We start from the raw sequence: 57,671 nt of genomic DNA on the forward strand, positions 1-57,671 counted from the left end.
ACCAGACCCGGCTTGTGCTTCGACGGATCGATTTCCCACAGTTCCTTGATGCCGATGCCATACACCTGCGGATCGGCGCCGTCACGCAGCTTGAACGTGTCGGAAAGCTGGCGGCCCAGATGCCCGCGCGCGCCTTCGCAGAACAGCGTGTACTTGGCATGCAACTCCATGCCGAGCTGGAAGTTTTCCGTCGGCTCGCCGTCTTTGCCAATACCCAGATTGCCCGTCGCGACACCCTTGACCGAGCCATCGCCGTTGTAGAGCACTTCAGCCGCCGCAAAGCCCGGGAAAATCTCGACGCCCAGCGATTCCGCCTGCTGACCCAGCCAGCGCGTCACATTCGCGAGTGAAATCACATAATTGCCGTGATTCTTGAAGTTGTCGGGCAGCGCCCAGTTCGGCACTGACTTCCCGCCGGTTTCACTCAAAAACAGGAAGCGGTCTTCCGTCACCTCGACATCCAGCGGCGCGCCTTTTTCCTTCCAGTCAGGAATCAACTCCGAAAGCGCACGCGGATCCATCACAGCGCCCGAGAGAATATGCGCGCCGATCTCCGAGCCGTTCTCCAGCACGCAGACGCCGATCTCGACACCACTTTCCACAGCACGCTGCTTCAGCCGGATAGCGGCCGACAGCCCCGCAGGCCCGCCACCCACTATCACCACGTCATATTCCATCGACTCACGCAGCCCATATCGCGTGATCAGGTTCGCATCGGTCATGGATCACCGCTCCACAGCAGCAATACCGATCGAAACCAGCCGCGCGCCGAGCCCGACAGCGTGCAGATCGATCTCTTCGCGACGGCCTTCGAGCCAGATGCCCGTCATCGGTTGAAGCGACACGCTGTTGAGCAAACTGCTCCCAACGCGCCACTCGCCCGCGACACAGAGCAGGAGATGGGTCGATGCCGGCGAAACGCGCATCGAATGCGTCGCGACGCTCACAGCAGCATGACAGGCCCCGCGCCGTGTCATCACGTTGAGCACGTTCACAGGACGCACGGACATACTGGCCCACATCAGCAGGTCGCCAGAAAACTGCACCGGCTGACCGGGCCGCGCAACCGATGCGCCATCCTGCGAATGCAGTTCCACCGTGCCTTCGTCGAGTAGCACCAGCGTGCGATCCAGCCCGCTGAAGACCGAAAACTTTGCCGGTCCATCCAGTGTCGCGATGCTGACGCGCCAGTCGAGTGCATGATCGTCCGTGGACTGCTGTGCGACTGTGCGCGTCGTGCCGCCGCCATTCGCCCATGGCTCGGGCGCGAGGCTCGTGCAGTCGAAGAAACGGATCGATGCGTGCGAAGGCTGCGCCAGCGTACCCTTGGTGCGATGACGCCGGGTCGGCACGCGTTCCGATAACAGCGTGTCGATCATCACGCGCTCCTTGCGCCGACGCGCGCTTCGAGTCCGCTGACCGTCTCGAACAGATCGCCGACCAGGCAGACGTCCGCAATCGAGAAGATCGGCGCGTCGGGGTCCTTGTTGACGGCAACGATCATCTTCGAGTCTTTCATGCCGGCCAGATGCTGGATCGCGCCCGAGATGCCGAAAGCCAGATAGACATCGGGTGCGACCGTCTTGCCGGTTTGTCCCACCTGCGCGGCGTTTGGCGCGTAGCCCGCATCGACGGCAGCACGCGACGCACCCAGTGCGGCGCCCATGCTGTTCGCCAGTTCGCCGAGCCGCGCCATGTTTTCCTTCGATGCGAGGCCGCGTCCGCCTGCCACGACCACGCGCGCGCCCGACAGATCCTGCCCCGACTGTTGCGCCGCCTGGCGTTCGATCAGCATGGTTTTGCTGTACACGTGCGGTGCGTCGAGCGTCACGATGTCGGCCTGTCCGCCCTCGCGTGCAACGGGCGCAAACGACGACGCGCGAAACGTCGCGAACGTCAGCACGTTTTCGCTCGCGACATTCGCCACCACGCTGCCTGCGTACATACCGCGCACGAAGTGGCCATCGCTTGAAACACCTGTGACGTCGGCGAGAAACGCGCATCCCGCGCGTGCTGCTGCACGTGGAAACGCGCCGCGCGCCAACGCGCGATGTGCAGCGGCGATCAACGCGTAGTGTGGGGAGAGACCGGGCAACACAGCGGCCAGTGACTCAGCCGTTGGCGCGGTATCGAATGCCGCGAGCAAGACCTGTTCGATGCCGGCAATACGCGCGGCTGCTTGCGCAGCGACTGCATCGAAGGCAAGCAGATCAACCGGCTTGCCAGCAAGTGTTGCCGCGCCGATCGCGCGCAAGGTCGCGTCGCTGACGACGCCGTTATCGGACTCCACCAGAACGAGCGATTTCATGCGGTCACTCCTGTTTGTTCGAACACGCGCTGCGCGGCGATGGCTTCGATCAGCGCGGCAGTATCGGCGACTTTCACGCCCGCCTGCCGCGCAGGTGGATCGCTCAAACCGACGACGCGGGTCCGTGGCGCAAGATCCACGTTGAACACGCTTGCGTCGATGGTCTTGAGCGGCTTCTGCTTCGCCTTGACGATGCTCGGCAAGGTCACGCGGCGCGGTTCGGCAAGCCGCAGATCGGCGCTGACAACGGCGGCGCCTTGCAGATGCAACGTCGCCGTGCCTGCATCGTCGCCGCAGGTGACGCGCCAGTCGCCGGCGGCTGATTCGATGGCGCTTGCGTCGAGCGCCTGCGGCCAGTCGAGCAGGCCTGCGAGCATCGCAGCGACGCCGCCCGTGTCGTCGTCGATGGCCTGCTTGCCGCACAGCACGAGACCATAGCCGTCGTGCGCCGACAGATACGCATGCAACAGACGCGCAACGGCGAGTGAATCGAGTGTCGCGGTGGCTTCGCCTGTATCGAGCAGTACGGCGTCGTCGGCACCCATCGCGAGCGCGGTGCGCAACACGTCCTGACAGTTCGCCTGTCCGCAGGTAAGGACGGTCACGTGCGTCGCGTGTCCCGCTTCCTTGAGTTGCAGGGCTTTTTCGACGGCGCATTCGTCGAACGGATTGAGCGACATCTTCAAGCCGTTGGTATCGATCGAACCGGCCGCGCTGACGCGCACGCGCACGTTCGGATCGACCACGCGTTTGACGGGAACCAGAATCTTGATGGACATGACGGACTCCACGAAATCAGGACACGGCGCCCGAGCCGTACTTGCCGACGAGCAAGGCGCCCGTTGAAAAGCGGTCGAGCGCATAAGGCGCAAGCGAAACATCCGTCGGCTGGCCGAGCGCATGCTGCGCGAGCAGCTTGCCGATACCAGGCGAGAGCTTGAAGCCGTGGCCCGAGAAGCCAAAGCCGACCACCAGCCCTTCAACATCGCCAACGCTGCCGAGCACGGGATTCCAGTCGGGCGTGACGTCGTACACGCCCGTCCACGACGATGCAAGTCCTGCCGTTTCATAAGCCGGAAAACGTTCGGCCACCTGCGCGCCGACTTCGGCGACGTAATCGAGTGAGATGTCGCCCTGTTCGGTCTCGGGTGCATTCAGCGTCTCGCCGACCACACCTTCGGAAACCAGCATCTGACTGCCGCCATAGCTGCGGAAGTACAGCATGCCGGGCGAGCCGAGATCCTTGAACGCGGGCATCCTGAACGTGTAGGCACCTTCATCGCATTCGAGCGCGAGGACGGTGTGACGCTCCGGCTTGACGGGCAACGGCACGCCGATCCAGCCGGCCAGTTCGGGCGTCCAGATGTTCTGTGTGCTGATCAGCGTGCCGCAACTGAAGTTGCCCGCACTGGTTTCGACACCGACCACGCGCCGTCCTTCGCGGATCACGCCCGTCACCGTCGCGCCTTCGATGATCTTCACACCGCGGCGGCGCGCCGATCTCGCGAAGCTGGTCGCAACCAGATACGCATCGGCGAAACCGGCTTCGGGCTCGTAGCCGATCAGCGCGGCATCGTCGAAGCTGGCGATAGGCAGGCGCTCGCGCGCTTCGTCGCGGTTCAACAACTGCACTTCGATACCCATGTCGCGTTGTGCATCGAGCGACGCGCGCAGCGGATCGAGCTTGTCGCCGCCCGGCGCGCAGATCATGTAGCCGCATTTGACGAGGCCGCACGACGCTTCGTCGTCGCCGACGTACTCGGCGAAGTTGTTGAACGCCCACCACGACGAACGCGCCAGCTCGACGTTCTGACGGACGGAATAATGCGTGCGCAGCAAGCCCGACGATTGCGACGTGGTGCCCGCGCCGATCGTGCCGCGTTCGAGCACGAGCACGCTTTTCGCGCCAAGCGCGGCGAGATGGTGGGCAACCGACGCACCGATCACGCCGGCGCCGATCACGACAAAGTCATAGTGGCTCATGGAGACCTCTGGAAGGGCAATGACGCCGATTCTAGAAAGCCAGATCGCGCTCGAATTTTGTATTAGGCAAACTTATGCTGCGTGCCCGAAAACGCTCATCGTGAGCGTGGGACGTTTTTGACGCGGCACCATGCGTCGTCGCCGGGCGGCGCGTGCTGGCCGCCTTCGATACCGGAGTCACGATGAGACGAACCCAAACGCCAATCGATCTGCGCGCGCTGCAGGCCTTCGTCGCCGTCTGCGAGACAGGCTCGATGACGGGCGCCGCGAAGCAACTCGGCGTGAGCCAGAGCGCGATCAGCCAGGCCGTATCGGCGCTCGAACGCGAGCAGGGCATGACGCTGTTCGACCGCGACAGCCGCCCGCCGCGCCCGAATATCGCGGGCCGCGCGTTGCTGGAACTGGCCGGGCCGCTGCTGGAGCATGCGCAGATGGTGACCACGCGGATCGGCGATGCGTCCAATGCCGGCAAATTGCCTGTGCGGCTGGGTTGCGTCGATTCGTTTGCAGCAACGGTCGGTCCCGAACTGATCCGCGCTGTGTCCAATTCGACGCGGCAGATTTCGCTGTGGTCAGGGCTTACGCCGGGTTTGTCGAAGCAGTTGCATGATCGCGAACTCGATATCGCTGTGTGTACGCAGACGACGCTGAACGACGCGCGCATCGTCGAAGTGCCGCTGTTTTCCGAGGCGTTCGTCGCAGTAGTGGCGCGTAGTCATATAGCAGGCCGCGCGCAGATCGACTGGCGCACGCTGGCGGCCGAACTGCCGCTGATCCGCTACACGGCGCGCTCGGTGATTGGACAGCAGGTGGAGCGCTTTGCGCGGCACCTGGGTATCGATAGCCCGCGTCGCTATGAGTTCGACGCGACTGATCCGCTATTGAGTCTCGTATCGGCGCGTCTCGGCTTCGCGATTTCGACGCCGCTGTGCTTGTGGCAGGCGCGTCATTATCTCGACGAGATTGCCGTATTGCCGCTGCCTTCGGGGCGTCTCGGGCGGCGCGATTTTTTTGTGCTGCACCGGCAAGGCGAATGGGACGACTTCGCGGGCGAGATCGTTACGTTGACGCGCGCGGTGATCGACCGTTCGATTCAACCCGCGCTGGCGCGTGCGTTGCCGCATTTGCCCGATGTGGTCAGTTACAAACAAAACCTGTCCTGACGTTTCTCGATAAGTGTTTGATTTTTAAGTAAACTGGCATTCTTGGTAATTTTGCCAGTTACAAAGAAATCTGGACTGGACGTGTCGTCGAACTGTATTGCAGTGACAAACGAAATCTGGCCTGAGTCGGGACGCGGCCGTTACACGGCCTGTTCGTCAAATTGAAGCAAGCGTCTGGAGCAGCAAATCACGAGGCGTAGTCCTCATTCGCAGGGTAAAGCCGACGTGCGTGAGACAGGTCTTCGTATCTGCGTATAGGGAAACGCTTGATAGTGTCAGAGTTACTTCACCTCCAGATTTCGACATCCCGAAGCGCATGACACGTGAGAAGCATGCCTCGGCTGATGAATGTTTCGAGACCTTGCAACAAGACACGTGAGGCGTCTCCGGATTGCGCGTCCGCTTTGGACCAATCGGAAGTCGCAACGAGGCGCCCTACCCAATACAACATCACGAACCCACCTTTAGACTTTTACCTTCAGCCTGTGCCCGGACGGCACCCCAGTCGCAGAGATTCCCTCAACGCGCTAGCAAGTGCGTTGCGAGGTTGTCGCCGCGAGCCTGTGGAAGACAAGAGGGCGACGATACGACCACTACGCGGCTCGTCTGGGTGTACCGCGCGTGTTTGTCCACATGAGCAGCGACAGTTCTACCAGGCATCAGCTTCTGGTCTCCCGTGCAGGGCAAACACATGCGTTCCTCTTAAACGCATCCCTGCCTCGATGTGGACCTAGAATGCGTGAGTGATGCCTACGGCGACGATCTGTTGTGTGCTCGCGCCCGACGCAATATCGAAAGAGCCGACTACAGCCTGCGCCGGTTGCAGGGAACCTTCACCGTTTCGCTGCTCACCGATTGCGTGTACATGCGCGGCCATCGAATAGACGGACGTTCGTTTACTCAACGAGTAAATCGCCCCAACCACGAACGCATGATACTTCGCCGAAGAATCCCCTAGCGCCCTAGTGTAGCTGTAGCCCGCACCGATTCGTAAGGGCGCAGTCATGGTGTAAGCGGCATATACAGAACCATTGTGGAATTTTTCATCCTCCGCAAAAGTAGACGCGCCATCGCGATTATAGGAGGAGTAGCTGTAAGCGGCACCCACCTGGAGCCCGTTCGCTTGGTACATACCACCGACCCGTGCGATGTTGACAGAGCGTGCGCTTTGATATCCGGCATTCGCGGGACTATTAAACAGCGAATCACCGGTTGATTTCCCTCTTGAGGCGAAAGCGGCGTTTCCATTATCGATATGTATGTAACCTCCTCCGAAAGAAAACGGGCCGGTGTGATATCCAAGGGCTCCAGACCACGTTTGACCGGAGCCCGTCGCTCCTGCGAGGCCACCCAGCGCATACATAGCTTCAAGTTGAACACCTTGATAGGTTGCGCTCGTCCACTTGACTGCATTGCTAAAGCGAGCCGAGTCATCATAGTTGTCTACATCCCCCGGGGTGGCTGCGATTGGCCCGAAGACCCAGTCTGCTGTCAGTGGTTGAACCTGATCGGTGACCGGATCATATTGACGCCCGAGGGTAAGCGAGCCGAGTTTCTCGCTGGAAAGACCAACGTATGCTGAACGTCCGAAAAGGACATTCGACCCGCTCATCTGGCCGTTGCCTACATTAAAGCCGCTCTCTAGCGTAAAGATTGCCTTCAGGCCGCCCCCAAGGTCTTCGGAGCCCTTCATACCCCACCGCGGTCCAGCGGCAACGGGCGTCATCGTTATCTGTGTCGAATGCCAACCGCTGTTGTGGATATATGCGACGCTGGTGTCAAGAATGCCGTACAGGGTGACGGAACTCTGTGCCTGAGCGCCTGAAGCGCAACCAAGGGCCGTAAGCGCCATTCCCGCCTTCATATAAAATGTCGGTGCCAGTCTCATAAAATCTCCCCTTTTAAGAAATGGAATCACTGTCATAGCAAGTGTCGGAAGCCTGGTCGGCACGCTACTTTTTTCTGCCCAGAACTTGATTTATTGCGTTAAGGTCTACTAATTCAGTACGCGGATTAAAGTCATAAAAATAACTGTCTGACGACGGGCCCACACGATTCTTCCTTTTTCTTGGCAACGGGTATTAGTGGTGGCTCGTGCAGCCGACCCTGTTAGGAAACGCGATTTAACATCCGAATCGGTGCAACAGTCACACTCTAAGAAGTCAAAAATTCGTGAGGCAAGCACGAAGGCCGAACGGAGGTTTCGTCAATGGCGAAATCAGAAAAGAAACGCAGATGGAAGATGCGAAGCGCTTTCAATCGTTGACGTTTGGTGGGTATTGCCTCCGAATTCGTAGGGCGAGGCCTGACAAGACGTCAATCGAAAAGAGGTGATCTTGCGGTAGGTGGTGGGAGTTTGAGCAGTTGGCTGACCGCAAGCCTCCCGGGCGTTCGCAAAGCGGAGCGCGATTCCATCTTGCCTGGCCAAAGCGTGGTTTCCACGACTCATCGCATTGTGGCTCGTCGCTCCCTCGAAGCGGGCCAATCAACAAAGCGTGGTTCGGGGGAGCTTTTGCGATCCTGTTTAATGCTCGCAGGGAAACGAAATTACGTATGCAGCGCGCGGAGGACGCCCTGCAAGAGACCGTCCACGTTGGTTTTGCTTGCTGCGTAACCACGAGCGTGGCCCATCCGGACAACGACAAGATCAAGGCTGGGGACGATGAATACGTGTTGACCACCGCCACCGGCCATAAAGAACGCATCATTTGGCAGACAGAACTCACGCGTCGTATTCAACAGGAATTGCGCGCCATAGTTTTGCTTGGCCCAGGCGGGGGCGGGAGTGCGGACAAACTGGACCCATTCGTTCGATAGGACCTGCGTCCCGTTCCAGTTCCCATCCTGCAGATAGAGCTGACCCAGGCGTGCCCAATCTCGTGCGGTTCCGTAGTTGAAGCCGCTAATGATGAATCGGCCCCAGCGATCAGTCTCGTGTATCAGACCTCGCATGCCGATGCGGTCGAAGAGATTGCTTTGGGGCCATGAAAGCGGGTCCAACCCGAGAGTGCGTATCGTATTGAAGTAAATCGCAGAAAGGGACAACGTATCGCAATTTCTGTAACGACCGACGGTCGCGGGTGGGAATTCTGACGGTCTTTGCGTTGCAAAGTCTTCTACGTTGATAGCGCTCGCATATGGGTAGAAGTGCTCGGGAACACCCGTGGACCAAGCGGTCCGCGGCTCTTCGGCGCCTTCGCACTTCAATCCGCTCGACATGTTCAGCAAATGCCGCAGTGTGATATTGCGCCGGTCATCGCCACTATCGCGCCATGCCGGTATTGGTGCAGGATCATCAAGAGAGAGTTTTCCATCCTGAACCAGTAGGCCGATGAACGTGCAAAGCACACTTTTCCCCATCGACCAACTCTCGAGCGGCATATCGCGGTGAATGCTATCGGCGTACATTTCTCCGACAATCCGCCCGTGTTTGACGACTACGACGGCGGCATGTTGCGCGGTTCGGTCGGCAAAGGCGTCACAAAGCGCATATTCGACTTCCTGCTTCATGCTCTCGCTGACCTTTGTGCCTTCGTTGCTCGGATCTACGAGCCACTCGCCGCTATCAGTCTGTCTGCGCGCCACATCGATTGGGGAGAAGTGAAGATGAAGCTGCCCGTCCTCCGGCATGATGATAGTGCCCTGGTCACCGGTGTACTGCGCCGTACGAGTGACGGTCCCAAGGCTCTTAAGTCTCGTCGCTTCTGCAGTCCAATCCGCATCAAATTCCGGATGTGCGCTGCAGTGACTGTCGATAAGCGTTCTTACCTGCGAATCGCCCAAAGTGACGGAAACTTCGACTCGGCGGGCGGCGCCATCTACCTTCCATCGAGCTATTTCGGTTAGTGCCTCAGGAAGCTGGAAGGCATGCAGGGCCCAGGGTGCACTGTTACGGAAAGCCTCTTCCGGATCTCGGCCGGAAATGAAAACGGCCGAACACAGCACTTTGGCTGTCGTGGCCAATAGCATCTCGATGGGGATAATGGCGTCTTTCATCAATCTGTCTCTAGCGATTGCTCGTGCAAAAGGGAGCCTCGGCTCAATGCTTACCGAGACCGCGCGAAAGCGGGCGTTTAGCCAGTTCCGCCATCCGATCGCGATTCGGCGTAAAGCCAAGTCCGGGTGCGTCAGGAAGGTTAAGTACGCCAGCTTCAGGAACGGGGAGGCCGTCGAACACGAGTTGGCAACACTCTACAGCGACAGAGTGATACTCGACGAGGGACCCATTGGCCAGTCCGGCGTGCAAGTGCATGTTGTGATGGGGCCAGGCGCCGCCATTTGCGAACCGGGTGTTGAAGGCGTTTGCCAATCCGGCAATGCGCAGACATTGTGTATAGCCCCCGCTGATACATGCGTTGGGCTGCACAACGTCGACGGCTTGTGCTACAAGCAGGTCCCGGAAGCGAGTCGCAAGCCCTTCATTTTGGCCGCACGCCAGAGGAATCGACGTCTTCTGCCTGAGCTTCGTCAGATTGGGAATATCGTTGTGAGAGATAGGCTCTTCAAAGAAGGAGATGTCGTATTGTTCGAGTCGGCGCGCAAGGGAAAGCGCGTGGTAGTAATCAAGACCACAATTTGCATCGATGTAGAGTTGCACGTCAGGGCCTACTGCATCGCGAACCGCCTGAACGCGTTTTACGTCTTCAGCAATGACGCTATCCAGCGGACGCGGCTCATCACGGCGGGCAAGTGCATGATGGCCTACGGTCATTTTCAGTCGGGTGAAGCCACGTTCCACCCATGTTTTCGCGGCTTCTGCAAGCTCATTCCGATCGAAAAAGTTGAAACCGAACGTGGCATAAACCGGTACTTCAGACCGGGCACCACCGAGCAGGCGCCAGCACGGTTCATTGAATGCCTTGCCTTTGATGTCCCATAGCGCGAGGTCGACGGCAGAAATCGCGTGACTCGCGTATCCCGACTGTCCGCGAGGAGTTAGCAACCAGTACAGCTTTTCCCAGATCTGCTCATTGCAGATGGGATCAAGGCCTACAAGGTTTGGCGCAATCACATCATTGATGATACTGGCGATGACTTCTTCTTCTGTGATTGAAGTCATGCCTGTGCCGATGATGCCAGCATCAGTTTCCACGTCTACGATGCAGACCGAGAGATTGGTTTCCTTTTTGCGGCCAGCCGCAGATACGGAAACAGGCAAACTAAGCGGAGTGGCGGCGATTCGGGTAATTTTCATATTGGCTCCATAAGGCACGAGTCAGTATAAGGAGCCGGGATTCTGCTTAGAAAGTACGGTAGGCGAACGCGGTCTTCGCCAATGACGAAATCAACTTCATTTCACGAGGAGTGTGCACGACTGTTTCGTGAATACTCTCGAAGCGCTTCGAGTAATTTGCGCGAAGCCGGCGACAGGTAACCGCCGAGCCGGGTCGCAATCCGATGTGTCCGGCGAGCCCACGCATCATCGAGCGGTACCGTTTTTATGGGGAGCACCGTACGTTGGGGAGCAACGGCCTCGTAGGGCAAGACTCCGACGCCAAGTCCAGCGGCAACCATGCGGGTGACCGCATCGAAACTGCGCATTCGCATCCTGATTCGGATTGGCTTCCCGGCCTGCGCAGCGGCAGCAGTAAGCCGATTCGATAGCGCCGTTGCGTTTGCCAGCATTATGAAATCTGAGTCCAAGGCGTCGTGAAGTGACGCATGCTGCAGGAGTGCGAGTTTATGGTCAGCAGGCGTGACGAGAACGAGCGTGTCGTCGAAGAAATCAAAGAATTCAAGCCCGTTCGGGGCAGTTGAGAGATCGACTATGCCGATATCAGCACGGCCCTCGAGCAGGGCAACGGGGACTTCCGGGCTACCGCACTCGTCCAGCTGAACCTGTATCAGGGGAAATTCCGCCTGAAACGTTCTCAATACTTGCGGCAACACTTCTAGTAACGAGGAACTGTTCGCAAGCACTCGTACGTGGCCCTGAAGACCGCGCCCGTAATCGCGAAGGTCGGCCGACAGACGGTCGGCGTCAAGGAGCAGCGCTCGTGCGCGCTCAACCAGCATGTGGCCGTTTGGTGTCAGATAAACGCCACGCGGGGATCGTTCGAACACCTTAAAGGCGAGGTATTCCTCCAGCGCTGACACCCGCGCACTGGCCGCAGCAACGGCCAGATCGAGACTGTGACTGGCCGCACTGATTGACCCGAGGTCCGCAGCGGCAACCACCACCCGAAGTGTGACGAGATCCACGTTTTCGTTCATGCCCCATTGTAGCGCGGCCGTCTGGCGTTAACAATGCGCCGACCTTGGCAGCCGTACGGTCGTTGTTCGTGGATTTTTAACCTTTCGAGGCTTTCGTAAAAGACGAAATCGGCGTTCGCCGGCGGGCGTTGCCCTTCGAGATATTGGCTCTCTAAAGTTGAGCCACCCGCCGAGCAAGGGTAGGAGCCAACGTACGGATGCAGGGTGTCGGCCGACGCTTTGCGCAACGGCGGTTCCGCTCCTGCTGCAAGGCCTATCCGACCAATTGCGGTTTTACACAAGAAATCGATTGACTGGCTCCTTAGCGAGCACCGGAGACAAACATGTGGGACGTAACGTGTGACGCACTTGAGGACGCAAGGATAAATCGGTACCACTTGCTGGTATTCGTCTGCTGTTCGATGCTGATGACGTTCGACGGATATGACCTCGTCATCTATGGTTCGGTTTTACAGCATATAGTCAAGGAGTGGTCCTTATCCTCCGTGTACGCGGGTTTCATGGGAAGTAGCGCGCTCTTCGGGATGATGGTGGGCGCTATCCTGCTTGGCAGTTCGTCGGATAGATTCGGGCGGAAAACCATCATTCAGGTATCGCTTGTTGTCTTTAGTGTCGCGGTGGTAGGGTCCGCGTTGAGCCAGAATCCTGTTTCCTTCATCGTCTGGCGCTTCCTGACTGGATTTGGGATCGGAGGTCTTTCGCCGAATATCGTGGCAATGACTTCTGAGATGTCACCCAAAAAGCATCGCAATCTGATGGTTACGGCGATGCTTAGCTGTTTTTCGATTGGCGGCATCATCGCAGCTGCCGTCGGAATGACGATCACACCGGTTTACGGTTGGCGAGGCGATTTCTTACTCGGTGGTCTGTCGCTACTCCTCGTTCCGTTCATCCACATCTTCTTGCCCGAATCCGCTTCCTTTCTTCTCACCCAAGGCCGATTCGATGACGCTTCCCGGGTTTTGCTCAAGGTTGCACCTGGATTTCGCGGGGACGTTACGTCACTGGTCAAAGCGCGTTCCGGCGGCCAACGTGAGGCGGCCTTGTCAAAAGTCGCAAGATTATTTGCGGAAGGTCGCATCGTGTCGACACCTCTTCTTTGGCTGTCGTTCGGAATGTGCATGTTCATGGTGTACGGTCTCAGTACATGGATTCCGACGTTGATGGTCAAACATGGCTATACGGCAAATTCGAGTCTGACGTTTTTCCTCATGCTCAATGCTGGTGCATTCGTCGGCGCATCTGTGAGCGGCGTCCTCGCAGACAAGATAAGCGGGCGTACCGCATTGGTGCTGTTCTTCGTTCTGTCGTTCGTATCGATTGGTCTACTGGGATATCCCCAGCCTGCGTGGTTTCAAACGGCGTTGCTGATGCTTGGCGGTGCGTCGACGATTGGAACGCTTTGCATTCTTCACTCGTTCGCAGCGCAATACTACCCGGCATCTATCCGCTCGACGGCTGTGAGCTGGGCCGGCTCGTGTGGGCGATTTGGTGCAGTGGCGGGCCCTGCGGTGGGCGGCTATCTGGTCGGTCTGCAACTACCGACGTCGTCGACGTTCATGGCGTTCGCGATTCCTGGAATCGTGGCAGCGTTTGCTATCGCACTCGTCCGGGGAACCGGTGGCCGTGCGCAGCACCGGCCCAGCCCGTCTCCTTCCAAGGGGTAGGCATCGGCGAAGCGGTCCTCGCGGCGGCGCCCGCATTGCGGCTCTGTTCCAAAAGCGAGGGTTGTTCCCCTGCCCAGTTAGGATCTTTCGGCTAACTATCAGCCCCTCAAATGCCAGCGGAACCGACGCTGAGCGCGGGAAATGACTGGAAGGATTACGCATGACGTCGAGCGGGACTCGACGTGGCGTGAGGAGTGATCTCCCACATTGGGCTGTCTCAGAAAGTAAGGCGTCGCCACCAACGGTGAATCGGCACGAATTGGGCATGGCAACGAGTCTCCGCTCCAATGAGCGGGGCGGGGATTGAGGACGGCGCACTGGACTCACCAATGATCGACCAGACCTGGGTGATTGCGAGCGTCAGTTGCAGCGCACGAGATGTTTGCCTCGCGTGAATCCTCCGTTTGACATACCTATTAAATAAAGAGGAATTCTGAATGACTACTGTGCATAAAGCCTGCTACGACATCCTTCGAGCGCAAGGACTGACAACGTTTTTTGGGAATCCCGGGTCAAACGAGTTACCGTTCCTCAGCGAGTTCCCGAGCGACTTTCGATACATTCTGGGTTTGCATGAAGGGGCGGTCGTTGGGATGGCGGACGGCTATGCTCAAGCTACCGGCCGGCCAGGGTTCGTGAACCTCCATTCTGCTGCTGGGACCGGCAATGCGATGGGCGCTTTGGCCAACGCCTGGAACTCCCATACTCCACTTGTGGTGACAGCGGGTCAGCAAGTTCGAGCAATGATTGGCGTTGAAGCACTGCTAGCAAATGTTGATTCGGCGGCGCTGCCGCGCCCATTGGTGAAATGGAGCGCAGAGCCTAGTAGCGCGCAAGAGGTGCCGCTTGCTCTGAGCCGGGCGATTCATATGGCTGCTTCTCCCGCGCCGGGGCCAGTTTACGTCTCAGTGCCCTACGATGACTGGAGCAAGGAGGCAAGCCAAGGCGCGGAGCACCTCGTTTCTCGCCGCGTGCAAACAGCCGGGGCTCTCCCCGAAGAATCGCTTCGGCAGCTTGTGCGACTGCTGGATGAAGCGAAAAATCCTGCGTTGGTTGTCGGCCCGGATGTCGACGCGAATCACGCTAATGTCTATGCCGTGACGCTGGCTGAGAAGCTGTCCATGCCGGTCTGGATGGCTCCATCAGCGCCACGTTGTTCTTTCCCGACTGATCATTGTTGCTTCCAGGGCCTATTGCCCGCTGGAATTGCAAGCATCTCCCGGATACTCGAAGGGCACGACCTGGTGCTCGTTGTTGGCGCTCCTGTTTTTCGCTATCACCAATATGAGCCTGGCGAATATCTGGCGAAAGGAACCCGGTTGTTCGCAATTACCTGCGACATTAATGAAGCGACCAGAGCTCCCATGGGCGATGCAATCGTCGCCGACATCCGGCTAGCACTCCGCACGCTCAGTGAGCGGGTCATGCAATGCACGCGAGCGCGGCCGACCGCTCGACAAACACCTGAACCTGCGTCAAACGTACCTGGCCCGCTCAAGCCGGAAAGGGTATTTGAGATATTGAACCATGTTGCGCCTCGCGATGCCGTGTATGTGAACGAATCCACGTCCACGACCAACCTCCTGTGGCAACGACTCCGGATGACAGAGCAAGGAAGCTACTATTTCGCCGCCGCTGGCGGTCTGGGCTTCGCACTTGCCGCTGCGGTGGGGATTCAACTTGCGAAGCCGGAGCGTAGGGTGATCGGTGTCATTGGCGATGGGTCGGCGAACTACAGCATTCAGGCACTCTGGACTGCAGCGCAGTACAAGATTCCCGCGATTTTCGTCATTATGAAGAACGGTACGTATGGGGCATTGCGCTGGTTTGCCGGCGTGCTGAACGCAACGAATGTTCCAGGGCTGGATGTGCCGGGGATTGACTTTTGCATGCTTGCTCGCGGTTACGGCGTCGACGCAATCCATTGCAATTCCGGTGATGAGCTTGAGGCTGCGCTGAAGCGTGCATTCGAGAGCAACATGCCAGCGCTCATCGAAGTTGAGACTAGTGCGATCTGATCCGAAGGAATGGACGTAATGAGCAAGCCTGTTAACGTCGCCGATTTCCGCGCTTTAGCGAAAAACCGGTTGCCCAAGATGGTCTTCGATTATCTGGAAGGTGGAGCAGAGGACGAATCCGGAATACGACGCAACGTTAATGCATTCCGGGAAGTTCTTTTTCAGCCGCATCGACTCGTCGACGTTAGCGTACGAGACGTGACTACGACCTTCTTCGGTAAGCGCCAGAGGTTACCGTTAGTTATCGCGCCCACCGGACTAAATGGCATTTTCTGGCCCGATGGTGATCTCGCTCTTGCGAGAGCCGCGTCCAGGTTTGGTATCCCTTTCGCGCTTTCGACGGCATCTACCGCGTCAATCGAGCAGGTTGCAAGGGAGTGCGATGGAGAGCTCTGGTTTCAACTTTATGTCGTACATCGGAAGCTTGCCTCACAGTTGGTCAGGCGGGCGATGGATTCAGGCTACACGACCTTAATCCTTACGACGGACGTTGGCGTTAACGGTAAGCGCGAACGCGACATGCGCAACGGTTTCGGTTTCCCATTGAAATATAGCCTGCGAACAGTTTTCGAAGGAGCGATTCATCCGAGATGGACTGCGGACCTGCTACGCCACGGCATCCCGCAACTCGCTAATTTTGCTGATGAGCAGATGCAGGACACTGAGATTCAGGCTGCGCTAATGAGCCGCCAGATGGATGCGAGCTTCTCGTTTGACGATTTGGCGTGGTTGCGAAGGTTATGGCCACACAAACTGCTGATCAAGGGGCTCAGCCGCCCGGCCGACGCCGAACGGTGCATCGCGTTGGGCGCCGACGGCGTGATACTTTCAAATCACGGTGGACGTCAGTTGGAATCGGCCATTGCGCCGCTTCAGACGTTGCAGGAAACCGCCTCGAAGCTGGTCGCGCCCGTTCTGCTGGACAGCGGAGTGCGGCGCGGCTCTGATGTCGTGAAAGCCGTCGCACTGGGCGCTCGAGCGGTGCTACTCGGCCGGGCGACACTTTACGGATTGGCCGCACAGGGCCAGGAAGGTGTCGAGGCTGTGTTGGCCATCCTGAAAGACGAAATCGACAGAACGCTGGCTCAGATCGGTTGCGCGTCATTGTCAGGTCTAACGAGCGATTACATTTGGGAAAGCGGCCGGAAGCTCCCAGCGCGCGAAGGGAATGTGGTCTGCCTGAACGGCGTCAATTGCGTTGCTTGAGCCCTTCCTTCAAAAAATCGGCGAGTTTCGCCGCCGACAGTGAAGGCGGCATCCGGTTAATAGCGCAGTCATGTTTGCGGATGACCGTTGGTTTGAATTGCGACCGCTTTAAGACCGTTCATCGGTGAAGGCTGCATAGGGGCGGCGGGGAAATCTCCCATGTGAGGTCTCGACGCGCAATAGAGATACCAAGCGCCGGATGGCAGCTTATATCTACGTAAGCCCAGGATCGTCGTTCGACGTTCCGGACGGTTTCTAGTCAATTCAGAAGGAGGTGCGCATGAATTTCATCGAACATGTTACAGAGTGGGACGGCCGGGTATTCTCGGATGGTTGGGTCTCGCCGATTGGTGGCACCTCGGCTATCGTGAATCCTTCGACTGGCGAGACGCTAGGTGCGGTGGGTCTCGGGAACGCAGATGACATCGATCGCGCTGTTCGGTCTGCCGAACGTGCCCAATCAGCGTGGGCATCTACGCCATTTGATCAGAGGGCGGAGGTGCTCCGGGAAGCGGCGCGGCTGCTGAAGGAGCGTGAGGCAAACATAATCGATTGGAACATCCGGGAGTGCGGCTCGACAACCTTGAAGGCAGTATGGGAACTGCATGCTACCTACGAGCAACTTCTGGCAGCGTCAGCGATGACAATGCAACCGGATGGTGCTCTTTATCCTTCCGCGATTGTCGGACGGATGAATATGTGCAGGCAGATACCGATTGGAGTAGTGGGGGTCATCGCACCTTGGAATTTCCCCATTCTGCTTGGGATGCGTTCGGTCGCGCCGGCGCTTGCGATGGGCAATGCGGTGATTCTTAAGCCGGACCTCCAGCGCGCAGTGTCCGCCGGTTTATTGATGGCTGAGATACTGGCTGACGCGGGCTTGCCAGCAGGTGTATTTCATGTGATCCCAGGCGGACCGGATGCTGGTGATGCTCTGGTAAGGCATCCGATGGTTGGCATGATCTCGTTCACCGGCTCCACGCCCGTCGGTCGGTCGATTGGCAGCATCTGCGGTCAGATGTTGAAGAAGGTTGCGCTCGAGCTGGGCGGGAATAACGCTCTTATCGTTCTGGATGATGCGGATGTCGATGCAGCCAGCTCAAATGGAGCGTGGGGATCGTTCCTTCATCAAGGGCAGATATGCATGCAGACCGGTCGTCATTTGGTGCACCGTTCGATCGCGGAAGAGTACGTGGAAAAATTGTCGAGACGAGCACAAGCTCTTCTGGTCGGGAATCCCGATTCCGGAGATGTCCATTTGGGCCCGTTGATTAACCAGAAGCAACGCGACCGGATTCACGACATCGTCCAGAAGAGCATAGCGGCAGGGGCCAGTTTGCGAACGGGTGGCCAGTATTCGGATCTCTTTTATCAACCGACTGTACTTACCGATGTGACAGCGGATATGCCAGCGTTCCAGGATGAGATTTTTGGACCGGTCGCGCCCGTCACTGTCTTTGATAGTGAAGATGAGGCCGTGCAACTCGTGAACTCGTCGCCGTACGGCCTAGCGGCTGCCATACATACGCGGTCGCTTTCTCGCGGACTCGCATTATCATCGAGAATAAAGTCCGGAATGGTGCATATCAATGATCAAACGGTCAACAACGAATTTCACGTACCTTTCGGTGGCATGGGAGCATCAGGCAACGGTGGACGGTTCGGGGGCCCTGCGAATCATCACGAGTTCACCCAAACGCAGTGGGTTAGTGTTCTTGATTCGCCCATCTCATACCCGTTCTAACAACTTCTGCTAGCAGATGTGAAATCCGAAATGAGCCGTTGTCGCGCATGTGGCTCAAGGCTCTCCCCTGGGCACGCCTCGTTTAGCTTTTTCACAAGACCAACCAGCCAAGCTCACGCAATGCATCCAAAAAGGCATTGCGTGCGGCATGATGGCGAAGATTCTTCTTCAGTTCGGCATGCGGGCATTTTAGGTTGAAAACGCTACGCCGGTGCTTGCGGGCGGGACGATTACCTCTTACCGGGTATTCGGGCTTCGCTTTGCAAGCTACTGTATCGTTCTCGTCTTGCTCAGGTGCTTTGCTTGCGGGCGGCTTGAGTATGGCTCATACACACTGGCTTACTATCGAACCGACGCTTCCTATCCTAATCAAAACAGAGTGGTCGATCGCTGGCACACTCGGTTTCGCCTCGCCGCTTGTCGTCGTAAGTCTCACCGGTCAGTTTTCACCAGGCATGGTGCCTTTGAGAATATCCTGACATGATGTATCCGCGCGGTCCGAGCTCTCCGTGACAAGCATTGCATCAATGCGCGTTGCGTGCTTCGGTGGTGTCACGATTGTGGTCGCTGCCGTCACTGCCGCGTTATGCACAGGGGAAGGACGCTCACGACGACCCTGGAAAACGCTATCTGGCCGGTGTAGCGAATGGAGCCTTTTATCTCATGAGGGGAACTTTCGCCGGCAATATCGTGACGCTTTTCAACGCATTGTCTAAAGAGTTCGTGGCTATTCTCGCTGGCTTTGCTTTGCTTTGCTTTGCTTTGCTTTGCTTTGCTTTGCTTTGCATTGCACGGCGCAATCACGCTGTTGACGACCGCGTCGGGCGCGACACTGGCTGGGCTTGCATCGGCCTTCTGGGGCACAGTTGTCGGTTTGCTGGCCTTCGTTGGACTCAAGGAATTGCGCAGATAAACCGAGAAGAGGCTGGCGCACGCAAGAGAGGTGGAGAGGCGGGCCTCGGGAGGCACATCGAAGACGCCGTAAAGATGGAAGCGCGGAGCTTCAGCCCGGGAAGCGAGACAATAGGCTGAAGCGCGCCACACATCGGAAAAGCGGACTAGCCAAGCGACGGCGCCGGAAGCACGCTTAGAGTCGCTTCTATGCTCATCGCGATTCCCAGCAACTTGCTATCGCTGCCAATCGGACCATCAAGGCCCAACCCCACGGGCAACCCTTTTGCTGTTTGGCCTGCCGGGATCGTTATACCTGGCAGGCCGCTCGTGCTTCCTGCATCCGTATTTCGCGTTGCAACCGCAAAGAAAGAGGCAGGCGGGCCGCCGTTTACAGAAACCTGTGGCGAACCGGTTACGTGATCGATCACTGGCGCGGGAACGACCATAGTTGGGAAGACCATGCCATCCAGCCGGTTATCTGCAAAGTATGCAGCAAAGATGGATTGCATCTTTGGACGATTGACGTGCAGAGCAGTGGCGTATTCGGCTGCAGCCTTGTCTTCGATAACTGCATCCATGATGGGTTTAACATCGGGGCTGGCCACCTGTGCCGCTATATCTTCCAGCGTGACGTTGACGCCCATCTCAGTGAGGAACGCGGGAATGTCTACTTTCGCCTCGTGAAGTGCGATCGGGAAACCTGTTACGCCAACCAGAGCTGCGAGCCCGGTCGTGTCTACATCAACGAGAGTAATGCCTGCATTGCGTAGCGTCAATTTCGCTTTCTCTAGCAAAGATGACACTTCCGGGTCGATGTTGCTCCAGTAGCTCCCAGGCACTCCCAGACGTATCCCGCGCAGGTCGACGGCAGTTGCTATGGGGCGTCCGCTCATTACAGTATCGAGCAAAGCAACGTCTTGCATTGTCCGTGCGATAACGCCGATTGTGTCACGCGTGTGGCTGATCGGAAGCACCCCTTGTGCATCGTATCGCCTCTCGGACCCACCGTTCCCGACGGACGGACGGTATCCAGCAACGCCACACAGCGAAGCGGGTTCGCGCACCGACCCGCCCGTGTCGGTGCCCAGACCTGCTGGCACTATCCGGGCGGCGACAGCGGCAGCCGTTCCGCCTGAGGAACCGCCAGGAACGCGCGTCTCGTCATAGGGGTTGCGCACGAATCCTGCAAACTTGGAGAAATTCGTACTGGTGGCCCCGAACGCCAGTTCATGCATGTTCGCCTTGCCCAGAACAATGGCGCCTGCGTCGATCAGCCGCTGTACCATAGGGGCGTTCGACGTTGGCCGCATGTCTCGCAAAGCGGGGGTGCCGCCGGTAGTTTTCATTCCCGCCACGTTAATGTTGTCTTTTACGACGATGGGCAGGCCGGCGAGCGGTGGGAGGGGAATGCCGGCGGCACGTTTGGCGTCGACTTCCCTGGCCGCCGCCAGAGCACCATCTCTATTCAGACTGATGAGCGTATTCAATCCGGCGAGATGCTCAGCGCGGTCAAGAAGTGTCAGCATATATGCTGCGGCCGACAACCGCCCGTCGCGTATGAACGTAACCGCTTGAGTGGCGGTCAATTGCAATTGGTCAGATTTTGACATGCGAGATGAGGTATCTGCGAAGGCGGATATCTGACTCATAAGAGCGCCGGCTCCGAGTACTGAGGTGGCTGCGGCGGCACCTGATGACTTCAAGATAATCCTGCGTTTGTTGTTAATTGCCATTCTAGTCTCCTCAACTCGTGGTCGGAAAAACGGTTACTGCTAGCTGGGCAAACGGCTTGAAATGCGAGCGTCTGCGTAAGGCAATCGCGAAGGGGGCAAGCGCTGTCCTTCGGCGTTCGCGTGCGATGAAAGGTAGGTCTCGCGCGCCGGGCTGAGACTGTAGCGAACGGGGCAAAGCCGTGGTTGTGCGCGAGTATAAGAGCCAGATACCGGACCAAGAAAGGCACTGCTGCGAACGCTCTTTTCGCGTTCGACGAAGTCCGGGTAAACGTTATCGCCGTCCGTGTGAACTTGAAGGTATCGCTGATTACGTTCGATTATCGGAAAGCGACAAGCAACTCCCTAGACCGAGCAAAGCGTTTCCCAACGTGCTCGATGGCGTTGTTCACAGTGGCTGTTCGATCGACTGACCGCACCTGGTCGTCCTCCAAGTGACCCGCTAACGACCATTTAGCGGTCTATATGCAGGAGGAGTTTCGTCAGATGTCCGCGCGGTCTTGCTGCGATAGTGGTCCAAGATTCACAAATACGCATCAGCGAGGTATCGAGGAATCCTCGGCAGAGCAGGATGCGCGAGTCGATAACGACGTGCAAATAAGGTCAGCGGTTTCGCAGATATTCGCGCTGGATCGTGAGCGGGCATGCAGACCACGGTTGATACGTTGATGCAGGCTACGATGGCTTCCTCGACAGCAACCGGTGTCAAAAGGGGATGACTTCTTCATGGTCGTAGTCAGGCGAGTCAGAAATGTCATCATCAGCGGTTGCCTCATCTTCACTGATTACCATTGCTCGCCGGATAACCACTGGTAGGTGGAACCTATCGACTGGCTCGGTCTGTGGCGTCGATGCATCAAAAAAATGACGGGATTGAGCGCTCACTTCATGACGCCACATTTCCCCCTGAAGTGCCTCTGAGGCGGGGACAACGTCGAGAACCGGCCGGTCATCGAACAGATACAGCAAAAGGTATCGGCTGTCTGGCTTTGCTGCGCCCAATGTATGCTTTTCGAGCAAGACTTGGCCCGTCCGTAGTTGGAGGTAAGCTGTACCTTTCCCATCATTTCGCTCCTGCAGAACAATTGCCGTTGGCGGTTCAATCGATGGAGGAGCTGCGACCGAATTGATTCCCGGAAGGGCGATAACAATACACTGTTCGTCGGTGTCTAAATCAGTTCGATTGAATATCTCGCTTGCAGTGGTTTTATACGAAGAGGGCTCTTCAGCTTGTCGACAGTCCTCCATAATTTCCAACGCCAGTTCTTCGTTTAGGTCGTCCATTCCGAGAGGGATGGTTAACAAGGCGGTACATTCGTTCACAACGGTGTTCATGGAGTATTTGTTACCGTAAAATTTGGGTTGTAGGCGAAATCGGGCACACACTACGACGCGCGTCTGTGCTTACGTGGCTTGATTGGCCGAATCGACGGAGCTAACCGGTGTTGCTGTTTCTTCGGCAGGTTGTTGTCCGGGCGAAGAGTCTAGTAATCGAACGAAATTTAAGATCTTTTCTGCTGCTCGGAACGCTTTTGTATCGTCGAGTGGCGTAATTACCCCGCTTGAATCCAAGTAAGCACATAGCCACTCGAATATGGCTTCCGTGCTGAGAGGGCGTGCTGAAGGAGGCATACGCAGGATGTCCTCAGCAAAGCTCTCATTTACAACCCGGTCATTCAGTTCCTGGGTTATCTTTACCCTGACGCCAAGTGGGCCGTTTTCGACGGATGTCATGGCTCGTCGCATCCAGTCGGGGCACGCAATCGCTAGTGCATCGAGAACCATCTGTTTGGAGAAGCTCTCCCAGAAATGTGGTACCGGGCGATAGACGCGGTCCAGTGCTAAAGCAATCTGGTCACGAGTCGGTTGCCAGGACTCATTCATGAGATTGGTGAATTGTGACGCGAGAGAAGCGACAGCCGCATCGTAGAATGTTTGGTTGGCGGCTTCGAAAATATCATTCGACATTTTAAACTCGGTATGGACTAGCCGGCTTTGGTCAGGGTATCTCATGCTTATCGCACGAGGTTGATGAGATTTCGCTTCAGTGATGTAGGGATAAATCCGCCATCGTGCATTCCGTTGATTTTCGCGATGCTGGTGAGCGGGTGTCGGCCGGGATAGTGCCGGACCGATGCGTCTTCACTGAACAGCGCAAGCAGCTCGGCGAAGTGATTGAAACGATGGACTACCAGACAGCATTGCTTGGAGCCGATATACAGTAAGGCCCGCTCGGTGCGAGCAGTTTTCAGAAAATCGATGGCGTGCTGAGAATCAAGGTAAAGCAAATTGTCTGCGAAACCGAAGACAGGCAAAGGAATCCCGTGCGGATTGTCGGACACGCGTTGAAGGTTGATGTCCCTTTTGCTCAGGCGAGCCAGATATTCGGTCTTGAAGTACGCATCGTCGACGGTCACCGCAAGACACACGCGCTCACTAGTCGCTGTTGCCAGTTCTGCGGGAAGCGCAGTGCGGTCAAGGATATATGCCGTGTTCGTGCTGAATGTCGTCGCTCTAATCTCGTCAATGAGTTTGGACGATTCTGAGGTCGAAGCCATGTGCGGCGTCACTTTAGTATCCCGATGGAGATAAGTGCGACCCTTCAAGATTTTCAACATTTCGTTCGCTGCCATTTCCGTCGCCCATGAGCCATATCCTGGTGCGCGGAGGTACTCTTTCTCGACGTGGTAGACATCATCATCTTCCTCGTCGTACCAACCTTCGAAGTGACCCTGCTGGTCGTCATCGAAAAACCCGCTGTCCTGGTGCATGTACAGATAAGTCGCAGCGAGCTGGGCGGCCTCTCCTTCGTGCATCATGACTTGGTCGATATGTGCAGCTTTCATTCTGCGTACGTTTAGTTCCACCCTGCTCATCAAACCAACAAGGCTAGAAACTCTTCGCTCCAGGTGTTCTTTTAGATCTCGATTCGCGATGGAAATGGCCAGTTCTGGTTCGTCCATCTGAAGCCAGAGAAAGAGATCGTTGGTATCGATCGAGTTCCAGAAGCTAAGCGTCTGGCATTCCCACGTCTGTGCGAGAGCTTTGAAACAGTAGGCTGTGGCGCGTTCGACGAGTTCGACGCTCCTGTTGCTTTCTGCGAGCGTGAATGTCCGATAAGCGTTCTCGCTCAACCATTCAGGGCGAGGAGGGGGCGAGATCAGGGAATATGGTTTGCAATCGGCGTAAATTTGATGGTTACTTGTTGTTGAAACATAGGTCGACATTTTAAATTCGCTGTAAATTGGTATTTGAAACAAATCTATAGCGTCGAGAATATATGGCGAAACCGGGATTTGCAATACGTTGAGTTAAATATCCAAGTATTTATACATAATCTAAAATTAAAATGAGATGATGAATAAAAATCTATATTTCGCGGCGGCGGAAAATGGGATATGGTTATTTAGGGAGCGAATTTTTTCGGTCCGCTCTGAGCGATAGAGGCTAGATATTTGCTGGGAGCAGGTCGCCAATGGTTGGGCGACGCCTGTCGGGGGAGAGAAAAAACAAGGCTGGGTTACCGCAGTATTGCGGAGCGCGGCGTCGCCGCCATTTGCAACGCTATGCAGGTTCTTCAGGCTTAGGGCCTGGCGCCTGCGAACACGTGCCGACCGTCTTCCGGCTCACGACGCGCCGGTTCGACCGCGTGGCTAGGCCGCTTGCTTCATGTATCCCTCTTCGAGCGACTATTGGCGCGTCTCGGATGATGGCCCATCGAGCCTGGGCTCGATGAGCAATGCTTACCCGGGATGGTTGACACAAATTCGACGCTAGATGTCCTTCATACGGAGCTCTTTTGGGAACACCCAGATTGCAATCGCGACGCACACAAGGCTAAGAGCGACGATCGTATAGAGCGCAGGCGTGGTGCTGCCAGTCATGTCGCTGATACGTCCAACCATGACCGGACTGACGATGCCACCCAATTGTCCGATCGAGTTGATAAGTGCGATGCCACCTGCTGCGCCCGCGCCAGTGACGACCTTCGGCGGTAGAGTCCAGAATGCTGGAATGGTGGTCAACATTCCTACGCCAAGCACAATCAGGGCGATCGTCAGCGCAACAGTGTTGTGGTCGAAAATCCCTGCTCCCAGGAACCCGATGGCAGTCAGTAGCATGCAGCCTGCAAACGTCATGCGGCGGTTTCCGGTGCGATCTCCCAGCCGGCCCATTATCAGCATGGCGATGCCGCCGAACAGATACGGAAGCGCGGTCAGCATGCCGATTGTGGTCGCGTCACGCACTCCAGAGGTGCGCAGAAGTTGCGGCATCCAGAAGTTCATCCCATATGACGCGATCTGCACGAGGAAGTACGCGAGCGCCAGTACCAGAAAGGCCGGCGACTTCAATGCCCCCAAAAACGAATGGCTCACGACTTTCTTCGCGTCGGCGTCGAGCTTCGAACGCAGCAGCGTTTTCTCTTCAGCGGTCAGCCAGGTCGCGTCTTCGACCCGGTCATCGAATCGGAACAGCACAATGATGCCGAGCAGAACGCAAGGCAATCCGCCGATAAGGAATATCCAGTGCCACGCGGGGATTCCTGCAACGCCGTCAAAATGGCCCAGAATGAAGCCGGATAAAGGTGCGCCAAGGACGCCCGAGGCGGCGAGTGCGAGAAAAAGAAGCCCGGTCACACGCCCTCGGTGTTTCGCAGGGAACCATGTCGACAGGTAGTACAGCACGCCCGGAGCGAAACCCGCTTCCATCGCACCGATGATGAAACGCGCAATGTAGAACGTTGTCTCTGAACGGACGAACACCATGCACGCTGTGGCGAGTCCCCATGAGACCATGATGCGTGCGATCCACTTCCTCGGCCCGACCTTGTAGAGGAACAGATTGCTCGGAACTTCGCAGGCGACGTAACCAACGACGAAAAGCGCTGCACCGATACCATATGCGGTATCGCTCAGCGCAAGCTCTTTTTGCAGATGGAACTTCGCGAAGCTGATATTGATCCGGTCGAACCACGCGAACAGATAGCAGACGATGATCAGCGGGATCACGCGAAGTTTGACCTTCAGCATGAGCGCGGACTCGGCATCGCGCATATTCGCGCCTCCTTCCAATGCCCTATTGATAAGCATGTGCTTCCCCTTATGTCTCAGTAAAGGGCAGATACCGCACGCGCTATTGCGCGCAGCGTCCGTGACGTTAAGCCCGGGTGATCCCGGTAGATATCGGTCGACGTCAGTCAGTAACGCCCGGGGCGTCCTGTCGAACATGACGCGAAGGCTCTAGGTCGATTGGTGGCTCATGAGTGTCTCCATAAATGTTCTTTTTAGTTGTTGTTGGATGCAGGGGTATGGGCATGCAGCCCGAGCCACATACCCACGTTATTCTTTGGGATCACTTCACTCCCGCTCTCCGCGTCAGGGAGAGGGGAACGTTGATCATTCGGTGAATCCTGCTTCTCGCGCCTTGATGATCGCGACCACCGTATCGTTCACCGGCGTGGGGACGCCATATTTGCGCCCCTCGCGCGAAATCGACCCGTTGATGGCCTCAACCTCGCCACGGCGACGGAGGTTGTAGTCAAGCAGCATCGATGGGCGTGCGTTCGGGATCTTGCTGCCGAGCTTGCGAATGTGCTCGATGGGGTCACCCACGTCCAGACGGATGCCAGCAGCTTTCGCCACGGCGATCGCTTCTTCAGCGGCTCCCTTCGCGACGCTCCAGGCGCTGGGATTTGCCATCACTTCACCGATGGTCATGCCCGTTGCACAGGTCGTCCCAGAGAAGGCGACGTTCATGATCAGCTTCTCCCACACCATCTGATCGAGGTCGTCGAAGATTGCGACCTTGAAGCCGGAGGAACGCCAGATTTCAGCGGATGCTTCGAGTTCCTCGCGCGGCAGACCGCGGTATGCGCCGAACCGAATCATCTCCATGCCGTTGTGATGCGCGTGGCCCGGAGCACGGATGGACGCGCCGAATCCACCGACAACGCCCACAGCAACCCGGCTGTCGCCGAGGATCGCAGCAGCCTTTTCCGCAGAGCCCAGTCCATTCTGGATCGTTTGCACCACCGTCTTCGGCCCCACAAGCTGCTCGGACGCGCGAGACGCTGCTTCGATATCGAATGCCTTTGTGGCGATGATCACGAGATCGCAGACACCGATACCGTCCGTGGTCGTGCTGGCGTGGATCGGAACAGTGCGATCGCCGCTCGCACCTTCAACGCGCAAACCCTTTTCCTGCATTGCGGCGACATGGTCGGGCCACAGACAGATTGCATGCACTTCGTGACCTGCGCTGACCATCAATCCGGCATAGACGGAGCCCATTGCTCCGCATCCGACAATTGCTACCTTTGCCATGATCGTGCGCTCCTTAGCTGTTCAGCGCGTCGACGATCGACTGCGTGACGCTTTCCGTGTTGCCATTGCCGCCGATATCGGGAGTACGTGGGCCGGATGCAAGAACCTTTGCCGTTGCCTGACGAATCGCAGCGGCGACCTTTTCGCAACGCGGATCGTGCTGCTGCTGAGCAATCCATTCGAGCATCATGGCGGCGGACAGGATCGTCGCGACCGGGTTTGCGACACCGTTGCCAGCGATGTCCGGTGCGCTACCGTGGCTCGGCTGGAAAATGCCGTGCTTGAGGCTAACGTCGCCCGAGGGTGCCACGCCGAGACCGCCAACAACGCCAGCAGCGATTTCCGAGGTGATGTCACCGAAGACGTTCTCGGTGACCACGACGTCGTAACGCTCCGGGTTGGTCACGAACATCATCGAACCCGCGTCGATGTAAAGTCGTGCTGTTCCGATGTCCGGGTGGCGCTCTGCCACTTCATCGAACACCTTGCGGAGGAATGCATTGCTGCGCAGCACGTTTGACTTGTCGAGCAGCGTGACGTGACCGGGCGTGCCGTGCGAAGCGCGGCGCTGTTTCGCCTGTTCGAAAGCGACTTCGAAGAGCTTTTCGCTGGTAGCGCGGGTGATCGTGAGGCGATCGCTGACGGCTTCGTCGCTCGGTTCCTGCTTGTCGTGACGGCCCGCGAACAGACCTTCAGTCGTTTCACGGATGACGAGCATGTTGACCTTCTCTGCCTTCACGCGGGTCGGGACGCCCGGAAACAGTTCGCAGGGGCGCAGGCTTGCGAAGAGACCATAGCGCTCACGCAAATCGATCTGCGGCGCGATTTCCGTGCCGTCTGCCTTGCGAACGGTGGGCAGGCCCATCGCGCCGAGCAGGACCGCGTCCGCCTCGCCAACGGCCACTGCGTCTGCTTCGGCCATCGATTCGCCGGTGCGCTGGTAGAGATTCGCGCCAGCTTCGTAAGTCTTGTACGACAGCTTGAGGTCTTCGTTTTTGGCAGCAGCGTTCAGGACGCGAACGGCAGCGTCGACAACTTCAGGGCCGATACCATCACCGGGCAGCAGCGCGATTTCATAGAGGGCTTTGCTCATCATTTGTCTCCACGAGGTTTGGTGTGGATCGAATGATGGCGAAATAGCCTCAGCCCGTGAATTACTCTTTGGCGAGTCAGCCGTAACGAACCGTTATGGCTCTATTTATTTTTTGTCCGTCTGGAGGCCGCTCTGGTTTGCAGGTGAGTGACGAGCGCTTCGGCTGCCGGGGAAAGGCTTTCGCGGTTTCTGATGGCGATCCCAAGGTGGCGATGCGCCCAAGGTTCCGCCAGCGGCACCTCAGTGACACCGAGGCGTTTGACGAACAGCTTCGTCAGATTTCGAGGGGCGATGGCGATCCCTAGCCCCGCCGAGACCATCAGGCAGAGCGCGTCGTAGCCGGTCACCTGAATCCGAAGCCGGAAGTCCTTTTGAAGACGGTTTGCGACTTGGGTCAATTGTGTGTTGATGGCGCTCCCGGTGCGTAGGCCGACAAAATCCCACTCCAGCGTTTCCTCGAAGCGCACGCTCTTGCGGCCAGCCAACGCGTGGTCGCTACGAACCACCACGCTCAGTTCATCTTCCTCATAGGGAAGCGTCACTACAGCCTCCGCGTGCGCCTCGACGGTGAAGATACCAACGTCCGCCGCATTCTCGGCCACGGATCGAAGTGTCACGAGGCTATTGCGCTCCTCAAGCCGGATTTCCACACCAGGATGATCGCCGAGAAACGTCGCGAGATCATCCGAAAGGAACTGCGTGATCGCGGAGATGTTGGAAAAGACGCGCACCTGCCCGCGTGTGCCCGACGCGTAGTCGAGCATTTCCTTGTGTATGTCATCCAGATAGTTGACTGCTCGACGCGATAGGTTTAGCAGCGCATATCCCGCCGCTGTGGGCTCGACGCCCTTGTGGTGTCGGGTGAGCAACGTCGTACGCAAGGTTTCCTCAAGCGCGCTGATCCGCTTGCTCACGGCAGGAGCCGCAATGTGCTCTCGCTCAGCGGCGCCCGCAATGCTGCCTTCCTCAACAACCGCGATGAACAGGTTCAGAGAAACGGGGTCGAGCTTCATATTTGCACCAGCACCATAGAAATGCAGCACATGGTAAAGCATCGGGATATGCCGGAGAAAAGGCGTCGGGGCAGTGCACACTGCCAGTGTTGCCTTATGGGCGCGCTACCGCTGCTGCCACGGCCGCGCCAAACTTTTTATTAAGGTCGTGCTTCCATCGGTCAGGAAGGGTAAATTTGGCGATACCGTCGACGCCAACGGACTTCCCAAACACTCTAAATACTATTTCTCCCTTTTCCCGTGGGTCCGCGAATATCGACCACTCCGGATATTCGCGAGTGTATGTTTTCACCCGATTCTGAACTGTCACCGAGAACCCAAGCTCCGTCAGGCGTACCTCGGCCCAGGCAAGGCTGGTTGCATCGCGGAGTCCACGAAAAGTAGATAACCCTTCTTCCATAAGCAGGGCTGGGCCGTTGGGCGCCATTCGGTAAAGTGTTTCCAACCCCCGACGGAACTGAACAGTTTCGACAGAGGATGTAAGCCGTTCGTCTACTGCCGATCGGAACCGAGTGGCCCAGTGATCTTTCGCGAGCGCAAAAGCAGCCTTGCTGACCACGCACTGACGTCCGTTGCCGAGACCGAATATGTGACGACGCAACCCGTCGGGAAGCAAGAACCCGTCGTCGTTCGGACGAGGGCTGCCTTCGCCGCAAAGTGGGCACATGGCTCGCTTGCCGAATGAAACGGTGATATTTGGTAGCGGTTTGGCGTGGTCAATGATGATCTGTACGACTTCCTCGCGCCACTGATGTGCCTCGTCGCGCGACTCTACCGTGTAAAAGCCGGTCAGGGCGGCCTGCAAAGGCGCAGGCATCAAACTCAATATCGCTTCTCTCGCTGCAAACAGTTCGTTTTCGAGCCCGCGCACCCGTTTTTCAAGCATAGACGAGGATTTTTGGTTTTCGCTAAGGGACATGCGCTGTTTTCGTTCGTTCTACGGGGTATTGATAGTACCGTGTGGCACGATATCAAAAATAGAATCCGCCACCGACATCAGATTCTGAGTTTAGCGTGTAGATGAGGCTAGTTATCGGTCGTCGCTCGTGCTTTATCTTCTACTTGTCGCTGCTGTGCAGATTTTGAGGAGCGCAGAGACGAGACTTAGCGTCTCAACAAAAAACATCGATGCTTCGTTTTGGGCGCATGCTCTACTTGCAAACAAAGCAGCCCTGCGCCCCTATTCTTGTCGCCGGTTAGACAGGAAGACGCCTATTTCGCTGCGGTGAGCTGCTTCCACTCCTGTTCGCAGGTGGGCATCTGCTTTCTCTCTTTCGCAGTTAAGCCTTCGTCATACTTCAGATACGTGCGGCACTTTGCTTGCCACTGTTTATGGGTAACCGCACTAATGTCGAAATGCGGATCATCCTGTTTCATGCGTTCATAGTGAGTCGGCGGTGCCTGGACTTCCATGTTTCCGGTGAAGTCTGGCACTCCCGTGTTTGGCTGCTCATGAGCGACGATTTCCTCTGCGAACGCGTCACAGTTGACCTGATACTGGGTATCGGTTACAACTTGCTTGTCTTTCTCGCGCTCACAAAACTGGGCGATCTCCCGTTTGTGCGCGTACGCTTTTCCTTCAGGCGTCTGTTCGTGCGCGTATCCAATGAACATAACAAGTACAAACAGAACAATCGGAACACCAAGAATCCACTTCCACATTTCCCTGCCTCGAATATATTAGGAATTTAATAGGTCTCCAGCGGGCTAAATGATAACGTCAATCGAGTCGACCATGTTTGATGTCGATTCACTAGACGCATGCGAGCGAAACGCATAGTCTGCTGTGCGAATACACAATTGCGACAAGTCGGAGGCAACTCATGCAACGACCGCAGCACGGGCTAGCAGTTTTCGGCCTTGACATTCGACTGACGACTACTGCGATGCGACTTACCGGGCGCATTGCCGTGATCACCGCATGCGTCATGCTTGCTATGGCGACGATGAACCTCGCGCACGCCCATTCCTTTGGCCGCAAGACGAGAGGCGAGAGTACATCACCGAGTAACAACGTTGCCCTGATGGTGTGGACTGCAACGTTGGCGGACCATCCCACCTTGCTGCTGGTCCCGACCATTCATCGTCTTTTATTCGACGATCCTCGGATCGATACATCGCTTAAAACACTGGTTGATAGTGTTCAAGCAATCGTACTCGAAGCACCGCTGAATCCGCCGCCAGCGCAAATGGCAGGGATGCTTAGGCGCTATGGCGTATATCCGACGAGCGACAATATTACGAATCACGTGAATGAGATAACTCCCGAGCGGCTTGCGCGATGCGCGCGGCAAAGTGGACAAGGTGTGTTGAATTTTTTCCAGCTGAAACCGTGGCTGGCGGCATTGGCGGTGATATACAGAGCGAAAACTTCGGATACCAATGCTCCTGAGGCCGGGGTACCGCAAATGTTGAACTACGAAGGCATCGACCAACGGCTGGCAGCGATAGCCGCGACCAAGAATATGCCACTCATCTATCTGGAGACGGCCGAACAAGGTATCAAGGTGTATAGCGACATGCCGTCAACGGCCCAGGAAGCGATGTTGATAGGGTCATGCGAAGACCTTGCAGGTGTACAGATGCCTGGCTCAATTGATCTTGGTGCACTAGAGGACGCATGGGTCTCGGGAAAGGCCGAACGGCTGGAGCGGTTGATTATCACTCGTGACCCGAAGGAGTCGGACGCATACTACACTGCGGATCAGTACATCTTTCGCGCCAACACTGACCTATTTGCAGCTGCATTGGCCCGTTACGACTATTTTCACGGCAAAGGACCGATCCTTATCGCGGTTGGTGCTGGCCACTTCTTCGGTTCTGGTTCGCTTCTCGAGAGATTGCGTTCGGTTGGCTATACAATTTCTCCACCGCGAGGCGTCACCACGACGCACGGAATGGCAATTCCTGTAGTTAACAACTCGTTGCTGTAGCCGGGTCGCTTAAAATCTATGGGCCGGCTTCGACTGACCGACGGTGGCCGTTCAGCCCAGTCGCGGAGATCATTCGTGACGCGCGCATTGCACGAAAGGCGCGGTTCGACCCGTTCCGGCCGGTCAGCATACTCAAGTCGAAAGTCCCTATTAAGTGTCGGTCCTTCGTCGAGGCCTTGGCGAAATATCGTTTCAAGTTCGGCGAGCGAGAAAAGGCCGTCGACTGATCGCCCCTCGTAGTTCTCCACGCACTCCATGACAGCTTCATAATTCAAGAACAGACTTGGTCTTGAGTCGACGCCTGCACTGGTGTGAGAATGCCTTTATTGATCATTTCGGCATATGCACTATCTGGGACCAACCTTTCGCCGGCCGAGACAGCCTTGTACAAAGCTAAGAACCACAGATACTTCTCTTTGTGAGCAGGACTCTCCTCCATGAGCATGCGTGCTCGATTCTGCGCAGATACGCCCCAGTATGGCGTAAACGGGTTGACTATATTTCGGTCTCTGAAGTGCAGGACAGGGGTTTGATACTGACCGTGGCTAAACCTTGGAACCCAGTACCCGATATCCAATTCGATATCATCGGCAAGAACCACGGCTGGAACACCGACCATCCCTTCGATTTTGACGGCCCTTACAAGGGCGTCGCTGACGACCATCATATGATCACCTCGCCGTCTTTCCCAGTATTTCCCGTATGCGATTCCGCCCCGAAGCATCAAGTTTTCGGTAAGCGCGATAAACCACAGGATCTGTACTGCGCTAAGCAGCGGAAAAAGCTCATCGGAGGTCAATAGGATCGCATCCGAATACATCGTCATACGGACGCTACCAAAAAGTTGGGGCTCTAGGCGTTCTCCAAACTGACGATAGACCTTCAGAGTCTCCTCGAAGTCGGTCGCAATTTTGTTCGAGAATCCAAGTATGTCGCAGAAAGCCACATACTTCGTGGAGATCTCTTCAACCGCGGCAACCCCCTCCGTCAGCTTTGGTACTGCGATTTCTTGTTGTCCTTCCACTTAACCTCCGGAAGTTAGCCAGATATTTGAGTGCCGATCTTACAAGCAATCCAGCAGATTGCAGAACGGGGAGCCGCCTGGATGGCGGCACAACAAGCTGCCGGCGCTCCTGACCGATTTTATGCGCCTGTCGGCTCGACGTAAGCCGTCGCTTAAAACAGCGATTTATGTTCTCCGCGTATGTGCGAGTTTGACTCGCCTAACAATCGCATTTTTTCATGCACGCCTTTAGAATCCCACTTGCAATGCGGCATGGATGCCATTACTGGTTTAACGTGCTTATTCAATGATCTGAAAGGACTCTGTAGACAATCTTCTCGTTGTCAGCCTGCCGGACGTCAATTTTGAAATTCTGAAAACGAATTTGGGATGAACTGCTCAGATCGTACTTCATAGCCTGATAAAACGCTGGTGCAGCGTATCCACCGCGAAACTCCCTGTACGAGACGTCAATAGTCGCACCCGAGCGTCCACCGTAGATTAGTTCCCGCCTCACGAAATCTTGCGAATATACTTTCGTTTCCTTCCAACCATCGGGCGAGTTCAACACACCAACCCACCGCCTGACTATCTCAATCGAGCCGCTCTGGTCCACGAGGAATGAATCGCCGATCGTTGCGGTACGTTCGACCCCTACCGAATACGACTTGTAGTATTGAGACTGAACCACTTGCGACGCACACCCGGATAAGATGATTCCGCAGACAGCTACGAGCACTGCGCGCGCGATGATGCGTTTCTCCACCATACTTTCCCCCAAGAAAATAGTGCGGCAATTCTTATTGGCTATCGAAGACAGTCATTTAGTGAGCGCCTTGCACAATGGCGTTATCGGTCGAGGTGTCGATGTTCTCGAGTCCGCACAAACCCGAAGCATCGCCGCATCTGACGGACCTCTGTCTAAGGCAGCTTCGGGTCGCGCGTTTCAATCGGCTGTCCAGCCATTTGAATGATAGCTTCCTATGTTTCGCGAGTAGCAACTATTGTCCGTAACTGGGCATTCATTTGCTGGAAAGCCCCTCATGTCGTTTGTGCTTCACCGGGTCGTCACCGAAACAACCTGATGTTCTGAGCTGGTGAACGCTGGAGAAGCGAGGATAGGGGCGTGGCTCATGCACCGGGCACCGAGCGACTTATTAGTTCTTATTGTGATTTTGACGTCAACTCGTGCTTCTCAATTGTGATGGCTCTGGCGGCGCCCCGGACAATACGCACCGCTACGAACGATGGTGTTACGTGGCGCGACACGGCACGTTTTCTCCCGTTTTCCCACCGTACGTTGAGGTTGCGCCGATGACGAGACGAAAGTGCCTTGAGAGTCACATTGCAGTGTCATCAGCGCATCGACTATCAGGGCGCAGTTCAACTAGAAAACTTGCTTTATGCCCGGATCGGTAATCGACAACCCACCGTCCTGGCTGAGCGCACAATTATCTAACCCCTCCAGGCTCATTCTGCGCATGACGTAACAACTAGTCCTCCTCAGGCTCGCTCTTCGTGAGGCTTTTAGCGGTCAGCAACGATTGGGATTCCCGGAAGCATCACTTTCCTTCCGCTGGAATTTCAGGGTATTTGTCGAGTTCAATGCGGCGAACGGAGTAGCCAGCATCTTCCAGTCGGGGCAACATTGAAGACGGTCCGACCAGATGACCTCCGCCGGCACCCACAAGAGTGGGTCCTTTCATGGACTGGATGCGCTCACTCAATAGGGCGGCCATCAGGAGTGATGTTCCGTGTGCATAGGTAAAATCGCTGACTTGTTTAAGCTCTGGCACGTCGCCGGGCTCCATGGGTCTTTCAGCATCGACGGTGAGAGCCTTGACGTCGCCCTGCCTCCAGTCATTGGCCAGGTCTTGGATGAGCTGGTTGTCCATAGTTCTGTCGAACCGTTTGCAGGATTCCAGAAGTTCAATATTCTGGAGGCGGGGAGGCAAGGCTGCCCGCCACTGCATATCCTCTTCAATGGTCAGCAGTGCGGCGAAGTTCCTGTGCGCAGCCCGCGCGTCTTGTCCTACTCGAATCTCGAATCCAGTGTAGGCTGGCGGTGCCTTCAGGCGATTTGCCACGAGGACCGCCAGTGCCCACGGCTTGAGGCGCGTAAAAACGGAATATGGTATGTGTGCCTTCTCAGCACAGACGTGCAATGCATCGAGGCTGGCCACGTCGAAGTAGTTCTCGAGGCTGTCTGACGGGGGATACACCTCCATTCGCGTGACCGCATCCTGTTCGGCTTGGGTCGGGTTTCTTACCGGTGACTCGATCACGACGGAGTTTGCCCGCATAATGGCCTGACGCAGCACAGCATCAATATCCTGTGCCGGGTCTGGAAGAATGTGCAAGGTCGGCATCAACAACAAGACGGGCCGCCCAGGCGCGGACGCTTCCCAGAAGACCCCCTCGTCAGCAGATGTAGGCTTCGTAACCATCGCGCATAAAGCCAAGGCGAGCATGAGAACGAACCGCGAACCAACTAACCGTAAACTGCTCTTCCACATTCGCTCATACTCCCGGTGAAACGTCCAGCAAACTGTTAAGCTGCTGCACGTCCTCTTCATCAAGCTGGCCAGTTGAGTCCTTCAGCCGGACGCCCCACATCAGCGCTGCAATACGTGCTTCGATATAGTTACGCTGCTGGGAATACAACCGGTCTTCTGCTGCCAAGACATCTGAATTCAGGCGTACACCGTTGCGGTACGCCTTGACGTTGAACTCGACCGAGGTTTGAGCTGAATGCACAGCCTGCTCAAGGGCTGCAACCCGGGTGCGCCCACCCTCATACCCCAGAAAGGCTTGCTGAGCCTGTTGCGTGGCATTTTGCCGGGCAACTTCGAGGTCCGCCGCCGTGTCTTCCAGCGCAAGATTCTCCCGCGTCCGGCTATGATTCGACAACCCATCGAACAGCGGGATGGTAATCTGAATCCCGATTTGCGCGGAGGAGGCAGCAGGGCCGCCCGTGATGAAGTTATCCTGTCCGTTGATGTAGTTGGGCATTGCCTCGGCTGAACGACGCGATAGCGGCTACGGACGGCAACATTGAATAACGGGTCTTCAAGGTATGCGTATGTGCGCGCGCAACTTGAAGCTGCTGGATTCTTGCGTCAAAATCATTCTCTTGCTGTTTGCGCCCATGCCCACGCCTGCAACGGGTAGAGTTCCGGCAATGCCTTAGCCTGCGACAGACCCGCCAGCTCGCCCGTCCACCTTCCTACGATGCTCTCAAGCTCCACGACACGCACCTTCGAGGCGTTGCCATGTCAACTTCATCGGCCTGCGCTGCTGCAACGCCGGCTTGGGCATCCTGCACATCGACAATCGTTCTGTTGCCGAGCCGATAGTTTTCCTTTGCGGCTGCCTCCTGTTCCTGCAACGCAATCAGATGCTTGCGAGCGGCTTTCCTGTCTTCCTGTGCGCTCAAAACCGCAAAATAAGCAGTGCACAGGCGAAGGATGAGGTCAATTTCACTTTTCGCAAAAGCAATGTGGGCCTGCTCAACCTCAAGACTGCTATCTCTCAGGTCCTGAAGCGCACCCCAATCGAACATGGTCTGTGAAGACTGAACGTGAAGCCCTCAGTCTGGTAGTTCGGAACGAGCGATGACTCCTGGTCTACGTAGCCGTGAATCGCGCTACCCGAGCTCCTGATGGACGGTAGCCAGCGCGACCGGGCGTTGAGACACGTCATCCCTTCGGAGCGCATCAAGGTCGCTGTACGTAGCGTAGTCGGGTCGTAGCCATTGGTTGACCGATACAGCATTCTTAGGTCGGTAGCGCGTACATGCGCACTGATTCCCAGAAAGGCTATTCTGAGAAGTTCCATTTACAGTTTGCTGCGCATCTTACTGCTCTGGCAATGAGGGGCTGTCCGCTACACGGAAGCGTGACGGTGGATAACACACCTAAGCTATCCATGCGGCCAATACCACCTCCCAGTTATAAAGGCGTCGTTGCTCTCGGCGGAAGTTGCCGCCACTGGTCCAACAGAAGCCGGCCGCTGGACATGCGGTAATCCGCCTCGTATCTGGCGATTCGTCGAAACTCGCCGGTCTCTCTTGAGCTATATATGCCGACAGACAATTTTGACGCGCATACCTTAATCAGATTGAAGTACGTAGACTTCGCTTCTGTCTCGACAGATCCCGCGCTACCAGCACCAAGTATGGACAAATCACTCGGCTCCACTATTTCGTTTCTCTCCTCGGGAAGTTCATACACCGTTGACCGCCAGACGAACGCCCGATGCTTGTGTCCGTGCAATGCGAGTTGAACGCCATACTGCACTGCTTGCCGCTGTACGCGAACCGCATTCACAGCCAAGCCATATCCCCTGAGATAGTCGCTCTTTTCCTCGTAGTTTTCGGTAACTGCCAGGTGATGATGTACGGCAATGATACGAAGTGCCGAACTGCTCATACTGTTCCAACCAAGATTAATAGCTACATCCCCGAATGCTTGCTCGTTGATGACACCCATCCCGGCTAGGAATTTCTTCCCGGTCGCTATGCTGTTTGAGTTCAGCCCACAGATCTCGACGACCATTCCAGCGGGGAAGGCATATCTTCGCCCCATCGAGAGATGGTCACTCGGTGGATGACCTAACAATTTTTCGTAGAATGAGCAATATTCCCTATTAGCATCATCCCCGGCCACCCGTACGACGAGCTCCTTGTTACCCCTAATCGGTTTGTCTTCGGTCCATGCAATATCGTGATTGCCCGGCACGATTATGAGACGGTCTTCTTCTAGCTGCAAGAATCTGAGAATCTTACGTATGGAACGAGCAGCCTCTTCAAACTCGTCTGGATGGGATTTAAAGGTGAAATCTCCCGTCGCTACTACGAGACCGACCTTCACATTTGAATTTTTCAATGACTGAATTATCGCATCTGCCATAGAAGTCTTCCCGACACCAGCTGGAGGGTTTCTTGAATCTTCACTTTCGAGTCTCCACACATGCTGCGCACGATGCGAGTCAACGGAGAAATGCGGATCGCTAATATGGAGTATGGTATCGCCGACGCAATGGATGATGTTTTGACTTGTGGGTGTTACCGGGCCATTATTTCCGAATACGAAAAGCAATTCTTTTTCGAGGTCTCCTGGTTCTTTCTTCCTGATCGACCACATCGAAACATTCATGCAGGCCAACTCTTGCGCATCATTTATTACTTTCCCCTCAAGCAACTTCACCGATTTCTTGTCCACGTTTAAGAGATCGGGTGCTACTGCATATGAATACAATCCGAAGAATTTTTGAGGTTTTGTGATGTCGTCAAACTTTAGCCACGCGTAGCTAGGAGCGTGACTATCGTAATAAGGAGCAACTCTCGTCTCGCGGTCGTCCTCTGGCACTTCTGCAGGTTCATCTTGCAGCTCGCTCGGAACAATCGCTTTGATAGCACGCGCAAAATACACATTATTGAAGCCGACGTCCGTCTCGTCGAGGTCGGCGAGGGCAATGTATATGTGGCCGACCCTATCGATCTCAGAACAAATGTCCGCCCAAAACTCCAGATTTGGACTTTCGTATGGTCGTTTCCACCATCCCCACCAGCACGTCTCGTGTTCGTCGATAATCTTCTTATGCTCCAAAATCGGATGGGCGCCATGGTCACGAAATCGAAGCAGATATCGAGCGGCCTTATCCATTGTTACCTCCGTTCACCACTACGGCCAGGAAAATGCATAGCGAAGCTTGAAAGGTGCGTGGACAGCGAAAATTGCGACGACGCATGCGTATCTGGATGCAATATGCAATGTAGACGGCGCGAAACGATTTGACCAGCAATCAGCCATTTTTTTAATGGGCCATTCTTGGGATTCGCGTTCAACCAGTTAGACGGACTGTGCAGACGGCCGCGGGCGGGTAGTCGAATGACAAGAAAGGAGCGTCGCTCGTCGCCAGTGCTGGTTCAGCAATTTGTTGGAGGAGGGGGCGTCAGAACGGTAGAGCTACGGCTGCAAATGATGGTTAGCGCTCGGCCGAATCCGGAAAATCGTTGCCGGCGGGCGCCCGCTCGCGTCGATTCAAGTCCAACCTCCGTGGCCTACCCGCTTCAGCCCGTCTACCCGCGCGAGACCGCAAGGCGTCCAACCAACGCCGTCCTTCGAGTTAGCAACATTGCCGCGTCAAGACCTGATCTCCCAATTGAGTCCCGGCGCGGCAATCAAGCCAGGTTACGAGGAATGCCTTCTGCCCGTCAACTATACGCAATGCAACAAAAAACGAGGGCGCGGGGGTTTAAGGCTAAAGAACTTCGGCAACATGTCGTTAAGAATGTATTGAAAAGTCATCATTTAATCGCCTTCGTTGACATGTTGGATCGAGAAATCATGCAAGTCTTGCCCGATGCCGGTAGGGGCGAGGAACCAATTTCCACTCCCGCCGTACATGGCAAGCTCAGCGCTACGCTGCTCGACCCTCCGGTTGTGAAAACCGTGCAGCGACGGCTCGAAGAGATGCTGAAAGGTTCGCTCGTCATGATGGAGCAACGCGGGAGGGCGAAATATTGGTGTAAGGTACCGGGCGCGAGTGGCCTTGCCGCGAAGGCGGCTGGCACGATGACGTACGACGAGGCGCTGGCTTTGCAGACGTTGCGTCGCTTTTCGACGTGGCGGATTCCGACGCTAGTGGCCGAGACCCTCGCGCCATTGTTCGATGTGGCTGGCAAACGTCTGGCAAAAGTTAACAACGAGCAGGAGCGGCGCTACCGTAAGTGGATTGACAAGATTGAAGTCGAGACCGGTAGCTTTGTGCTGCGATATCCAGAGGTCAATCACGAGATCTTCACAACGGTCTCGCAGGCGCTGTTTGACGAGCAGAAACTCGAAGTTATATATCACTCGCGCACGAAGGCCGACAACATTGAAGCAAAGGTTATCCATCCGCTCGGACTTGTGGAAGTTGGCGGATTGGTCTATCTCGTGGCCGCGGTGCCACGCCATCGCGATCCGGCGATGTACCGGCTAGACCGTGTCGCGCGCGCGACTATGTTGCCCGAATCGTTCGCTTATCCTCGCGGGTTCAGGCTATCAGAGTACGTGCGTGAGCAGCGTCAGTTTGATTTCATGGTCGAAGGTGAGATTGAACTATCTCTGCGCTTCAGCAATGGAGCCGGGAACCATCTGCTTGAATCGCCGATGTCTGATGATCAGGAGGCGAGAAAGGTTGGTGACGCGCTTGAAGTGCATGGAACGGTGCTTTTGAGCCAGCGACTGCGGTGGTGGTTGAGAGCGTTTGGGCCGAGCGTCGAGGTGCTGGGCCCAGAAAGCCTGCGCTCGGAACTGGCGACGGAGATACGGGCAATGGCTGCGATCTACGAAAGCAGGAGTCTTTGACCGATGCCGTTCAAAGGAGATCGGACATAGTTTGACCGACGGGCAAGATATCTTGAGAGGGCTGCATGTTGATGCCGCTCTATTGCACCCTCTACAGGAGAAACCATGTGCACGAATTGTAATTCCTCCCCTCTGCAACATTTGGCCGCATTTGCGATCGTGTTCGTGGTCGCAGTGGTGGGGACAGCCGTAGTTGGAGCCTATGTCGATTCGGTCGGCTCTGATGTGCAGCCAGGGTAGTTAACCCCTCGTGAGTGGCGGGCTTTGTCAAGCCCGCCGACGACAACCACATAGCCCGAAGCGATATGCCCATACGCCCAGCCTCTTTTAAGTTGAAATGCAGTAAATGTGAATGGGAACATATATTTGCTCCGCGTACCGATGTTCTGATCCCGAACGCGGATATCCGGTCCCGTTGCCCACGCTGTGGAGCGGGTGAGTTGATCCGAGCGCGCCCGAGTTTGATAGAGCTGGTTTCCGCCCGGTTGAGGGGAGCTTGGCTCGCCACTAAAAACCGTCAGTAACGAGTATTGTGGCGATTCGTGAAGAGTTGTGGATTTACCGTGGTCGTTGCGGGCGATTTTGTAAGCTGGAAAGGATGATGAAGCGAGGCCGTAGTGACCAGATAAATGTCAAGCGGTCAGTAACCAGGAAGCGGCTGCGGGGGCAGCATTCCATGGTCATAACGACACTCTCAACAAAGGGAAGAACATGAATAGTCAGGGACACGGCAACTTCGATTTCGCCGGCAAGGCAAAAGAAGAATACGAAAAAATTCGCAGGGAACTCAAGCGACCTAACATTCTTGTGTGTGGGGGTACGGGAGCGGGGAAAAGTACACTCATCAACTTGACGTTGGCGGATGAGAAACTTCGTGCCGCCGTGAACGCTGGTCGCCCGGTTACGCAAGTAGTCGAAAAATACCAAGGTGAACTCATCACGGTGTACGACAGCCCTGGCTATGAATCTGGGGAATCGAGCCAGAAGAAATACAAGGAGACGGTGCTTGATCTGATTTTCAGGAACAAGAATAGCACCGAGAACAGAATCCACATGGCGTGGTATTGCATCAGTCAGGGTAACGATCGTGTCCTCGACATCGATATTCAGACCATCAATGGCATCCGAAAGGTCGATGTACCGTTGGCGGTGGTGTTGACGCAAGCCGACAAAGGTGAACAGGGCGGTTTCGAGAAGCTGAAGGCTCTGTTGGAGAAGGAATGTCCGGACGGCGTGCGTGTTTTCGAGACTTCGCAAAACCCATCACTCGGGCTTGGCGTGGATCCGTTGCTGAAATGGGCAATGGCGTGCCTCGACGAATCCTTGCGTACCGCTTTTATTTCTTCCTCGAACGTATCCATTGAAACGAAGTTGGAAGAGGGGCGTAACATAACGCTACAGCACATCGGCATTGCCGCCGGAATTGCAGCGTCCCCCATTCCCTGGAGCGATGCGCCTTTGCTGTTAGGAAATCAGGCGACCTTGATGGGGCGTTTGGCCAGTCTCTGGAATTTGCCATCCATAACATCAGCCATCAGCAGCGTACTTCCCGGGCAGATCGTCTCAACGGTTGGAAAATCCGCAGCTGGAAATCTGATCAAGATGATTCCTGGTGTAGGTTCTGTAGCGGGTGCACTCATCAACGCGGGTGTTGCCTCAGCAATGACGGCGGGTATCGGCTACGGGATCAACGAACTGTTTGCAAAGATGGCGAGAGACGAACTCGCCGGCAAGCAACAAGACCTCTCCGCTTATCTTGCCATGTTGCCAGACCTCATTAACATGTTCAAAAAGCAAGAAGAAGAGCACGCGTGAGCTATGAACGTTAATGTCTTGATACTTGGCAAGTCTGGCGCGGGAAAATCCACGCTCCTCAATTATCTGTGGGGTGAAAAAATTGCCGAAGCGGGCATTGGCAAGCCGGTAACCCCAAAGGAAACGAAGGACAGCGTAGGGTTGTATGAATCCCCGCCAGTTTCGCTCAATGGACATAGTCTGACCGTCTTTGACAGTTGGGGCATGGAGGCAGACAAGGCCGAAGAATGGCTTAGGACGCTCATGCCAGAAATGAAGAAGCGTGAATTATCACCAAGTGTCGAAGATTGGTTTCATGCTGTGATCTATTGTGTGGGCGCTTCCGGAGCGCGGCTGGAACCTTTCGAGACTGAAGTGGCGCGACAGCTGCAGAGGGCGGGGCATACGGTGGTATTCGCGCTCACAAAGGCAGGCCGTGCAAGCCAGACAGAACTTGCTGCGTTGCAGAGAACCATTCGCGAGGACTGTCCTGACAATGGCGGTATTGTCGAGGTCGAAAGTCGTAATGTCGTTTTGCGCAACGGCGAAACCACGAATGCTCGCGGAAAGGAGGAACTGACAGACGCGCTAACCAAGAACCTAGCCAAAAAGCTGAAATATAAGCTCGCTGTGCTGTATCCGGAAACGTACAACAGACACTGCGCGTCATGGAAGGCGGCTACGTTGGATCGATACGACAGAGAAGCGGGGTTCTTCACGCCGACTGCTGTGACAATGTCAAAGGTTGGTCCTTTTGCTCAGGCCAGGTTGGAGTCACTTTTCTCACAGATGAACACTTGGCTAAACAAAGCGATATCTGACCTCGAATCCTTTCAAGAGGCGTTTGATGAGACCATTGGTGTGATTCATCGTGAAAATGTGCCCGTGATGAAGGCTCAAAATGCCAAAGATAAAATTGTCTGGGACACCGCTGAGTATGCCACCTTGACCCTCGTAAGTCTCATACCCGGGTTAAACATAGCCTATATGTTTGTGGCTACGGATATGCATAAGGACAGACTGTCGGAAAAGCTGGACGGAATCATTTCGAAGATCCGTGTGGAGGCGGAAACTTATATCCGCGGTCGTCTCCTGTAGGGCGCACGTTTTGTCCGTGTACTATATCTTTAAATTTTCTTGAAAGATCTCGGCAGCGGTTCCCCGTACTTTCTGAATAGCTGTGCCAGATAAGACGGGGAATCGATGCCGACGGCCGCTGCCGCTGCGACAACTGTAACTTGCCTGGTTTGCAGCAGCAGGGCGGCTCGACGAACACGCTGTCGAGATTGATAGTCGACGATCGTTTCTCCTGTCACATCTCGAAACGTACGCGTGAGCGTACGACGGGATGTGCCAAATTCATTTGCGACTCGATCCAGGCTAATCGGTTGGTCGAGCGTCGCATCGAGATAGCTACAAATATCGCTGACCAACTCGCGGCGTGCGTCGATCCCTCCCGCAGGCAGCGCCGCTGAAGCGAGGCCGGCTTCGATACATGAGGCGGCCACCATCTGGTCCGTCAATTCCTTGCGATAGAGCCCCAGTTCGTTATTGTTTCGATAACGAGTGTCAGCGGCGAGACGTATCACCTGCAGCAGCGGTTGCGGAACAGTTTGAATCGCGATTTTCGCCCGCGCCAGACGCTGGCCGGCTTTACGTTCGCAATGCGTGACGAAGTCCTTGGCAATGTAGACCGCGAAATGCTCCTGCTCGCTCTTGTAGCCGTGGGTATCGTGCATGCATTGCGGGGGCACCATGACGAACGACATGGGAGCGACCCGCAACGGCGAAACGTTCGATTCGATGTTCACGACCAACTGTCCTGTGCGGGGCAGCAGGAACATGTACTCGTCATGCACGTGAGCTTCGGTTCGATATTCGCCGACTGAAACATGGCGCACATCTGCAACGCGATTGCCTGTAAGGTGGGTCGGTGCTGTAGGGTAGTGCCTCACGGGTACATCCTTGATCGCCTATCAACGGAGCGGGGAGCCCTCCCAACGCGTGGAGGTTCAGTATAGCGCTTCGGGAATCGCGCTGCGCGGCCTGTGTGGCGTCGGTGCCAGGGAAAACGCCAGGGAGCCACGCGCCTTGCTGGAAGCCGAAGGCAGCGAATTGGCCCGATTGTGGGGTTTCGTGGCCCGATAGAAGGCGAAACAATCTCCGATCGTCTGCATGCTGCAAACACTTTATACAAGTGGAGTCAGATTCATGCAGTTGCAAACGGTTTTGGATACGGGGGCTTCCGTAGATACTCACCCCCACTTCGTGTGCGTTTTTCCTAACGGCAAAGGTGGTGGCAACCCAGCACCCATTGTGCTCAACGCAGACAGGATGACATCAGATGAAATGATGGCTGTGGCGGCACGATATGGACACGAAAGTGCATTCGTCTGCGCGCCTCGCGACCGGCGTCACTCGTTTCGTCTGCGATTCTTCGTGCCTCAGCATGAAATGGAAATGTGTGGGCATGCGACGGTAGGTACCCTATGGCTACTTCGCTCACTTGGACATTGGAATTCGAACGTAGCAACGCTCGAAACGTTGAGCGGCATCGTTGAGGCCCGCTTCAACGAACGTACGCAAATCATTGAGGTTAGCCAGCCGAAGGGCGTCGTCCAGCCGGTTGACGACGAAAGGCTGCTGGCTTCTATCTGCAAGGTGTTGCGCATTGATCCCGTCGATCTGGATTCGCTCCCGGTCCTCAATTCCGCGACTAGCCGCACAAAGACGCTGATACCGCTTAGATCGATTCAGCGGCTGCATGCGCTTTCACCAAACTTCGAGGAAGTACGTTCCTTGTGCGACGCACTGCAATCGACGGGGTTGTACCCGTTCGCCGTGCAAAGCGCACGTCCGTTCCAGGTCCACGCAAGGCAGTTCCCACGTTCATCTGGGTATCCCGAGGATGCTGCTACGGGCATTGCTGCTGCAGCGCTGCTATACGGCGTATTGCATCACGGGCTCCTCGAACCCGGCGTGCATGGGATGAACGTGCATCAGGGATATGCCATGAATAAACCTTCACTTATTCGAGTGGAGTTGCGCAATCCCGATGATAGTGACTCGGGTTGCTGGATTGGCGGCGCGGTTGAACGTACAGCGCTGGAGCGACTGTCATGAAATTCTTTACGAACGAACAGATTGCAGCACAACTCGATGTACGAACGGCGTCCAGCGCGATTCGTGAGGCGTATCTCGACTTCGCACGTGGCACGGCGGCGATGCAACCGAGGGCACGCACCGGAATCGCAGATGTGAAATTCAGCGCGATGAGCGCAATGTTGGGGCGCGCGGGGATTGCGGCTTCGAAGATTTATACGACCATCGATGGTCAATTCCGCTTTTATATCGCGTTGCTCTCGCTAGAAGACGGCGCGCTTAAGGCGCTGATGGAAGGAGACGCCATTACGGCTACACGAACGGCAGCCACGACTGTTCTTGCGGCACAGTATCTTGCCCGTACCACAAGCAGCAGTCTTGGCCTGTTTGGTAGCGGGATTCAGGCGCGCGCACATGTTGATGCCTTCGTTGAGCAATGCGACGTGCGCGAAGTACTGATTCACAGTCGTGACGAGAACTCCGCGCGCCACCTGGCCGCCCGCCTCAAGCAAGAGTTTGCGGTGGATGCTCGTCTAGTGGATGCGCAAGCTGCTGCTTCCGCCGACATGGTGGTGCTAGCAACCCGATCGTCGGAGCCGGTTCTGCGCGGCGAATGGCTTCGCCCAGGCGCCTTTGTCGCCAGCATTGGCGCGACGCGCCCGGACCAGAGGGAACTTGATGACACATCGCTGCGGTCCGCATCCCGAATCGTCGTGGACTGGACGGGACAGGCGCCGTTTGAGACAGGTGACCTTGTACTTGCGCCAGAGGGGCTCCTAGAGAGCATGCCTCCCGTCGACCTGTCGAGCGTTATCGCAGCCGGCGAAACACGCGCTGCGCGGGCAGAAGACATTGTTATCTATAAGGCTGTTGGGGTCGCGTTGCAGGATGCTGCGGTCGCACATCTTGCGTACACACGCCTCCTTTCCTGAATGCCGGAGTCACGCATGAAATTCACCCTTACCACACGGATTCTCGTTGCAATGTCGCTCGGCATCGTCACAGGTGTCGTTTGTCATGGAATGCTGTCGGCAGACTCTGCAACACAGGTCAGTGGCTATTTCTCGCTGCTTGCTGATCTGTTTTTACGAATGATCAAGATGATCATCGCGCCGCTTGTCTTCTGTACGCTGGTGGTCGGCGTGACCAAAATCGGCGACGTCGGTACCGTAGGCCGGATCGGCATGCGGACATTAGGCTGGTTTCTCGTCGCCTCGTTCGTATCGCTTGTGCTCGGAGCGTTGCTCGCTAACTGGCTTCAGCCGGGCCGCGCTTTGGAACTTGTGCTGCCGCCCGCCAATGCTTCCTCAGGGCTGAGCACCACCGCATTGTCGCTCAAGGAGTTCGTCGTGCATCTCGTGCCGCGCAGTATCGTAGAGGCCATGGCGAACAACGAGATCCTCCAGATTGTTGTGTTTGCGGCATTCTTCAGTGTTGGGCTCACGACTCTCGGAGAAAAATCGAATCTCGTTGTATCGTTCCTCGAGCAAATCGCGCAGGTAATGTTGAACGTGACAGGCTACGTGATGGCGCTGGCACCATTTGCCGTGTTCGGAGCGATTGCGAATGTGGTGACGACACGTGGAGTATCGGTGCTCATCACCTACGGCCGCTTCATGGGTGAATTTTATGGCAGCCTCATAGTGCTCTGGTTGCTTCTGTTTGCCATCGGCGGAGTGCTCCTTGGCCGACCCGTATTCACGCTGGTCCGGCTCATGCGAGCGCCTATGTTGATCGGCTTCAGCACGGCAAGCAGTGAATCGGTATATCCGAAAATGCTGGAGCAGCTTGAGCGTTTTGGAGTGCCCAGGCGTATCGCCAGTTTCGTTTTGCCGATCGGCTATTCGTTCAATCTGGACGGTACGATGATGTATTGCACATTCGCGACGCTGTTCATCGCGCAAGCCTACGGCGTTCATTTGACGTTCATTCAACAGTTGTCGATGCTCGCTATCCTGATGCTGACGAGCAAAGGAATGGCCGCTGTTCCACGCGCGTCGTTAGTGGTGATTGCCGCGACGCTCGGGCAGTTTAATATTCCCGAGGCTGGGCTGTTACTAATCATGGGGGTCGACCATTTTCTCGACATGGGTCGTACAGCAACGAACGTCTTGGGCAATGCGATTGCGTCAGCAGTTGTCGCTAAATGGGAGGGTGTATTGAGTACTACGTCGGCCGAGGTGTCGCCGGCTCGTGAGGCCGTGCACGCAGAAACAGGTCTGACTAAAACCGAAGACGCGCGTGTTGTCTCACAAGCGTGAATGGAAGCGAGCGTTTCACAGGGTTCGGCAGCCAGCTGGTGTTGGAACCGAACCGTCATTGACATTTGTCAATGAAAGGCGCACTGGTGAACTCGAGCTCAAAGCCGCGCCTGCGACCCACCGCAACGCATCGCGATATTGAGCTTGTCCTTTGCTTCATTCAGTTGTCGACGCATCGAACGTCTGTCTGACGCTATCAAAACCGATACAGTGCTCTTGATATTCGGGAAAGTGGTATCCATCACAAGTTTTCCATTATCGCCTAAATGGGCCTGAATACTGGAAGATCCGACGGTTTGTGCACCTTCCTCCTGCCCCGGATTCGCTTTTCTTCCGAGAGCGACGCCGTGGCATCGACAAATTTGCAGTTCGACACGATTTGGGCTCGGGCGGAGTTGCTGGCGGCGTCATGCGCGCTTTCAATTCACGTCCAACGTTACGGTCTTATCGAATACGTTTCAAACGATCGTTTCAGAGGCGTCTTCGCCTGAAAGCCGAAGGCGAGCCGACCGCACCTGCGCCGTGGGATTTGGCGCTCACGGTTTACGGCCCATCTGGAGCAGACTTGATAGCGTGATTCCCTATATTGCAGTAATTGATTCAGTTTTGTAGCATGTTTGTGTTCCGAGGGATCACGCCGGCTAACCTGGTGTTAAAAGTGAAAACAAGTCGGGGTGATGCGAACGCTGCGAGAGAGTCGAATAAGCGACCCCGCTGCCCGGGCCTGCGCACTGTCGCAGGCCTTTTTATTCTCGACGTGTAGAGAAAGGAAACGTGTACGCTGGTAACTGGTTCGCAGCCGCAACACTGGGCATGCAGTTAGTTTCCGTGATGACTCGTTGGCGGTTCGCTTTACGCGTGCCGTCGTTCATTTTGAGTGGAAGAAGATAAGGTTGAGTATGGCTCAATGCACAGCACCAGTACGTGGGCATAGTTCGGCTGCGGCCGAGGCTGCTTGCCCTGCATGTCGTTACCGTAGTGGGCGTAGCTATAGCGGTTACGGAGGTTACGGCTCGGCCTATTCGTCTTCGAGCGGTGGGGGAAGTAGTTACGGCAGCAGCGGCGGCAGGTCTATGGGCGGTGCAAGGCCGAGATGGTCAAGAGCGGGTTCGTCCTTGTCGTACACGCCCAATCAAGTGATTTCACTTACGCCAATCCGCCAAACTGTTGAAGCGCGAGCAGCGGAGAAGCCTGACCTTCGCGATGTCTTTCTGTGTCACGCGTGGGACGACCGGCAGGGGGCAGCCAAAGAGCTGCACGATCTGCTTGTGGCGGCTGGCGTTAAGGTGTGGTTTAGCGAGAAGGACCTTGGCCTCGGCGTGCCCATGATGCGTGCCATCGACAAGGGGCTTGCGAATTCGCGAATCGGACTTGTGCTGGTGACTCCTGCGCTGCTGGCTCGTCTTCCGAAGGAGGGCGTAGCAGATAAGGAACTTTCGGCACTTCTCGCAGGAAACCAGCTTGTCCCCATCGTGCACAACACGACGTATGAAGCTCTTCGGAATGTCAGCCCCCTACTGGCATCCAGAAGCGGATTGGACACGATCGAGGATTCAATGGCGGTCGTCGCCGCGAAAATCGCTGAGCTGGTTGCTATTGTCTAGTGCGCATTTGCTCGAAGCTAATGCGGCTGTCTCCGTTCGATATCTGCGCAGGTGCTACGGCTGGTCTTCTGACTGACGACAAGAGCCACGTGGATCACAAGGCGAGTTCGAGCGCGTCGACAGCCCGTTTGGTAGGTTTTCCTGATCTCCCTCATCGATTGCTGGAGATATGCGATTTGGGATTCGGAGCTTTGAAGGACTGAATGCATGGTGGCAACAAGCTCCATCTCGGACAACTGACAGTCATTCACTCCCATCAAAAAAGCCCGCTTGAAAAGCGGGCTTCGAAGTTTCTCGCTACTGCCGCTTAGGCAGCCGCGTCCTTCAATTTCTTCAACGCGCGAATTTTCAGGCGTACGGTTGCCGGCTTGGGGTCGAACCAGCGCTCCTCGCCGGTGAACGGATCCTTGCCGAATCGCTTTTTCTTTGCGGGAACCTGCTGGACCCCAATCTTGAGCAGGCCGGACAGCGTGAACTCACCAGCGCCTTTCTTGTGCACGGAGCCAAGAATGGTCTCCTCCAGTGCTGCGAGAACGGCTTTCGCTTCCTTCGGCTCGACACCGGCTTGCGTGGCGACATGGCTGGCAAGCGACGCCTTGGTGAATTGCTCTTTTTGCGGCTTCAGAGTTGCAGTGGAAGGTGCTGCCTTCTTGGCAGACGCCTTCTTCGGTGCGGGTTTCGTTGTTGCAGCTTTTGCGGTCTTCGTTGCCATCGACTTCCTCTCGTGTCCAGGATTGGAGAACCGCTTAAGACGGCACACGACGCCGAGCGTTACTGCGCCGTCTTAAGCTGAGCCCAAGCGTAACAATGGTTGAATCGCTACGCAAGCGTGGCGACCCGCAAAACAAGGTTTTTTGTTGTCTCGCGGCTTTCGTTCTGTCGAGTGCTCACGGAAGCGAGTGGGTGATGCATTTCTTTAGATTAAACCATGCGGTTTTCCGCGCAATCGAAGTTGACTCGGAAACCACCCGGGAGCGCGGAAACACTCCGGGCAGTTCCGAGAACCGCATTCATTTCCTAGCTGAGGGCGGTGCAGTGATTGGCTACGGATTGCTGGACGTCGTGCCGAGGTGCAATTCCTGATCAAAGGCGCGATTGACATCGCAATACTGTGCGCGAGCGGACTGCGATTTGTACCAGTTGAAGTACAACATCGGATGGCCTGGCGATTCAGCACTATTTTCGGAAAGAACGTAGTAGTTGAAATGGACGTTGGCCGCATCTGCGTAGCTAGTCCCAGGCTCCCTGTCCGCGAGGATCAATTGCGCAGAGTTTGCGTTGCTGGAGGTCAGGAGACGGAAGTCATGCAGTTGGCAGTCCGCCCCACCGCCAACAAGTAGATGCAAATCCTCATGATCGACGCCGGCATCAGAATGGAACATAGGGACAATACTCCATGTCCCAGATCCTGGCCCGATATCGTTCCGAACGAAGATAGAAACAACGTCGAAGCCATGCGCGTTGAAGTTCTCACGCGACGCACGGACTATCATTGCCTCGCTACCGTGCAAGCGTAATCGATTGATACCGTTGGTTATTGAAAATACGGTTGTCGCATCTTGCGCGTTCGCGATGTTGGCCACTGCGAGTAACACCGTAGCCAATCTGCAGCAGGGTGAAAGCTTTCGCACCGACGTCTCTCCCAGAGTTCGCCGCTTTGCACCTCGGTAATTCTAGCGGCAGAGTTCAGGCGCAAGTGGCACGCCTGTCTCGAACATGCCAAGGCGGCGTTTTCGCCTACTTTAAGCCTGCGGGGTACTGGTGTGCGGAAGCAACCAGACCCGGTGGCTCGTTGAGTTTCTGCTATTGACGAAGTTCTGGTGAGTCCTGCATTGAAGCCTGTAGTTTCTGCATGGCGTCGACGGTTGCGCGCTGAGCCGCTAATCCGAAGTTCCGCTTGAACTCGCTGAACTCGGCATGGCCGGAACCGGTGACGGATTTTTTCACTACGAGATTGCCGCTCAGGTCAGTTACGGTACATTCCAGCGTCACCGAAAAGTCGGTCGGCGGCCACGTTAGCAGACTTGGCGACGACGAGGTCGTGGTAATGACAGGCGTGACGATATAGCTCAGTTTCTTTGCTTGGGTAACACTCGCATCGGGCTTCGAGTTCAGCTTTACGACGTCCGTGAAAAGGTTGCTCAGTTCAAGATAGATCGGCAGCTCGAGGTCCTGATACGGCTTGTACGACACCTTGTCTCCACCGCCGCCCGGTGTAATGACTTCCTTTTGACGTTCCTCGTCGGTGATGACCAGACCGACTGTCTTGCTGATCGGGCTGGCAGTTTTTGCGACCAGCGCAGAGTTGTCACCGGAAATTGTGATGTCGTGTGCGCATCCGGCCAAAAAGGAGACAAGCCCGGCCACGCAAGCGGTGCGCAAAAAAGTAGAAACCTTCATATATGTTCCCCGGTGTTGTGCGACGTTGTATTAGTGAATGGCGCTCACGAACGCTGGGTCTGCGTAGAGTTCGGCGAGAAGCTTCTGTACTACAAGAGGGTACTGCTGTGTGGCTCTCGGAACTGCTATTGCGGCCGCGAAAGATGAGTCCCACTCGCCACGAACAGTCTTGACTGCGTCGTAGCGAACCGCGTTGTCCCGTTTAACAATGAAACGCGCAGAGATCGTTGCCACGCCAGTTCCGATCCCTACATCGACGTTGTTTTCGAGGAGAACGCCGTCAAGCTGCACTGTTGCCGAAGGCGAGACCGCACCTGCGTAGGTCAGGTCTTGCGTGAGTGCATTCGAGATGTATGCGGCGAATGAACCTCCGACTGGAGATTTCATCCGATTGGCACGCACGGCTACAGGGTATCGGTTGGCGTCGCTTTCCTTGTCACTGAACGAGCTAACATGCGTGGCTGCGGGCGAAGCCGCTTTTAGGGTCTGGATGTTACTGACGGAAGGAGAGTACGGCGTTGCTACCACGGAGCATGCTGCCAGTAATGCTAGCGGGAGCAGAAAGGCAAATTTCCTCGGATAGTTCATCTCGGTTTGTTGGTTATGTGTTCGATGGAGACGAGCCTCTATAGATCACTGAGACTCGACAGTAATAACGGCTTGCGAGGCATGAGGTTTAGAGTGTCGAAAGAGACCCAGGGAGAAATCCCACGGATGAGCTCTGTTCTTCCGTGGCGACTACGAGGGGGTATGTAGGCTGACTTTCTAACGGCGGTGCAAGTCAGGAGTTTCCATCTGAGCCTCGACGTCCTTTAGCGGCGAGAATGTGGATTTGAAAGGCTACGCAGTAAGGGCCGGGATCTAACGGTAGTTGGCCGAGGGGCGGATTCGTGAGGGTAAAGTGCGAGCTCTCGATCTTTTTCGGCAATAGCGTGTTGCAGGGGATCAAGACCCGGTTTTTGCGACATCTGTTCCGCTCGGTTTCGCGCAAACCATTTCTGCGACCTTGGACATGTACGAATCTGGAGCGATGTCTTCCGGACCCGCCGCCTCCAACGTAATTGACCTTTGGCTGTGGTAAGTACCGATGAGAGCGGAGGTCGATACTCTCCGATGCGCGCAGTCGATGTCCACCCGACTTTCCAACGCATCGTAAGTTTGACCACTGACCGCTATTTGCTCGCGCGTCAGGTCTTGCCGAACCCACGCGCGAGTCATTTCCCCTACCAGCGCGTAAGAAGCTACGTCAACGTAGACGGTACGGTCCTCGCCGATATACACCTGACGCCAGTCGGATGCGGATGCAGAACCAGCTGCGATAAGCGTAGCGATGGAGATAATCAACTTTCGAAGCATGCTTTTGGATGTTCCTCGACCTATCGGCATGGCCTTATATCGGCATCTTGAAGAATAACTTAAGCACGAAAAGTGTGCGTGATCATTCGGCGGACATTGATTCGCGGGACTGAGGTAGTCTCACGATGTTTGTGTTTTATGCTGTTTATGCCGGTGTTATCGCGCTGCAGTCTTGTTGTGCCGCTGACACTAGCTCATTGGACTAAGGGACGCGCCAGACCAACGATGACATCGTAGGCCCGACGCGTTATAGCTTATTGCATTTAGTTTGTGGTCACGCGGCCCGTTTGCGCGATCTGGGACAAGGCGACTTTCTGGTCGACGTACCAGCGCATGAGACACTCCTTGTCGTGGCAGTTTTGCTCACGATAGTTCCATTGCTGACGAACTCGCTCTCGAAACGCACTTTGATCCGTGACAGCAGCTTTTGCTCGCAGGAAGATGGCGGCGAGCTGGATGTCAGCATTTGCCAGTTCGGGGTCACCGCATATCAGATGCTCAGCGTCGGAGCGGGCTTTCGCGCAGTCAAAGCTCGTCGCATACGTTGCCGGCGGTTGAAGCGTCCCGGCGGAGCCGGACATCGCCGGTTCGCCGACGTTGGTGTTTTGAGAAGAATCGGCTGGAGCGCCCTCCGTGGACTGCACGTATTTTGGTGGGCCGTCTTTTTTCACTGCGACATAGTTGCCGTTGACGTATTGGTAGACGTGGTCGGCGACATACGTGGCCTGATTTGGAATCTGATAAGTCAGCGAGACCTTGACATCGTAGTGGGCAGCATTCTTGCCTTTTACGAAGCTCGTTTGTGCCGAGAGCAGTTCCGTGTCGGACACTCCTGTATCGCCATCGTCGACGACTTGCGTAAGCGTGCCGTCTTTCGCTCGCACGAAGACTGTAGTCGTCGCAGTCTGGTAGCCTTGATGACTGTCGCCACCGTTCACCACCAGGGCGTAGCTGTTGTCGCCAGAAGGTACCCATTCAAAACCGCTGCCAACGGAACCTGACGCGCCCATCGACGCTACGTACGGGTGATTGGAGTCAACTTTCCATTTGTCGCCATCCTTGATGAAGACCGCGACACCCAGCAGCCCGGTGCATGCGTGACAGCCACCGCCATCAGGCACTGCGCTTGTGACGAGCACTTTCTTCTGTTTGCTGTCTTCAGAGAAGTCAAACGTAGCAACACCGGAGACAAGCAGGGCTTTTCCAGGCGCAGCCTGCAGGTTGTCACGCCACGGCAGGTTAGGCGGTATAACGGCATCCTGCCAGGATGCGGTCTTCGAATTGTCGTCGTACGGACCGTACAGGAGTTCGAGTGCGGCGGGGATGTTGAATTCGCCGGCGATTGCTCGAGACGCCATCGCAATCGAACAGGCCGCGCTCATGAGTTCGGTCATTCCCGGTTCGGATTTTGCGGTTACCGCGGCATCGTTGCCTGGATATGTCTGCTGTGCCGTACCGTCGGCCCGATACTGTGTTCCCGCCTGCCTGAGAATAGAATCACGGCAATTGGTCACCACGCTGAAGCGGGCGTAGCCTTGCGGGAAGGATTTGAGTGTTTCAACGATATAGCCGCTACCACTGCGGGAGATGCTGGCAGGATTGAACCAGAGTTGCGCGGCATCCCCGGACTGTCCAACTTGCTGGAATCCGGGAAATTGCTTGGCCGACGATGATTCGCTGACCGAGCCGGTGTTTTTCCCGCAAGCAGCGAGTGCGAACGCTGCTCCTACCAACAGGGCGCTCGTCCCGTAGCGCCATGTACGAGCCGAGGTAATCATGCCTGAATCGCCTGTTCGCTTGCCGAGGAGACTGTTTGTGTCCCAGTTCTACGCATGTGGCGCGTGTTTCGCTCAATAGCCAGCAAAACCAGAACGAGGCTAAATAGCGCGACAAGAAACAATCCGCCTGCCGTGACCTCTGCGACCAGCTTGAGCGTTACCCATTTTTCTGCCGTCTTCGCTGCTGCAGCCGTATAACGCTCGCTCTTCGTGCGCATATACGCATTGATGGCCTCGATCGGATCAACCTTGCTCGACTCGGCCGCAGCTACCACCGCGCCGAGCTCGTCGAGGTATTGTTGACGATCGGCTTCAGGGACGTCATTCAAGTGGTTGCGGATGATCTGCGCGTTGTCGCCCGAAGCGTACTTTTGCAGGGAGAATGGAATCTTGAAACCTGCGAGCGGACTTTCTGCAGGTCCGCTGTCTGTCGGAGGTTGTGTGCCTTGAGGCTGGCTGGGCTCAGTTGGCGCCGCCTTCACCGGCTTCAGAGGGTCTACGATTTCCTGCGGCGTCACCTTGGTGTTGACGGTTTCCTGCCAGACGGATACGCCGTAGAGCACCCCCACCGCGATACCCACCAGAAATACTGTGACACAGACAAGTGCAACGACGCGCGTAATGTTAAACAGAGCTTTGCGCTCAAATCCTTCTACGATACTCATGGTCTCAACCCCGGTTTATTGCGTTTGATTTTTTTAGCGGATTTCGCTTTTCAGAATAATATACGCAAGCTACCTGTTTGTGTTGCTGCCTGCAGGTTACGAGGGATCGAATATGCGCCCGATTGATCTTCCCGCCATGTGACTTTCGAGTCACGAAAAGTGTCTGCGCAAAATGTGCAAACACTTGATGTGCGTGGAGGCGCAGACCGTCCTTGTACGATGCGGTTCCGGCGCAGTGTCGAGTTACTTGGATAATGGTATCGCTGATACTCAGAAGAGCGACGACGACTGGTAGCCACGCCTTGCGATTGGCGACCGCCGTTCAATAACGGTTATCTCCCTCAGTTTTTGTGATATGCGAGCTACGTCTCGCGTACCAGTATTGCAGTCAATAGGCTTTATCAGGAGGTTGTGTGTACAGAGAAGCAGTTATCACTTTTGTGGATATCCTGGGGTTCAAGAATCTGATCCGTTCGAACACGTACGAGCAGGTGGCTACAAAGTTGGGCACGGTTCGGCGGCTGTCGGGCCTAAATGAAGCCGAGGACGGGGAAGGTTTTGAGCCGAAAATTATCCAGTTTTCCGATTCGATCATCCGTATACGTCCACTTGACTCGGTCGCGAACAAGGAGATGCAATATGGGCTCATGTTTTACGAGATGCTCGACCTGGTTCATATGCAAGGAGAGCTCATCAACCACGGCGTCTGTGTTCGGGGTGGGGTGTCAATCGGACAAATTCATTTCGACAATCAGATTCTTTTTGGACCGGGGTTCGTCAGGGCTTACGAACTGGAATCGATCTATGCAAACTATCCTCGGATTGTCGTTGATCCTATTCTGATTGACCAGGTGCGGAAGGACCGGCGCCTGGCATCGGCGCAGCACACACCCAAGCAGGAGTTTTCGTACATCAAAAAGAACATCAGAAGAGACAGCGACGGGATCCACTACATCGACTATCTCCGGTCTTTCCTTGGCGAGATTGACGACCCTGACAACATTCCAGTCTTCCTTCGAAGACACAAAGAAATCATCCTTCAGAACGCAGGAGGCGCGACGGAACTCTCATCTGTTGCCGCGAAGTATCTTTGGATGGCGTCCTACCACAATGGACTCATTGCTGAGTTGAAAGACGAAAGTTTCGAACACTACGGTCTCCAGAGAGAAGATCTTGAAATTACACTCGTTGAGATGCCACTTCTTCAGTCGCTCGCGATTTAACGGGCCAGTTGGCACGACATGCAAGCTGTGTGCTGGGCAATCAATGGGAGGGCTCTGGCGCTGATCGTCACGACACCTTCCAGAACGACCTGTGCTACTGCACACAATATTTTGCGGCCCCTCATCGTAATCCTGGACTTTGAGGTTTTTCGCGCTGGGTCGTGCAGCGCAAAAAAGCCTTGAATAGCGTAGTTCAGGATTTATACTGGGGTTAGTCTCCTCCATGTCCCCATGATGTGGATTGGGCCCGCGACGGCGCGGGCTTTTTCTTTTGCCGGGCTCACCTCATTCACGTGCGTCTGACGTTGATATAGTGAGTCACTCTTTCAGCTCAACTCTCGACTGCCATGTCTTGTGACGCGTGCGAAAGAATGCATCTGGCTGATTTCGTCGAACCACATGGCGGTTTGCTGATTGTGCGAGGTCCAATCAGCTTGCGCCCGATGAGACGCCAGCCCGTATTGCTTCAGCAATTTCGTTGTCGTTTTTGCGGCACGAACTGGCTGTTGGAATCCGATCCGGCGGAACTGGATTCCCCTGATTGGATTTGCCTTTTTCGGGCATCAAGCATCCTTGATCCCGTGTCGACACTCCACCAGCACACTCGTTCGTTGCCGCGCGACCCGGACTTGACCCAGACGGAGTCATCAATCGACGCGGCAAACAAGCATCTGACACACCAATTTTCCTGAGCTGCTGTTTAAAACCGGCTACTTGTGAGCCGGACGAGCCTCTCGGCTCGTGCAGAGTCCAACTTGACTGGCGCAGCCAAGCGGCCCGTTTCCATGACGTACGAGGGACCGTTCAGTGCTGGGAACTCGTCCGGCATGAATCGTTCCGCC

Annotated in this window: 46 protein-coding genes and 1 pseudogene; 14 read left to right on the forward strand and 33 right to left on the reverse strand. The window is 56.0% G+C overall.

Annotated features, from left to right (window positions below; all coding sequences use genetic code 11):
- From DK391_RS08190 to DK391_RS08210, 5 genes are all read right to left on the reverse strand, one after another.
- On the reverse strand, positions 1 to 722 hold a 722-nt coding region (locus DK391_RS08190), incomplete at its 3' end, for an NAD(P)/FAD-dependent oxidoreductase (protein WP_162600732.1).
- Between the two features lie 3 nt (positions 723 to 725).
- Positions 726 to 1,379: a HutD family protein gene (locus DK391_RS08195; RefSeq protein ID WP_109477509.1), complete on the reverse strand. Its 654-nt coding sequence runs from the start codon at positions 1,377 to 1,379 to the stop codon at positions 726 to 728.
- Entirely contained in the window at positions 1,379 to 2,308 is a 930-nt protein-coding gene (locus DK391_RS08200; RefSeq protein ID WP_109477510.1) for an electron transfer flavoprotein subunit alpha/FixB family protein, read from the reverse strand. The genes DK391_RS08195 and DK391_RS08200 overlap by 1 nt, the downstream gene beginning before the upstream one ends.
- Positions 2,305 to 3,081 carry an electron transfer flavoprotein subunit beta/FixA family protein gene (locus DK391_RS08205; protein WP_162600747.1) on the reverse strand — a complete coding sequence of 259 codons (777 nt, stop codon included), beginning with the start codon at positions 3,079 to 3,081 and terminating at the stop codon, positions 2,305 to 2,307. The genes DK391_RS08200 and DK391_RS08205 overlap by 4 nt, the downstream gene beginning before the upstream one ends.
- A 22-nt stretch (positions 3,082 to 3,103) precedes the next feature.
- Complete coding sequence (locus DK391_RS08210) at positions 3,104 to 4,291, reverse strand: FAD-binding oxidoreductase (protein ID WP_109477512.1); 1,188 nt, start codon at positions 4,289 to 4,291, stop codon at positions 3,104 to 3,106.
- A 182-nt stretch (positions 4,292 to 4,473) separates the two neighbouring features.
- On the opposite strand from DK391_RS08210, the gene DK391_RS08215 reads away from it, so the two are divergent.
- Positions 4,474 to 5,454 carry a LysR family transcriptional regulator gene (locus tag DK391_RS08215; RefSeq protein WP_109477513.1) on the forward strand — a complete coding sequence of 327 codons (981 nt, stop codon included), beginning with the start codon at positions 4,474 to 4,476 and terminating at the stop codon, positions 5,452 to 5,454.
- A 730-nt stretch (positions 5,455 to 6,184) separates the two neighbouring features.
- Here DK391_RS08215 and DK391_RS08220 read toward each other — a convergent pair.
- The 4 genes from DK391_RS08220 to DK391_RS08235 form a co-directional block, all read right to left on the reverse strand.
- The gene (locus tag DK391_RS08220; RefSeq protein ID WP_239482755.1) at positions 6,185 to 7,342 is read right to left on the reverse strand and encodes a porin; all 1,158 of its coding nucleotides are present in this window, start codon (positions 7,340 to 7,342) and stop codon (positions 6,185 to 6,187) included.
- Between the two features lie 659 nt (positions 7,343 to 8,001).
- Positions 8,002 to 9,450, reverse strand: coding sequence for a serine hydrolase (locus tag DK391_RS08225; protein ID WP_109477515.1), 1,449 nt, complete (start codon positions 9,448 to 9,450; stop codon positions 8,002 to 8,004).
- Between the two features lie 43 nt (positions 9,451 to 9,493).
- The gene (locus DK391_RS08230; protein ID WP_109477516.1) at positions 9,494 to 10,648 is read right to left on the reverse strand and encodes a mandelate racemase/muconate lactonizing enzyme family protein; all 1,155 of its coding nucleotides are present in this window, start codon (positions 10,646 to 10,648) and stop codon (positions 9,494 to 9,496) included.
- Between the two features lie 101 nt (positions 10,649 to 10,749).
- On the reverse strand, positions 10,750 to 11,667 hold the full coding sequence (locus DK391_RS08235; protein WP_109477517.1) for a LysR family transcriptional regulator: 918 nt from the start codon (positions 11,665 to 11,667) through the stop codon (positions 10,750 to 10,752).
- 323 nt (positions 11,668 to 11,990) lie between these two features.
- On the opposite strand from DK391_RS08235, the gene DK391_RS08240 reads away from it, so the two are divergent.
- From DK391_RS08240 to DK391_RS08255, 4 genes are all read left to right on the forward strand, one after another.
- Positions 11,991 to 13,334: an aromatic acid/H+ symport family MFS transporter gene (locus DK391_RS08240; RefSeq protein ID WP_109477518.1), complete on the forward strand. Its 1,344-nt coding sequence runs from the start codon at positions 11,991 to 11,993 to the stop codon at positions 13,332 to 13,334.
- A gap of 437 nt (positions 13,335 to 13,771) precedes the next feature.
- Positions 13,772 to 15,352: a benzoylformate decarboxylase gene (gene mdlC, locus DK391_RS08245; protein WP_109477519.1), complete on the forward strand. Its 1,581-nt coding sequence runs from the start codon at positions 13,772 to 13,774 to the stop codon at positions 15,350 to 15,352.
- An 18-nt stretch (positions 15,353 to 15,370) separates the two neighbouring features.
- Positions 15,371 to 16,558 carry an alpha-hydroxy-acid oxidizing protein gene (locus DK391_RS08250; protein WP_109477520.1) on the forward strand — a complete coding sequence of 396 codons (1,188 nt, stop codon included), beginning with the start codon at positions 15,371 to 15,373 and terminating at the stop codon, positions 16,556 to 16,558.
- Positions 16,559 to 16,838: 280 nt separating this feature from the next.
- On the forward strand, positions 16,839 to 18,302 hold the full coding sequence (locus DK391_RS08255; protein ID WP_109477521.1) for a benzaldehyde dehydrogenase: 1,464 nt from the start codon (positions 16,839 to 16,841) through the stop codon (positions 18,300 to 18,302).
- Between the two features lie 573 nt (positions 18,303 to 18,875).
- On the opposite strand, the gene DK391_RS45240 is transcribed toward DK391_RS08255, so the two are convergent.
- The 11 genes from DK391_RS45240 to DK391_RS08315 form a co-directional block, all read right to left on the reverse strand.
- Positions 18,876 to 19,271, reverse strand: a complete 396-nt coding sequence (locus DK391_RS45240) for a hypothetical protein (protein WP_239482756.1) — start codon at positions 19,269 to 19,271, stop codon at positions 18,876 to 18,878.
- Between the two features lie 89 nt (positions 19,272 to 19,360).
- Positions 19,361 to 20,806 (reverse strand): indoleacetamide hydrolase, encoded by a 1,446-nt coding sequence (gene iaaH / locus DK391_RS08270; protein ID WP_239482770.1) that lies wholly within the window; start codon positions 20,804 to 20,806, stop codon positions 19,361 to 19,363.
- A gap of 825 nt (positions 20,807 to 21,631) precedes the next feature.
- On the reverse strand, positions 21,632 to 22,261 hold the full coding sequence (locus DK391_RS08275) for a hypothetical protein (protein ID WP_162600734.1): 630 nt from the start codon (positions 22,259 to 22,261) through the stop codon (positions 21,632 to 21,634).
- A gap of 69 nt (positions 22,262 to 22,330) precedes the next feature.
- On the reverse strand, positions 22,331 to 22,894 hold the full coding sequence (locus DK391_RS08280; RefSeq protein WP_162600735.1) for a hypothetical protein: 564 nt from the start codon (positions 22,892 to 22,894) through the stop codon (positions 22,331 to 22,333).
- A 47-nt stretch (positions 22,895 to 22,941) separates the two neighbouring features.
- Complete coding sequence (locus tag DK391_RS08285; protein WP_162600736.1) at positions 22,942 to 24,153, reverse strand: hypothetical protein; 1,212 nt, start codon at positions 24,151 to 24,153, stop codon at positions 22,942 to 22,944.
- 546 nt (positions 24,154 to 24,699) lie between these two features.
- Positions 24,700 to 25,980 (reverse strand): MFS transporter, encoded by a 1,281-nt coding sequence (locus DK391_RS08290; protein ID WP_239482757.1) that lies wholly within the window; start codon positions 25,978 to 25,980, stop codon positions 24,700 to 24,702.
- A gap of 342 nt (positions 25,981 to 26,322) precedes the next feature.
- Complete coding sequence (locus DK391_RS08295; protein ID WP_109477527.1) at positions 26,323 to 27,249, reverse strand: 2-dehydropantoate 2-reductase; 927 nt, start codon at positions 27,247 to 27,249, stop codon at positions 26,323 to 26,325.
- Positions 27,250 to 27,262: 13 nt separating this feature from the next.
- Entirely contained in the window at positions 27,263 to 28,342 is a 1,080-nt protein-coding gene (locus DK391_RS08300) for an isocitrate/isopropylmalate family dehydrogenase (RefSeq protein WP_109477528.1), read from the reverse strand.
- A 101-nt stretch (positions 28,343 to 28,443) separates the two neighbouring features.
- A complete protein-coding gene (locus DK391_RS08305; protein ID WP_109477617.1) occupies positions 28,444 to 29,355 on the reverse strand; it encodes a LysR family transcriptional regulator in 912 nt (303 codons plus the stop codon).
- 94 nt (positions 29,356 to 29,449) lie between these two features.
- Positions 29,450 to 30,274 carry a hypothetical protein gene (locus DK391_RS08310; RefSeq protein ID WP_109477529.1) on the reverse strand — a complete coding sequence of 275 codons (825 nt, stop codon included), beginning with the start codon at positions 30,272 to 30,274 and terminating at the stop codon, positions 29,450 to 29,452.
- Between the two features lie 293 nt (positions 30,275 to 30,567).
- A complete protein-coding gene (locus DK391_RS08315) occupies positions 30,568 to 31,017 on the reverse strand; it encodes a hypothetical protein (RefSeq protein ID WP_109477530.1) in 450 nt (149 codons plus the stop codon).
- Between the two features lie 161 nt (positions 31,018 to 31,178).
- On the opposite strand from DK391_RS08315, the gene DK391_RS08320 reads away from it, so the two are divergent.
- The gene (locus DK391_RS08320; RefSeq protein WP_109477531.1) at positions 31,179 to 32,288 is read left to right on the forward strand and encodes a TraB/GumN family protein; all 1,110 of its coding nucleotides are present in this window, start codon (positions 31,179 to 31,181) and stop codon (positions 32,286 to 32,288) included.
- A gap of 271 nt (positions 32,289 to 32,559) precedes the next feature.
- Here DK391_RS08320 and DK391_RS08325 read toward each other — a convergent pair whose 3' ends face one another.
- The 5 genes and pseudogenes from DK391_RS08325 to DK391_RS08350 form a co-directional block, all read right to left on the reverse strand.
- Complete coding sequence (locus DK391_RS08325; protein ID WP_109477532.1) at positions 32,560 to 33,312, reverse strand: hypothetical protein; 753 nt, start codon at positions 33,310 to 33,312, stop codon at positions 32,560 to 32,562.
- 1,541 nt (positions 33,313 to 34,853) lie between these two features.
- Positions 34,854 to 35,807, reverse strand: coding sequence for a TraB/GumN family protein (locus DK391_RS08335; RefSeq protein WP_162600737.1), 954 nt, complete (start codon positions 35,805 to 35,807; stop codon positions 34,854 to 34,856).
- Positions 35,808 to 35,811: 4 nt separating this feature from the next.
- Positions 35,812 to 36,303 carry a TolC family protein gene (locus DK391_RS08340; RefSeq protein ID WP_109477534.1) on the reverse strand — a complete coding sequence of 164 codons (492 nt, stop codon included), beginning with the start codon at positions 36,301 to 36,303 and terminating at the stop codon, positions 35,812 to 35,814.
- Positions 36,304 to 36,517: 214 nt separating this feature from the next.
- Positions 36,518 to 36,856 (reverse strand): annotated as a pseudogene (locus DK391_RS08345) (TolC family protein); the annotation flags it as partial.
- Positions 36,857 to 37,241: 385 nt separating this feature from the next.
- The gene (locus tag DK391_RS08350) at positions 37,242 to 38,957 is read right to left on the reverse strand and encodes a metallophosphoesterase (RefSeq protein WP_109477536.1); all 1,716 of its coding nucleotides are present in this window, start codon (positions 38,955 to 38,957) and stop codon (positions 37,242 to 37,244) included.
- Between the two features lie 684 nt (positions 38,958 to 39,641).
- Between DK391_RS08350 and DK391_RS08355 the strand changes: the two genes are divergently transcribed.
- From DK391_RS08355 to DK391_RS08365, 3 genes are all read left to right on the forward strand, one after another.
- Positions 39,642 to 40,646 carry a WYL domain-containing protein gene (locus DK391_RS08355; RefSeq protein WP_239482758.1) on the forward strand — a complete coding sequence of 335 codons (1,005 nt, stop codon included), beginning with the start codon at positions 39,642 to 39,644 and terminating at the stop codon, positions 40,644 to 40,646.
- 711 nt (positions 40,647 to 41,357) lie between these two features.
- The gene (locus tag DK391_RS08360; RefSeq protein ID WP_109477537.1) at positions 41,358 to 42,461 is read left to right on the forward strand and encodes a GTPase; all 1,104 of its coding nucleotides are present in this window, start codon (positions 41,358 to 41,360) and stop codon (positions 42,459 to 42,461) included.
- A gap of 3 nt (positions 42,462 to 42,464) precedes the next feature.
- Positions 42,465 to 43,538 (forward strand): GTPase, encoded by a 1,074-nt coding sequence (locus tag DK391_RS08365; protein WP_109477538.1) that lies wholly within the window; start codon positions 42,465 to 42,467, stop codon positions 43,536 to 43,538.
- Positions 43,539 to 43,567: 29 nt separating this feature from the next.
- Here DK391_RS08365 and DK391_RS08370 read toward each other — a convergent pair whose 3' ends face one another.
- On the reverse strand, positions 43,568 to 44,395 hold the full coding sequence (locus DK391_RS08370; RefSeq protein ID WP_109477539.1) for an AraC family transcriptional regulator: 828 nt from the start codon (positions 44,393 to 44,395) through the stop codon (positions 43,568 to 43,570).
- Between the two features lie 256 nt (positions 44,396 to 44,651).
- Here DK391_RS08370 and DK391_RS08375 point away from each other — a divergent pair, with 256 nt between their 5' ends.
- Genes DK391_RS08375 through DK391_RS08385 form a run of 3 tightly spaced genes read left to right on the forward strand, consistent with a single transcriptional unit; the run spans position 44,652 to position 47,803 of the window.
- Positions 44,652 to 45,563, forward strand: coding sequence for a PhzF family phenazine biosynthesis protein (locus DK391_RS08375; protein ID WP_109477540.1), 912 nt, complete (start codon positions 44,652 to 44,654; stop codon positions 45,561 to 45,563).
- Positions 45,560 to 46,474: an NAD(P)-binding domain-containing protein gene (locus tag DK391_RS08380; RefSeq protein ID WP_109477541.1), complete on the forward strand. Its 915-nt coding sequence runs from the start codon at positions 45,560 to 45,562 to the stop codon at positions 46,472 to 46,474. The genes DK391_RS08375 and DK391_RS08380 overlap by 4 nt, the downstream gene beginning before the upstream one ends.
- A gap of 15 nt (positions 46,475 to 46,489) precedes the next feature.
- Entirely contained in the window at positions 46,490 to 47,803 is a 1,314-nt protein-coding gene (locus tag DK391_RS08385; RefSeq protein ID WP_109477542.1) for a dicarboxylate/amino acid:cation symporter, read from the forward strand.
- A gap of 98 nt (positions 47,804 to 47,901) precedes the next feature.
- On the opposite strand, the gene DK391_RS44195 is transcribed toward DK391_RS08385, so the two are convergent.
- Positions 47,902 to 48,045, reverse strand: a complete 144-nt coding sequence (locus DK391_RS44195; protein ID WP_162600738.1) for a hypothetical protein — start codon at positions 48,043 to 48,045, stop codon at positions 47,902 to 47,904.
- Between the two features lie 873 nt (positions 48,046 to 48,918).
- Here DK391_RS44195 and DK391_RS08390 point away from each other — a divergent pair.
- Positions 48,919 to 49,407 carry a toll/interleukin-1 receptor domain-containing protein gene (locus DK391_RS08390; RefSeq protein ID WP_239482759.1) on the forward strand — a complete coding sequence of 163 codons (489 nt, stop codon included), beginning with the start codon at positions 48,919 to 48,921 and terminating at the stop codon, positions 49,405 to 49,407.
- A gap of 307 nt (positions 49,408 to 49,714) precedes the next feature.
- Here the strand turns inward: DK391_RS08390 and DK391_RS08395 are convergent, their stop codons facing one another.
- From DK391_RS08395 to DK391_RS08425, 6 genes are all read right to left on the reverse strand, one after another.
- Positions 49,715 to 50,119, reverse strand: coding sequence for an HU family DNA-binding protein (locus DK391_RS08395; protein WP_109477544.1), 405 nt, complete (start codon positions 50,117 to 50,119; stop codon positions 49,715 to 49,717).
- Positions 50,120 to 50,450: 331 nt separating this feature from the next.
- Positions 50,451 to 50,990 (reverse strand): hypothetical protein, encoded by a 540-nt coding sequence (locus DK391_RS44200; RefSeq protein ID WP_162600739.1) that lies wholly within the window; start codon positions 50,988 to 50,990, stop codon positions 50,451 to 50,453.
- Between the two features lie 220 nt (positions 50,991 to 51,210).
- Positions 51,211 to 51,807 carry a hypothetical protein gene (locus tag DK391_RS08405; RefSeq protein ID WP_204117313.1) on the reverse strand — a complete coding sequence of 199 codons (597 nt, stop codon included), beginning with the start codon at positions 51,805 to 51,807 and terminating at the stop codon, positions 51,211 to 51,213.
- Positions 51,808 to 52,752: 945 nt separating this feature from the next.
- Entirely contained in the window at positions 52,753 to 53,163 is a 411-nt protein-coding gene (locus DK391_RS08415; protein WP_109477547.1) for a surface-adhesin E family protein, read from the reverse strand.
- Positions 53,164 to 53,426: 263 nt separating this feature from the next.
- Positions 53,427 to 54,941 (reverse strand): hypothetical protein, encoded by a 1,515-nt coding sequence (locus DK391_RS45245; protein ID WP_239482760.1) that lies wholly within the window; start codon positions 54,939 to 54,941, stop codon positions 53,427 to 53,429.
- The gene (locus DK391_RS08425; RefSeq protein ID WP_109477548.1) at positions 54,938 to 55,606 is read right to left on the reverse strand and encodes a hypothetical protein; all 669 of its coding nucleotides are present in this window, start codon (positions 55,604 to 55,606) and stop codon (positions 54,938 to 54,940) included. Before DK391_RS08425 ends, DK391_RS45245 begins: the two co-directional genes overlap by 4 nt.
- 413 nt (positions 55,607 to 56,019) lie before the next feature.
- Here DK391_RS08425 and DK391_RS08430 point away from each other — a divergent pair, with 413 nt between their 5' ends.
- Entirely contained in the window at positions 56,020 to 56,829 is an 810-nt protein-coding gene (locus tag DK391_RS08430) for a hypothetical protein (protein WP_109477549.1), read from the forward strand.
- The last annotated feature ends 842 nt before the right edge of the window (positions 56,830 to 57,671 follow it).

Source organism: Paraburkholderia sp. C35 (assembly GCF_003121405.1).
Taxonomy (GTDB): Bacteria; Pseudomonadota; Gammaproteobacteria; order Burkholderiales; family Burkholderiaceae; genus Paraburkholderia.

Excerpts from the sequence above, each read along its gene's own strand:
- DK391_RS08340 (WP_109477534.1), bottom strand. The coding sequence starts at position 36,303 with ATGCCCAACTACATCAACGGACAGGATAACTTCATCACGGGCGGCCCT.
- DK391_RS08275 (WP_162600734.1), bottom strand. The coding sequence starts at position 22,261 with ATGAACACCGTTGTGAACGAATGTACCGCCTTGTTAACCATCCCTCTC.
- DK391_RS08240 (WP_109477518.1), top strand. The coding sequence starts at position 11,991 with ATGTGGGACGTAACGTGTGACGCACTTGAGGACGCAAGGATAAATCGG.
- DK391_RS44195 (WP_162600738.1), bottom strand. The coding sequence starts at position 48,045 with ATGGATACCACTTTCCCGAATATCAAGAGCACTGTATCGGTTTTGATA.
- DK391_RS08295 (WP_109477527.1), bottom strand. The coding sequence starts at position 27,249 with ATGGCAAAGGTAGCAATTGTCGGATGCGGAGCAATGGGCTCCGTCTAT.
- DK391_RS08225 (WP_109477515.1), bottom strand. The coding sequence starts at position 9,450 with ATGAAAGACGCCATTATCCCCATCGAGATGCTATTGGCCACGACAGCC.
- DK391_RS08320 (WP_109477531.1), top strand. The coding sequence starts at position 31,179 with ATGCAACGACCGCAGCACGGGCTAGCAGTTTTCGGCCTTGACATTCGA.
- DK391_RS08360 (WP_109477537.1), top strand. The coding sequence starts at position 41,358 with ATGAATAGTCAGGGACACGGCAACTTCGATTTCGCCGGCAAGGCAAAA.
- DK391_RS08425 (WP_109477548.1), bottom strand. The coding sequence starts at position 55,606 with ATGAGTATCGTAGAAGGATTTGAGCGCAAAGCTCTGTTTAACATTACG.
- DK391_RS08380 (WP_109477541.1), top strand. The coding sequence starts at position 45,560 with ATGAAATTCTTTACGAACGAACAGATTGCAGCACAACTCGATGTACGA.
- DK391_RS08215 (WP_109477513.1), top strand. The coding sequence starts at position 4,474 with ATGAGACGAACCCAAACGCCAATCGATCTGCGCGCGCTGCAGGCCTTC.
- DK391_RS08335 (WP_162600737.1), bottom strand. The coding sequence starts at position 35,807 with ATGTGGAAGAGCAGTTTACGGTTAGTTGGTTCGCGGTTCGTTCTCATG.
- DK391_RS08280 (WP_162600735.1), bottom strand. The coding sequence starts at position 22,894 with ATGTCGAATGATATTTTCGAAGCCGCCAACCAAACATTCTACGATGCG.
- DK391_RS08200 (WP_109477510.1), bottom strand. The coding sequence starts at position 2,308 with ATGAAATCGCTCGTTCTGGTGGAGTCCGATAACGGCGTCGTCAGCGAC.
- DK391_RS08315 (WP_109477530.1), bottom strand. The coding sequence starts at position 31,017 with ATGTGGAAGTGGATTCTTGGTGTTCCGATTGTTCTGTTTGTACTTGTT.
- DK391_RS08405 (WP_204117313.1), bottom strand. The coding sequence starts at position 51,807 with ATGAAGGTTTCTACTTTTTTGCGCACCGCTTGCGTGGCCGGGCTTGTC.
- mdlC (WP_109477519.1), top strand. The coding sequence starts at position 13,772 with ATGACTACTGTGCATAAAGCCTGCTACGACATCCTTCGAGCGCAAGGA.
- DK391_RS08415 (WP_109477547.1), bottom strand. The coding sequence starts at position 53,163 with ATGCTTCGAAAGTTGATTATCTCCATCGCTACGCTTATCGCAGCTGGT.
- DK391_RS08250 (WP_109477520.1), top strand. The coding sequence starts at position 15,371 with ATGAGCAAGCCTGTTAACGTCGCCGATTTCCGCGCTTTAGCGAAAAAC.
- DK391_RS08365 (WP_109477538.1), top strand. The coding sequence starts at position 42,465 with ATGAACGTTAATGTCTTGATACTTGGCAAGTCTGGCGCGGGAAAATCC.
- DK391_RS08310 (WP_109477529.1), bottom strand. The coding sequence starts at position 30,274 with ATGTCCCTTAGCGAAAACCAAAAATCCTCGTCTATGCTTGAAAAACGG.
- iaaH (WP_239482770.1), bottom strand. The coding sequence starts at position 20,806 with ATGTCAAAATCTGACCAATTGCAATTGACCGCCACTCAAGCGGTTACG.
- DK391_RS08355 (WP_239482758.1), top strand. The coding sequence starts at position 39,642 with ATGCAAGTCTTGCCCGATGCCGGTAGGGGCGAGGAACCAATTTCCACT.
- DK391_RS08210 (WP_109477512.1), bottom strand. The coding sequence starts at position 4,291 with ATGAGCCACTATGACTTTGTCGTGATCGGCGCCGGCGTGATCGGTGCG.
- DK391_RS08375 (WP_109477540.1), top strand. The coding sequence starts at position 44,652 with ATGCAGTTGCAAACGGTTTTGGATACGGGGGCTTCCGTAGATACTCAC.
- DK391_RS08305 (WP_109477617.1), bottom strand. The coding sequence starts at position 29,355 with ATGAAGCTCGACCCCGTTTCTCTGAACCTGTTCATCGCGGTTGTTGAG.
- DK391_RS08220 (WP_239482755.1), bottom strand. The coding sequence starts at position 7,342 with ATGAGACTGGCACCGACATTTTATATGAAGGCGGGAATGGCGCTTACG.
- DK391_RS08385 (WP_109477542.1), top strand. The coding sequence starts at position 46,490 with ATGAAATTCACCCTTACCACACGGATTCTCGTTGCAATGTCGCTCGGC.
- DK391_RS08235 (WP_109477517.1), bottom strand. The coding sequence starts at position 11,667 with ATGAACGAAAACGTGGATCTCGTCACACTTCGGGTGGTGGTTGCCGCT.
- DK391_RS45245 (WP_239482760.1), bottom strand. The coding sequence starts at position 54,941 with ATGATTACCTCGGCTCGTACATGGCGCTACGGGACGAGCGCCCTGTTG.
- DK391_RS08350 (WP_109477536.1), bottom strand. The coding sequence starts at position 38,957 with ATGGATAAGGCCGCTCGATATCTGCTTCGATTTCGTGACCATGGCGCC.
- DK391_RS08300 (WP_109477528.1), bottom strand. The coding sequence starts at position 28,342 with ATGAGCAAAGCCCTCTATGAAATCGCGCTGCTGCCCGGTGATGGTATC.
- DK391_RS08255 (WP_109477521.1), top strand. The coding sequence starts at position 16,839 with ATGAATTTCATCGAACATGTTACAGAGTGGGACGGCCGGGTATTCTCG.
- DK391_RS08290 (WP_239482757.1), bottom strand. The coding sequence starts at position 25,980 with ATGCGCGATGCCGAGTCCGCGCTCATGCTGAAGGTCAAACTTCGCGTG.
- DK391_RS08285 (WP_162600736.1), bottom strand. The coding sequence starts at position 24,153 with ATGTCGACCTATGTTTCAACAACAAGTAACCATCAAATTTACGCCGAT.
- DK391_RS08195 (WP_109477509.1), bottom strand. The coding sequence starts at position 1,379 with ATGATCGACACGCTGTTATCGGAACGCGTGCCGACCCGGCGTCATCGC.
- DK391_RS08230 (WP_109477516.1), bottom strand. The coding sequence starts at position 10,648 with ATGAAAATTACCCGAATCGCCGCCACTCCGCTTAGTTTGCCTGTTTCC.
- DK391_RS08395 (WP_109477544.1), bottom strand. The coding sequence starts at position 50,119 with ATGGCAACGAAGACCGCAAAAGCTGCAACAACGAAACCCGCACCGAAG.